General features: G+C 58.1%; 55 protein-coding genes (1 of these 55 running past the window's edge). 44 read left to right on the top strand and 11 right to left on the bottom strand.

All coding sequences use genetic code 11. The features are described from left to right. Positions 1 to 98: 98 nt before the first annotated feature. The 6 genes from FE782_RS33265 to FE782_RS07825 all read left to right on the top strand — a co-directional run bounded on the left by FE782_RS33265 (position 99) and on the right by FE782_RS07825 (position 3,485). Positions 99 to 425, top strand: coding sequence for a GNAT family N-acetyltransferase (locus tag FE782_RS33265; RefSeq protein WP_138193824.1), 327 nt, complete (start codon positions 99 to 101; stop codon positions 423 to 425). Positions 426 to 555: 130 nt separating this feature from the next. Beyond that, positions 556 to 990 (top strand): GNAT family N-acetyltransferase, encoded by a 435-nt coding sequence (locus FE782_RS07805; RefSeq protein ID WP_138193525.1) that lies wholly within the window; start codon positions 556 to 558, stop codon positions 988 to 990. Between the two features lie 46 nt (positions 991 to 1,036). Beyond that, positions 1,037 to 1,450, top strand: coding sequence for a VOC family protein (locus FE782_RS07810; protein WP_138193526.1), 414 nt, complete (start codon positions 1,037 to 1,039; stop codon positions 1,448 to 1,450). A 127-nt stretch (positions 1,451 to 1,577) separates the two neighbouring features. After that, on the top strand, positions 1,578 to 2,096 hold the full coding sequence (locus FE782_RS07815) for a hypothetical protein (protein WP_158299290.1): 519 nt from the start codon (positions 1,578 to 1,580) through the stop codon (positions 2,094 to 2,096). A 56-nt stretch (positions 2,097 to 2,152) separates the two neighbouring features. After that, positions 2,153 to 2,959: an HAD family hydrolase gene (locus FE782_RS07820; protein WP_158299291.1), complete on the top strand. Its 807-nt coding sequence runs from the start codon at positions 2,153 to 2,155 to the stop codon at positions 2,957 to 2,959. A gap of 1 nt (position 2,960) precedes the next feature. Beyond that, a complete protein-coding gene (locus FE782_RS07825; RefSeq protein WP_138193529.1) occupies positions 2,961 to 3,485 on the top strand; it encodes a DinB family protein in 525 nt (174 codons plus the stop codon). Between the two features lie 55 nt (positions 3,486 to 3,540). Here the strand turns inward: FE782_RS07825 and FE782_RS07830 are convergent, their stop codons facing one another. Next, entirely contained in the window at positions 3,541 to 5,952 is a 2,412-nt protein-coding gene (locus tag FE782_RS07830) for a YcdB/YcdC domain-containing protein (protein WP_138193530.1), read from the bottom strand. Between the two features lie 181 nt (positions 5,953 to 6,133). Between FE782_RS07830 and FE782_RS07835 the strand changes: the two genes are divergently transcribed. From FE782_RS07835 to FE782_RS07900, 15 genes are all read left to right on the top strand, one after another. Then, a complete protein-coding gene (locus FE782_RS07835; protein WP_138193531.1) occupies positions 6,134 to 6,799 on the top strand; it encodes a GntR family transcriptional regulator in 666 nt (221 codons plus the stop codon). A 19-nt stretch (positions 6,800 to 6,818) separates the two neighbouring features. Continuing rightward, on the top strand, positions 6,819 to 8,504 hold the full coding sequence (ilvD, locus tag FE782_RS07840) for a dihydroxy-acid dehydratase (protein WP_138193532.1): 1,686 nt from the start codon (positions 6,819 to 6,821) through the stop codon (positions 8,502 to 8,504). A gap of 144 nt (positions 8,505 to 8,648) precedes the next feature. Continuing rightward, positions 8,649 to 9,131: a GNAT family N-acetyltransferase gene (locus FE782_RS07845; RefSeq protein ID WP_238392382.1), complete on the top strand. Its 483-nt coding sequence runs from the start codon at positions 8,649 to 8,651 to the stop codon at positions 9,129 to 9,131. A 15-nt stretch (positions 9,132 to 9,146) separates the two neighbouring features. Further along, positions 9,147 to 9,605 (top strand): GNAT family N-acetyltransferase, encoded by a 459-nt coding sequence (locus tag FE782_RS07850; RefSeq protein ID WP_138193533.1) that lies wholly within the window; start codon positions 9,147 to 9,149, stop codon positions 9,603 to 9,605. 10 nt (positions 9,606 to 9,615) lie between these two features. Further along, positions 9,616 to 10,077, top strand: coding sequence for an NUDIX hydrolase (locus tag FE782_RS07855; protein ID WP_138193534.1), 462 nt, complete (start codon positions 9,616 to 9,618; stop codon positions 10,075 to 10,077). A gap of 326 nt (positions 10,078 to 10,403) precedes the next feature. Next, positions 10,404 to 10,568 (top strand): hypothetical protein, encoded by a 165-nt coding sequence (locus FE782_RS32235; RefSeq protein ID WP_158299292.1) that lies wholly within the window; start codon positions 10,404 to 10,406, stop codon positions 10,566 to 10,568. A 1-nt stretch (position 10,569) separates the two neighbouring features. After that, the gene (locus tag FE782_RS07865; RefSeq protein WP_138193536.1) at positions 10,570 to 11,022 is read left to right on the top strand and encodes a GNAT family N-acetyltransferase; all 453 of its coding nucleotides are present in this window, start codon (positions 10,570 to 10,572) and stop codon (positions 11,020 to 11,022) included. Positions 11,023 to 11,165: 143 nt separating this feature from the next. Beyond that, positions 11,166 to 11,234 (top strand): putative holin-like toxin, encoded by a 69-nt coding sequence (locus FE782_RS32745; protein ID WP_238392401.1) that lies wholly within the window; start codon positions 11,166 to 11,168, stop codon positions 11,232 to 11,234. Positions 11,235 to 11,480: 246 nt separating this feature from the next. After that, positions 11,481 to 12,278, top strand: a complete 798-nt coding sequence (locus FE782_RS07870) for a GNAT family N-acetyltransferase (protein WP_238392383.1) — start codon at positions 11,481 to 11,483, stop codon at positions 12,276 to 12,278. Between the two features lie 7 nt (positions 12,279 to 12,285). Continuing rightward, complete coding sequence (locus tag FE782_RS07875) at positions 12,286 to 12,732, top strand: NUDIX hydrolase (protein WP_138193537.1); 447 nt, start codon at positions 12,286 to 12,288, stop codon at positions 12,730 to 12,732. Beyond that, positions 12,729 to 13,286 (top strand): histidine phosphatase family protein, encoded by a 558-nt coding sequence (locus FE782_RS07880; protein WP_138193538.1) that lies wholly within the window; start codon positions 12,729 to 12,731, stop codon positions 13,284 to 13,286. Before FE782_RS07875 ends, FE782_RS07880 begins: the two co-directional genes overlap by 4 nt. Before the next feature lie 15 nt (positions 13,287 to 13,301). Next, on the top strand, positions 13,302 to 13,787 hold the full coding sequence (locus tag FE782_RS07885; protein ID WP_138193539.1) for an SRPBCC family protein: 486 nt from the start codon (positions 13,302 to 13,304) through the stop codon (positions 13,785 to 13,787). Between the two features lie 77 nt (positions 13,788 to 13,864). Further along, positions 13,865 to 14,461 carry an AAA family ATPase gene (locus FE782_RS07890; RefSeq protein ID WP_138193540.1) on the top strand — a complete coding sequence of 199 codons (597 nt, stop codon included), beginning with the start codon at positions 13,865 to 13,867 and terminating at the stop codon, positions 14,459 to 14,461. A 127-nt stretch (positions 14,462 to 14,588) separates the two neighbouring features. Next, on the top strand, positions 14,589 to 15,059 hold the full coding sequence (locus FE782_RS07895; RefSeq protein WP_138193541.1) for a WapI family immunity protein: 471 nt from the start codon (positions 14,589 to 14,591) through the stop codon (positions 15,057 to 15,059). A 27-nt stretch (positions 15,060 to 15,086) separates the two neighbouring features. After that, complete coding sequence (locus FE782_RS07900) at positions 15,087 to 15,671, top strand: histidine phosphatase family protein (protein WP_138193542.1); 585 nt, start codon at positions 15,087 to 15,089, stop codon at positions 15,669 to 15,671. 78 nt (positions 15,672 to 15,749) lie between these two features. Here FE782_RS07900 and FE782_RS07905 read toward each other — a convergent pair whose 3' ends face one another. The 3 genes from FE782_RS07905 to FE782_RS07915 all read right to left on the bottom strand — a co-directional run bounded on the left by FE782_RS07905 (position 15,750) and on the right by FE782_RS07915 (position 17,684). Further along, entirely contained in the window at positions 15,750 to 16,250 is a 501-nt protein-coding gene (locus FE782_RS07905) for a hypothetical protein (RefSeq protein WP_138193543.1), read from the bottom strand. Between the two features lie 116 nt (positions 16,251 to 16,366). After that, complete coding sequence (locus FE782_RS07910) at positions 16,367 to 17,275, bottom strand: NAD(P)/FAD-dependent oxidoreductase (RefSeq protein ID WP_138193544.1); 909 nt, start codon at positions 17,273 to 17,275, stop codon at positions 16,367 to 16,369. Then, positions 17,259 to 17,684 carry an RrF2 family transcriptional regulator gene (locus FE782_RS07915; protein ID WP_138193827.1) on the bottom strand — a complete coding sequence of 142 codons (426 nt, stop codon included), beginning with the start codon at positions 17,682 to 17,684 and terminating at the stop codon, positions 17,259 to 17,261. Before FE782_RS07915 ends, FE782_RS07910 begins: the two co-directional genes overlap by 17 nt. 221 nt (positions 17,685 to 17,905) lie before the next feature. On the opposite strand from FE782_RS07915, the gene FE782_RS07920 reads away from it, so the two are divergent. The 4 genes from FE782_RS07920 (at position 17,906) to FE782_RS07935 (ending at position 26,302) form a co-directional block, all read left to right on the top strand. Then, positions 17,906 to 20,803 carry a PD-(D/E)XK nuclease family protein gene (locus tag FE782_RS07920; RefSeq protein ID WP_138193545.1) on the top strand — a complete coding sequence of 966 codons (2,898 nt, stop codon included), beginning with the start codon at positions 17,906 to 17,908 and terminating at the stop codon, positions 20,801 to 20,803. Next, positions 20,796 to 24,089, top strand: coding sequence for a UvrD-helicase domain-containing protein (locus tag FE782_RS07925; RefSeq protein ID WP_138193546.1), 3,294 nt, complete (start codon positions 20,796 to 20,798; stop codon positions 24,087 to 24,089). Before FE782_RS07920 ends, FE782_RS07925 begins: the two co-directional genes overlap by 8 nt. Positions 24,090 to 24,489: 400 nt before the next feature. Then, positions 24,490 to 24,807 carry a hypothetical protein gene (locus FE782_RS07930; protein WP_138193547.1) on the top strand — a complete coding sequence of 106 codons (318 nt, stop codon included), beginning with the start codon at positions 24,490 to 24,492 and terminating at the stop codon, positions 24,805 to 24,807. Between the two features lie 178 nt (positions 24,808 to 24,985). Beyond that, positions 24,986 to 26,302, top strand: coding sequence for a deoxyguanosinetriphosphate triphosphohydrolase family protein (locus tag FE782_RS07935; protein WP_138193548.1), 1,317 nt, complete (start codon positions 24,986 to 24,988; stop codon positions 26,300 to 26,302). A gap of 99 nt (positions 26,303 to 26,401) precedes the next feature. On the opposite strand, the gene FE782_RS07940 is transcribed toward FE782_RS07935, so the two are convergent. Beyond that, positions 26,402 to 26,695, bottom strand: a complete 294-nt coding sequence (locus FE782_RS07940) for a hypothetical protein (RefSeq protein ID WP_138193549.1) — start codon at positions 26,693 to 26,695, stop codon at positions 26,402 to 26,404. Positions 26,696 to 26,925: 230 nt separating this feature from the next. On the opposite strand from FE782_RS07940, the gene add reads away from it, so the two are divergent. After that, positions 26,926 to 27,948, top strand: a complete 1,023-nt coding sequence (add, locus tag FE782_RS07945; RefSeq protein ID WP_138193550.1) for an adenosine deaminase — start codon at positions 26,926 to 26,928, stop codon at positions 27,946 to 27,948. Between the two features lie 2 nt (positions 27,949 to 27,950). Here the strand turns inward: add and FE782_RS07950 are convergent, their stop codons facing one another. After that, positions 27,951 to 28,979, bottom strand: a complete 1,029-nt coding sequence (locus FE782_RS07950; RefSeq protein WP_158299293.1) for a phosphatidylglycerol lysyltransferase domain-containing protein — start codon at positions 28,977 to 28,979, stop codon at positions 27,951 to 27,953. Positions 28,980 to 29,167: 188 nt separating this feature from the next. Here FE782_RS07950 and FE782_RS07955 point away from each other — a divergent pair, with 188 nt between their 5' ends. Both FE782_RS07955 and FE782_RS07960 read left to right on the top strand, forming a co-directional pair. Then, the gene (locus tag FE782_RS07955) at positions 29,168 to 30,295 is read left to right on the top strand and encodes a S1C family serine protease (protein ID WP_238392384.1); all 1,128 of its coding nucleotides are present in this window, start codon (positions 29,168 to 29,170) and stop codon (positions 30,293 to 30,295) included. 20 nt (positions 30,296 to 30,315) lie between these two features. Next, positions 30,316 to 32,232, top strand: a complete 1,917-nt coding sequence (locus FE782_RS07960) for a copper amine oxidase N-terminal domain-containing protein (RefSeq protein WP_138193552.1) — start codon at positions 30,316 to 30,318, stop codon at positions 32,230 to 32,232. 23 nt (positions 32,233 to 32,255) lie between these two features. Here FE782_RS07960 and FE782_RS07965 read toward each other — a convergent pair whose 3' ends face one another. Continuing rightward, positions 32,256 to 34,520, bottom strand: coding sequence for a type IA DNA topoisomerase (locus FE782_RS07965; RefSeq protein ID WP_138193553.1), 2,265 nt, complete (start codon positions 34,518 to 34,520; stop codon positions 32,256 to 32,258). A 178-nt stretch (positions 34,521 to 34,698) separates the two neighbouring features. On the opposite strand from FE782_RS07965, the gene FE782_RS07970 reads away from it, so the two are divergent. Then, the gene (locus FE782_RS07970) at positions 34,699 to 35,232 is read left to right on the top strand and encodes a YceI family protein (protein WP_138193554.1); all 534 of its coding nucleotides are present in this window, start codon (positions 34,699 to 34,701) and stop codon (positions 35,230 to 35,232) included. A gap of 79 nt (positions 35,233 to 35,311) precedes the next feature. Here FE782_RS07970 and FE782_RS07975 read toward each other — a convergent pair whose 3' ends face one another. Beyond that, positions 35,312 to 36,598: an erythromycin esterase family protein gene (locus FE782_RS07975; protein ID WP_138193555.1), complete on the bottom strand. Its 1,287-nt coding sequence runs from the start codon at positions 36,596 to 36,598 to the stop codon at positions 35,312 to 35,314. 167 nt (positions 36,599 to 36,765) lie between these two features. On the opposite strand from FE782_RS07975, the gene FE782_RS07980 reads away from it, so the two are divergent. The 13 genes from FE782_RS07980 to FE782_RS08040 all read left to right on the top strand — a co-directional run bounded on the left by FE782_RS07980 (position 36,766) and on the right by FE782_RS08040 (position 52,190). Beyond that, positions 36,766 to 36,984 carry a hypothetical protein gene (locus FE782_RS07980; RefSeq protein ID WP_138193556.1) on the top strand — a complete coding sequence of 73 codons (219 nt, stop codon included), beginning with the start codon at positions 36,766 to 36,768 and terminating at the stop codon, positions 36,982 to 36,984. Between the two features lie 200 nt (positions 36,985 to 37,184). After that, the gene (locus FE782_RS07985; protein WP_138193557.1) at positions 37,185 to 38,405 is read left to right on the top strand and encodes an MFS transporter; all 1,221 of its coding nucleotides are present in this window, start codon (positions 37,185 to 37,187) and stop codon (positions 38,403 to 38,405) included. 198 nt (positions 38,406 to 38,603) lie between these two features. Further along, positions 38,604 to 39,077 carry a GNAT family N-acetyltransferase gene (locus FE782_RS07990; protein ID WP_138193558.1) on the top strand — a complete coding sequence of 158 codons (474 nt, stop codon included), beginning with the start codon at positions 38,604 to 38,606 and terminating at the stop codon, positions 39,075 to 39,077. Positions 39,078 to 39,096: 19 nt separating this feature from the next. Then, the gene (locus FE782_RS07995; RefSeq protein WP_138193559.1) at positions 39,097 to 40,161 is read left to right on the top strand and encodes a Gfo/Idh/MocA family protein; all 1,065 of its coding nucleotides are present in this window, start codon (positions 39,097 to 39,099) and stop codon (positions 40,159 to 40,161) included. Positions 40,162 to 40,180: 19 nt separating this feature from the next. Then, the gene (locus tag FE782_RS08000; RefSeq protein ID WP_138193560.1) at positions 40,181 to 41,056 is read left to right on the top strand and encodes a sugar phosphate isomerase/epimerase family protein; all 876 of its coding nucleotides are present in this window, start codon (positions 40,181 to 40,183) and stop codon (positions 41,054 to 41,056) included. Between the two features lie 21 nt (positions 41,057 to 41,077). Further along, positions 41,078 to 41,941, top strand: coding sequence for a sugar phosphate isomerase/epimerase family protein (locus FE782_RS08005; protein ID WP_138193561.1), 864 nt, complete (start codon positions 41,078 to 41,080; stop codon positions 41,939 to 41,941). 555 nt (positions 41,942 to 42,496) lie between these two features. Next, complete coding sequence (locus FE782_RS08010) at positions 42,497 to 44,116, top strand: extracellular solute-binding protein (RefSeq protein WP_138193562.1); 1,620 nt, start codon at positions 42,497 to 42,499, stop codon at positions 44,114 to 44,116. An 83-nt stretch (positions 44,117 to 44,199) separates the two neighbouring features. Beyond that, on the top strand, positions 44,200 to 45,165 hold the full coding sequence (locus FE782_RS08015) for an ABC transporter permease (RefSeq protein ID WP_138193563.1): 966 nt from the start codon (positions 44,200 to 44,202) through the stop codon (positions 45,163 to 45,165). Then, entirely contained in the window at positions 45,159 to 46,022 is an 864-nt protein-coding gene (locus tag FE782_RS08020; protein WP_138193564.1) for a carbohydrate ABC transporter permease, read from the top strand. Before FE782_RS08015 ends, FE782_RS08020 begins: the two co-directional genes overlap by 7 nt. A gap of 59 nt (positions 46,023 to 46,081) precedes the next feature. Then, on the top strand, positions 46,082 to 48,322 hold the full coding sequence (locus FE782_RS08025) for a helix-turn-helix transcriptional regulator (RefSeq protein ID WP_138193565.1): 2,241 nt from the start codon (positions 46,082 to 46,084) through the stop codon (positions 48,320 to 48,322). 45 nt (positions 48,323 to 48,367) lie between these two features. Beyond that, on the top strand, positions 48,368 to 49,366 hold the full coding sequence (locus FE782_RS08030) for a zinc-dependent alcohol dehydrogenase (RefSeq protein ID WP_138193566.1): 999 nt from the start codon (positions 48,368 to 48,370) through the stop codon (positions 49,364 to 49,366). A 55-nt stretch (positions 49,367 to 49,421) separates the two neighbouring features. Beyond that, entirely contained in the window at positions 49,422 to 51,005 is a 1,584-nt protein-coding gene (locus tag FE782_RS08035; protein ID WP_138193567.1) for an FAD-dependent oxidoreductase, read from the top strand. A gap of 99 nt (positions 51,006 to 51,104) precedes the next feature. Then, positions 51,105 to 52,190: an acyl-CoA dehydrogenase family protein gene (locus FE782_RS08040; RefSeq protein ID WP_238392385.1), complete on the top strand. Its 1,086-nt coding sequence runs from the start codon at positions 51,105 to 51,107 to the stop codon at positions 52,188 to 52,190. Positions 52,191 to 52,536: 346 nt separating this feature from the next. On the opposite strand, the gene FE782_RS08045 is transcribed toward FE782_RS08040, so the two are convergent. Beyond that, positions 52,537 to 53,187 (bottom strand): sensor domain-containing protein, encoded by a 651-nt coding sequence (locus tag FE782_RS08045; protein ID WP_138193569.1) that lies wholly within the window; start codon positions 53,185 to 53,187, stop codon positions 52,537 to 52,539. 210 nt (positions 53,188 to 53,397) lie between these two features. Between FE782_RS08045 and FE782_RS08050 the strand changes: the two genes are divergently transcribed. After that, positions 53,398 to 54,408 carry a response regulator gene (locus FE782_RS08050; RefSeq protein WP_138193570.1) on the top strand — a complete coding sequence of 337 codons (1,011 nt, stop codon included), beginning with the start codon at positions 53,398 to 53,400 and terminating at the stop codon, positions 54,406 to 54,408. Between the two features lie 5 nt (positions 54,409 to 54,413). Then, positions 54,414 to 55,508 carry a response regulator transcription factor gene (locus FE782_RS08055; RefSeq protein WP_158299294.1) on the top strand — a complete coding sequence of 365 codons (1,095 nt, stop codon included), beginning with the start codon at positions 54,414 to 54,416 and terminating at the stop codon, positions 55,506 to 55,508. A gap of 84 nt (positions 55,509 to 55,592) precedes the next feature. On the opposite strand, the gene FE782_RS08060 is transcribed toward FE782_RS08055, so the two are convergent. Both FE782_RS08060 and FE782_RS08065 read right to left on the bottom strand, forming a co-directional pair. Continuing rightward, a complete protein-coding gene (locus tag FE782_RS08060; RefSeq protein ID WP_138193572.1) occupies positions 55,593 to 57,197 on the bottom strand; it encodes an extracellular solute-binding protein in 1,605 nt (534 codons plus the stop codon). A gap of 31 nt (positions 57,198 to 57,228) precedes the next feature. Beyond that, positions 57,229 to 57,671: the 3' portion of a carbohydrate ABC transporter permease gene (locus FE782_RS08065; RefSeq protein WP_238392402.1), read on the bottom strand. Its footprint extends 415 nt past the window's final position; only the last 443 of its 858 coding nucleotides appear in the window; its start codon lies off the right edge, out of view — the gene reads right to left on this strand; its stop codon occupies positions 57,229 to 57,231.

The raw sequence follows: 57,671 nt of genomic DNA on the forward strand, positions 1-57,671 counted from the left end.
GTTGGTTTAATAACGATATTATACCACATTAACGCGGTGCCGTGTTAAAACTAATAGACAAAAGAAAACTGCCGAGAGGTTTCTCGACAGTCTGACGAATCTCTAATAATTCGCATTATTATGTACCGGTCGTTTGTGATAATGACAGAGTGGCAGGTACAGCAATGGCTATTTTGTGTTATGACCTGGTAGGAGAGTGTAATAATTTTATACTGGTCGAGAATGTGGTTGTAGATCCTGAATATCAACGGAAAGGATTTGGGAAGTTACTCATGAAGTCGATTGAGAAATTCGGGCAACGGAATGAATGTAAATACATTATTCTTGTATCTGAGATGGAGAGGGAAGGATCACACAGATTTTATGAGTCGTTAGGATACACAACGGATCAACAGGGCTTTAAGAAAAGAATAATGCATGGGTAAGAGTATTCGAAAGCGATTCAATGAGGTCGAGGACTTCCGGAACAACATATTTCACGCGCCGTGCTTACGCGAGAGACGTTGGTCGAAGACATACAAGGAAAAAACATAACTAAGAAAGAAGCGGGTTTTTATGAATATAAGACACTACTCTTCTGAGGATTTTCAAGGCTGCGTTGAACTATTTATAAATGTTTTTAATCGGGAGCCATGGAATGATCGTTGGACGCAAGAGAAAGCTCGCCAATATTTGAAAGACTATGTTGACACACCTGGGTTTAAGGGATTTGTTGCGGAAGATATCGCAATTAGAGGTTTTATTATGGGAGTTAGAAAAAGATGGTGGAGCAGCGATGAGTTTTTCATTAATGAAATGTGCGTAGAAATAGCTGACCAAAGAAGTGGAGTCGGAACGAAGTTGCTGGATCATCTTGGCAACGCATTAAAGAGCGAAGGAATTGAACGAATAACATTATTGACGAGCAGGGAAGTACCGGCGGAGCAATTTTATAAGAAAAACGGATTTGTAACGATAGATAGTTTGATCTTTATGAATAAAAACATGTAGGAGTTTGTACGCGCAGGTACATTTGAAACCCAAGGAGTGGAATTGGATGAATTATGGTGCGAACGCCCTCGTTTGTCTGCACATCCCCGTAAGCAATTTACAAAAATCCACCGATTTTTACGTGAACCAGATTGGATTTACTCTTGAAAGGTCACCGCGACGAGGTAATGAAGGGGACTCAAATTCTTTATTGCGGCTGGGGGAAGGCCCCACGATTTTTCTACATGAAACAACTAATGTCGTTACATTGCAATTTCAAAATAATACAAATACGTTTACGCACGCAGTATTTGAAATACATACTGAACATATTGAAGATTTTTATATAAAGTTAAAGTCGGGTGGAGTCAAGGTTGGGGAGAGATACGATAATCCGGGATGCGGGAAGTATTTTGATTTCTATGACCCCGACGGACATATGATGAAGGTGTGTCAGGATTGGAGTTATTTCGAGCAATAGAGGGAGGAAATTGATGATGATAAGTAGATCGCTTATTTATAGGGAAGATGTAAGGAAAACCAACAAACAATTTTACTCTACGAGAGACAATAAAGTGAATAGTTACAGGCTGCCGGAGATGAAATGCTTGGAAGCCGCCGGAGTCGGGAAACGCGATATTTATAAAATGTACGAGTATAAGGAAGTTTGGACGATCGGACGCTTTATTAATCGGGTTAAGTTTTATACTGTAAGAGAATTAGGTAAAAACTTTAGTAGAATGCCACTAGAATTAGCGTGGGGGAACACAGGGAACGATGAATATAAAGTCTCCATGTGGGTACCCGATTACATATCCGGAGATTTATTTGAGATGACGATGAATGATCTCAAGAAAAGGCAAGAATTTATTGGAGATGTCTCTATCTCCCTTGTCGATAAAAGAAAAAGATGTTGTGCGCAATACCTTCACTCGGGAGATTATAACCTTATTGATTCTTCGAAAGAATACCTCCTAGAAGAAATCCACGCTAAAGGATTTACCCCAAAGGGCGGAACGCAAGAAATTTTTATGAATCACCCGCATTGCAACCCACCGGAAAAACTAAAAGTTCTTTTAAGGCAAGAAATCGAAGAAGGATCGCTCGGTGAAGAGCCGGATGTTTAAAAGGGGTGAAGGGCAAGGGGGAAAGCTAAGCAGAAGTGTATGAAGGAGGGTTTATGATGTTTTCAGCGGTTGTGCTTGATCTTGACGGCACGTTACTCGATAAAGACAAGAATGTTTCAGAGCGCAATAAGAAGGCCATTTTGAATTGTTATGCAAACGGCATGAAAGTAATCTTCGCGACCGCTCGACCTCCAAGAGCGGTGAAAGCCTTATTGCCGGAAGAACTTCTATCGATCGGTTCTTTCATTTTCTACAATGGCGCATTCATTTCTTGTAAAACAACGGGTACAGAAGAACATGTTCCAATTGATGTACAGCTTTCTAACGAATTATTAGAATTCTGTCTTCAAGAATATAGGAATATTGAAATAAGTTTCGAGGTGAAAGACGAGTGGTACAGCCTAACAGAAATTGATTACTCGATGATCCAGAGGAGGAAGGGAGATCCGACTGTCAAAACCTTAAACGAACTAAGGGAGTATGAACCGACTAAAATTCTTATCACGTCGTTCGGCGATGGCGCTCCTATTTTAGATAAATTTTCGTCCAGGTTACATATGGTCGTTACGGATCATGGGAAGCTATTGCAGATAATGAACATAAAGGTTTCGAAGGAGAACGGCGTTCAACTTTTATGCAATCGATTGGGTATCGATGTAAGTCGAATTATAGCATTCGGCGACGATCATAATGACCGGGGATTGTTTTCGATTGCCGGATACTCGGTGGCTATGGGAAATGCGATCGCGGAGTTGAAGGAAGCGGCGAACGAGGTGACGGCGAATAACGATGATGACGGTGTGGCGCAAGTTCTCGAAAGAGTAGCGGCGGAACATAATATAAAGCTTGGGAGGAGCGGTTAGGGTGGTTTACGATCTTCAAGGGGAAGCCGGTATGACGCCTGTGGTCGGGCTGTTATATTCCGCAGTGGTACAGAATTACCAACGATTACGGCTAATTTCCGAAGGCATGTCGCAAGAAGAAGTCGACTTCAAGGGGCCAAATCATAACCATAATAGTACCGCCCAACTCATACGACATGTCACGTATGTGGATCTGAATTGGGTTTATAGATTGAAAGGACAGCCGCTTCCTACTTCTTTACAAGAGGAATATGGCCCCATGACCGATGTTAATAACAGGCTTCCAATGGTCAAGGGGGAGTCTCTGAGCGCGCTTGTGTCTAAGTATGAGCGCGTCATCCGAATGCTGAAAGATACATGCAGGGAATTAACGGATGAAGACCTAGTTCAAATGGTTACCTTCGGACATGCAAATGAAAAGCAAGCAACCATACGCTGGGGTCTATGGCATATGGCGGACCACAGCCGCTACCATCAGGCTCACATCAATCAGCTAAGAAAGTGGTACAAGGAAAATCGTCCGTAACGCGATGCAAGCGGGAAATAGCGGGGAGACGCGTGCGTCTTCCCGCTTTTTCGACTCAATAGTACCGGCTATTCACCGGTTGGTCCACCGACGCTTGCAGCCGAACAAGCTTCATTAAGAAGCTTGCCGCTTCGGCGCGCGTGGTTTCCTTGTCCGGGTTCCAACGGCCGTCCTCGACGCTCAACAACTGAAGCTTGACGGAGAGCGCCGCCGCGCCCGGATGCTCGATGCTTTCGACATCCGCGGCGTCGCCGATGACCGGGTCTTCCCGCAGCAGTTCGGCCAAGCGATCGTAGCGCAGCACGTGCGCCGCCCATACGGCCAGCTCTTCCCGCGTCAACGCTTCGCCGGGTCCGAACGATGAGCCGGCCTCATGCTTCGGGTCGATCCAGCTCATCATGGCAAGAACGCGAAACGCCTTGTGCAGCTCGTCGTCGACGGAGACGTCCGCATAATACGGCTTCTCTTCCATTCCGTTCGGACCGTAGTAGCCTTCGTTCGCATAATGCGGATTCACGGCCGCCGCGAGCCAACGGGCCCACTGCGCTCGCGTGATGGCGGCACCCGGGTTCGCGCGGGCGTCTTCGTCCGTGTCCAGCACTCGGAATTGCGCCAACGTCCGAAGGTCCGATTCGGCGGCATGCCCCTCGATATCGATCGGGTCGACCGGCTCGCCTGTCGGCAGAGGGTTCCCGAAGCCTCTTGCGACCCACTTGCCCGTTGCCGCATCCAAGACGGACGCTTCGTCGCCCGACTTCCACTCGTGGCGGTACGTCAACCGAATCTTCTCTTCGACCCTCTCTCCGTTGTCCACGTAATAGCCGCCGAAGCGGTCATATCGAAGCGCCAGGTCGGAGCGTTCGAGCCAGAGGCGTTCAGCCTCCGCTTGACTGATCGCCGCGTCCTTCGGGAGATCGGAAGCTTCCGGCATCGGACCGGAGCTCCAGGCGGCATAGGACACCAACTGTCCGTCCTTGCTCAGCTGCAACCGGACGCTTGCGTCCTGCAGCGGGTATCCGTTGCGGAATGGCTGGTAAGCAAACGAATAAGCGTCCTGAGACGGGTTCGCAGGCATACCGGGAACGGAGCCCTCGATCCGCTTCAACGAGCCTTCGGCATCCGGGAACAGCTTAGCGACCAGTTCGTCCGCCTTACGTTTCGCTTCCGCTGCGGAAATCGCCTCGCCGCCTTTCTGTTCGGGCTCGGGAAGCGCAGCATACGGCGGGAACAGGTCTTTCCGAATTTCGTACACTTGCCCGTTCTCCGCGTCTACCGTCGCCGTGATGCCGGGACCGAAGCCCATAGGAGAGGGGCCTTCTTGTCTCCAGGTTAATCTCCATACGGAACGCTTTACGTTGAAGTCCTCCTGCAGCGAATGCTGCTCGAGCTCGTAGCCGTCCGGCATACGGTACACAGACGCGACGATTCTCTCGGCTTGCGCCCGGGAGATCGTCTTTCCCTCCGGTCGCGTCGGCTGGTAGGCGTCTCCTGCGGAGGGCGCAATCGACTCGTACCGAACGGCTGCGTCCCCTTTAGGGATTTCCATGCCGTCGAAACCGATCCAATCGCCCGTGATCGCATCCATTACGCCCGAATGAGACGGCGTCGGAACCCAAGCGAGCGCCCATTTCGGCTCCTCGCGGTAAGGGTTCAGGTTGACGTAAGCAAGCTGCAGTTCAAGATGCTCCTTGTAGGCCGCCATGGCCTTCTCCTTCGCGATCGGATTCGCCGCCGGCGGCATGTTATCGGGGAGGGGCTGGTACGACAGCTGCGTCGCGTTGCCGTTGCCGTCGATTCCGACGTGGACGGACCGGAACGTCACCGGGATTCCGCGATGTTCCGTCTCGAAGAGGAACGAGTATCGGAACGGTCCGAACAGCGCCCCGTCCAACGAATCGGCGTCTCTTACCGACAATGCGACGCCGTTCAACGAGGGAACGGCTCGCTTGACGAGCGCTTCGGCGGTCTTCCGCGCTTCTTCGCGACTCACCTTAGGAGGGTAATACGACGGTTCTCCGAGCACGGTTTCCGGCACAAACATCGATAATATGTCGCCCGTCATCGCGTCCATCTCGGTGGAAAATCCGTGCGTACTGCGTCCGTCCTCGCTTGAGACCGACCAATTCAGGTTCCAAACCGCTTCCCTCGCAGGCGGGAACCGGTCGCTGCCGAACCGGATTTGATCGAGTTTCGCTTCGCGAAGCAAGGGAAACAGCTTCTTCATGCGCGCTTCCGCTTCCTCGCTGGAGATGTTCGCCGTTTCCTCCGTTATCGACAGCGCGGAGGAACCGTTATGTACGGTTTCGTCGCTTGTTTCGACGGCGGTATCGGCGACCGTACCTACGCTCGCATCTGCGCTCGTCCGCGCCGCCCATGCGGGCATCGCCGCCCCCATCACCATCGAAAGCGTCATTGTGCTCACGACCGCCGCTCGAAACCGCTTCATCTTCTTACGCTGATTTCCCATGTCATCCTCCCTTATAAATGAAGTACACGTAGGTAATACGTAGTTGCGGATGGTAAAGTTTCCCTGAAGTGTATTAATGGACCCAAAGTCCTGGGTCCTAGATTGAATGAAAACTACTTGTCTTTAATATATGTATGCGATATATTGCATATAAGAAAACGAAGAAGTAAGGATGATTCCGATGCCAGTACCTAAAAATTTTGTCTCGCCCGCCCGGATGTCTGCCAAAGAAAGAGCCTTCTCCCAAATTCAACGATGGATTATCGACGGCACGCTGCAACCGGGAGAAAAGCTGATCGACGCGGAATTGGCGGAGTCGCTTGGCGTAAGCCGTACGCCGATAAGGGAAGCGTTTCAGCTGCTCGAAGTCCAAGGTCTCGTATCCACGCATCCTGGGAAAGAAACGAAAGTAACGGCTGTTGAAAAGGACGACATCTTCAAGATGTATTCGACGATGGCCGCTCTTCAAGCGTTAGCCGCCGAAGTCACCGCAAATCTGATCGTTTCGGAGCAAATCGAGCAACTGCGGGCGATGAATCTAGAGTTTGCGAATGCCATTAAGAGCGGGCAAGCTTACAAAGCAATGGAAGCGGATGAACAGTTCCATAACCTTATCGTGGAGCTTTCGGATAATCCGTACGTCGCTTCGTTCAGTGCATCGTTACAGATCCATATCCGGCGCTTTAAATACGTCTTCTTGAAGCAGCCGCTTACGGCGACGCAAGCATCCGTCGAAGAGCATGCTTCGATTATCGCGGCTTTCGAAAAGAAGGACAGCGAACGCGCGAAGGCAACGATGATGCGAAATTTCATCCGTCCGATGCAGGAATTGCACGGATTACTTTAAAGAAAAAGGGAGAGGGACAATGGCGAACGGGAAAGATCTTCGGATTCGCAGCAAAGTAATCAGCGAGGGCGTCAACCGGGTACCGAACCGAGCGATGCTGCGCGCCGTCGGTTTTACCGACGAGGATTTCAAAAAGCCGATGATCGGCGTAGCCAGCACTTGGAGCGAGGTCACCCCGTGCAATATGCACATTAACGAACTGGCCGCCCAAGCCAAGCAAGGGGTGCGTACCCATGGCGGCGCCCCGCTCATATTTAACACGATTACAGTCTCGGACGGCATATCCATGGGTCATGGAGGTATGCTGTTCTCGCTGCCTAGCAGAGAAGTCATTGCGGATTCCATCGAAATTGTAGCGGGAGCCGAGCGGTTCGACGGGCTCGTGGCGATCGGCGGATGCGACAAAAACACGCCCGCTTGTCTGATGGCGATCGGGAGGATGAACATTCCTTCCGTATACGTCTACGGCGGAACGATTCAGCCTGGCAATCTAGACGGAAAGAGCGTCGATATCGTTACGGCTTTCGAAGCGGTAGGCCAGTATCATGACGGGAAATTAACGGATGAACAACTCCATAAGGTAGAGTGCAGCGCCTGCCCCGGCCCGGGCTCTTGCGGAGGAATGTATACCGCCAATACGATGGCCGCGGCGGCGGAGGCTATGGGCATGAGCTTGCCCGGCTCATCCTCGACGCCGGCGATTTCGCCCGACAAGTCGGCGGAATGCGCCGCGGCAGGCAAACAAGTCATATCGCTGCTGGAACAGGATATTTACCCTAAAGATATCATGACGAAAAAAGCGTTCGAGAACGCGATTACGGTAGTTATGGCTTTAGGCGGTTCCACGAATGCGTTCTTGCATTTGCTCGCAATCGCGCATTCGGTCGGCGTCGACTTAGCGTTGGACGACTTCGAACGGATCCGCCTGCGCGTACCGCATCTGGCCGATCTGAAGCCAAGCGGCCGACATGCCATGCAAGATTTGAACGAGATCGGCGGCGTTCCCGGAGTCATGAAGTTACTGCTCGCGGAGGGACTTCTTCACGGCGATTGCCTTACCGTTACAGGGAAAACCTTGGCCGAGAACCTAGCCGAGGCCGCTCCGTTACGAATCGGTCAGGACATTATTCGCCCGCTGGATCAGCCTCTGAAGCCGAACGGACCTTTGGTTGTGCTTAGGGGCAATCTCGCTCCCGAAGGCGCCGTCGCGAAAATGTCGGGCATGAAGAAGCTGCGGTTCGTCGGACCGGCGAAGGTGTACGACAGCGAGGAGGATGCGACGGAAGCCATTGTACGAAACGAGATCCATAAAGGCGACGTATTAGTGATTCGCTATTGCGGTCCGAAGGGCGGGCCAGGCATGCCGGAGATGCTTTCAGTGACTGCATTGATCGTAGGCAAGGGGCTTGGCGGGGAAGTCGCGCTCATTACGGATGGGCGGTTTTCGGGCGGATCGCACGGTTTCGTAGTCGGCCATGTTTCGCCCGAAGCGCAAGTCGGCGGACCGATCGCCTTGTTGAAGAACGGGGACATCGTCAGCATCGACAGCGAAACGCAGCAAATTACGTTTCAAGTGACGGAAGAGGAGTTGGCCGCTCGGGCGCAAGCATGGGTACAGCCTCCGCTTAAAGCAAGCTCGGGCGCGCTATTCAAGTATGCAAGGTTGGTCTCCTCGGCATCTCAAGGCGCAGTAACCGATCGCTAAGACCGAGCGGTCATTATATGATTATCGGGCGATGGACGAGATCCGTCGCCCTTTTTAAGTTCAACAAACGCTTGTTCGATTTTACCTGAATAAGGTAATATCGAGAGGTGGGGCTGCATTGAACTGTCCTTAGAGAGGTGAATGATGGAACATCCGACAAGCGATTCATTGGTAGTTCGTCAGTATATGGAACGGGACATCCCGCATTTAATAAAAATGAGGTTTGATTTTACCGCGGAATCCAAAGAAATCGATGCTAGTCTTTACGAAGCATTCTATCAAGAATGCCTTGCTTTCTTCGAAGAAACGAAGGACACGAAGCGTTGGTACATATGGGTCGCCGAACTCGAGGGCGAACTTGTTTCGCATATCTACGTCGAGTTGATCGATACGGTGCCAAGACCGGGCAGGAAGAAATCCCCATGGGGATACGTAACGAATGTTTATACGGTTCCCGAGTACAGATCGCAGGGGATCGGCGGCAAAATCATGGACGAAATAAAACAATGGGCCAAGGAAAACGGGGTGACGTTCTTCATCGTTTGGCCAAGCGAGGCGAGCGTCGACTTCTATAGAAGGCATGGTTTCGAAAAGGCGGAGGAAGCCATGGAACTCCACTTCATGTAAGGTAAGGTGAGTAAGATGTCGATACAATTAATACCGGTAGATCGAAATAACTGGGAAACGGCGTTAGCGCTTCGCGTAGCCGAAGATCAACAGAAATTCGTGCCGTCCGTTGCCGTCTCGCTTGCCAAGGTTTATGTAAAGCCGGATGGAGAGGATGTCGAATATATCCCCTTCGCGATATACAGCAACGAGAAAATGGTAGGATTCATCATGCACGCCTATGAAGAAAATACAGAAAATATGTACTGGATTAACGGCTTTCTAATTGACGAAGGAGAGCAAGGGAGAGGATTCGGTGGAAGCGCTCTCTCCCTAATGGTATCTTGGATTCGGAATAAGTTCACGCAATGCAAAGAGATTCGCCTTACCGTACACCGGGAAAACAGCAGAGCGAGAAGCTTTTATCTTCAACGAGGCTTCGAATCGACGGGAGCATGGTTCGGAGAAGAAGAAATCTTGAAACTGAACGTATAGGAGGGGTCGAATGAATCCGCCCAAGCATATCGTGTCAGCGGCTGCGATCGTCTTGAACGATAATAACGAGCTGCTGCTTATCAAAGGACCCCGAAGAGGGTGGGAGATGCCGGGCGGCCAAGTCGAACTTGGCGAATCCCTCGCGCAGGCGGCAATTCGAGAAACGAAGGAAGAAGCCGGGATCGATATCGAGATTATTAAGTTCTGCGGCATTTTCCATAATGTGAACGATTGTATTTGTAATACGCTGTTCCTTGCGAAAGCGGTCGGAGGAAAACCGACGGCGACGAGCGAAAGTCTGGAAACGGGCTTCTTCCCGATCGAAGAGGCGTTGCGGATGGTCAATTACTTGAACTTCAAGGAAAGAATCGAGATGAGTCTAAAACTTGAAGGAGATCCGATTTATATAGAATTTAACGGTTCGCCGAAGGAGGGTGGAACATCATCCGACGGAAATCGATCCTTAGTTTAATCGTCGCCGCGCTCATCCTTATTGTTACATATCAAGCGATTCGGATGTTTTCGAGCGGTGCCGACGGCATAAGCATCGGGGAAATAAACGAAAGCTTGAAAGTCGAAGAGATCAAGATGGGGACACTCGAGGCCGATGTGATTCGGAGTTGGGGGGAAGGGGAATATATTCACGGATTCGGCGGTCATGGAAGAGAGTATATGGAAAAGGGGATCCGACTTAGCTTCCCGGGAGACGCCGATAACGATTTATTCGGAAAAGTGGGCGGGATGGAATTTTCCGATCCGGACTACTCCATCTTCGAAATTATCGTGGGGGAAGATCGCATGCACGCAATCGAAACGATCCAGTCCCGGGGGTTTGTTGCAGCGGACGAGTCCGCGGACTTGTACGTGAACGGGGAATTCACCATCGCGTTACGCGGCGAAAGGAACATCGACTTGATCCAAATCTGGTTTCAAGATAAAGATCTAAGAGACAGGGTTTATTAACATGGAATACCATATCCGTAAAGCGCAAGGCTCCGTTATCATTCATCAGTTGGACGAATTACTTGTTCAAAGCAAGCTGGAAGGGTTTCGGTTCGTTCAACGCCTCGTCGACGAGTTTGCGGAGGGGCGTAACCGTTTCGATCAACCGGGGGAGTCGCTATACGTCTGTTACGCGGATTCGAGGATCGTCGGCATTTGCGGGGTGAATCGAATGCCGGCGAACGACGGAATTCGCGTCGGACGAGTCAGAAGATTTTACGTGTCGCCGGCTTATCGGAGGTTGGGGGTCGGGAGGAAGTTAATGCAAGCTTTACTGGCCGATGCGGCAGGGACGTTCGACGAGTTGCAGCTTAGAACGGATTCGATTGCAGCCGATCGTTTCTATCGATCTCTCGGGTTCGCGAGAGTCTGCGATCGCGAGGAGATAACCCACTTCATCCGGATCGTAAAATAATAGAATTCTATAAAAGGGAACAAATGTTCTTCCTTTGACTGGCACATAATGGTATACTTGTGAAGTACAATTGAATCTTGGGTGGGCATAGTTTCCCTTCGAAGGGAGGTGGAACTATGGAGTTGAAGGACGCAATCTCGATTATGCTGTTATTCGCATCTTTCGTCGTTGCCCTTTTAACCTACATCGGGAATAACTACCGAAGAAAGTAAAAACCCACCCCAAGGTTGAGAGCCGAAGGTGGGTTTTTTCTTGAGTGCAGCTTGAGGGAATACCCCGCCCAAGCCAATTGTATAGCCGAGTGTTCGCCGCACTCGGCTTTGTTTATTAAATCATATCATAAAGAAATTTCGAATGAAACCCTAAAAAAGGCAATTCAGCCCCGCCGGATAAGCATTTTTGGAGCTTCAGACGCATTTCGAAACGGGAAACGAGGTGTAATGCGGTTGGTACCTCTCATGTCGGAACAGTTATATGGAACGCTGGAGCGTTCGGAGTCGGAATACATGCTCGATCGCATGGACGCGATAAGGGAGAGAGCGGGGAATCCTGAAGGCGTCGCAATCGAACGGTTCAACGGCGCGCTAGCATTCTACAGTAAGTCGATGCCCTGGCCTCAGTTCAATACCGTGAAGCTGTTCTCCGAAGCGGATATCGACGTATTGGACGGCATTATTGAATTCTATCAAGCGCGCGGTCGCAATCCGCAATTCGAGATTACGCCGGGCAACGGGACGAAGAAGCTATTCCAAGCGCTTCATTCCCGAGGTTTTTATCAAACGGGGTTCCACGCCTCGTTGTATGTCGAACCGACCGGATCGAGCGTGCCTGCAGCCGACGATTCGGTTCGAATCCGGGAGCTCGGGAAGGAAGAGGCCGATCTCTACGCGACGATTCATTGCAGAGGCACCGGCTTAGGCGACGAGGGAATTCCTTACGTCGCCCGAAACAACGAGGTGTTGATGGGGCGCGCGGGATGGCGATTCTACGTCGCGGAACGGCAAGGAATTCCGGGCGCGGTCGGCGTCATGTACGCGAAGGACCGGACGGCATCGCTCACCTTCGCGGCGACGCTGCAGGAATACAGAAGCCGGGGACTGCATACGGCATTGCTCGCGAGACGGCTGTCGGAAGCCCGGGCGGCGAGGTGCGAGCTTGTCGTCGGACAAGCCGCCTATGCGTCGCAAAGCTACCGGAACATGGAGAAGGTCGGAATGAAGTTAGGGTATACGCGCGCGACTTGGTCGAGAGGGTGAGAAGTTCATGGGATACATTAAGGAACTAAGGAAATACGTCGGAACGATGCCGCTGATCATGGCCGGCGCTTGCGTGATCGTCAGGAATGAGGAAGGGCATATTTTGCTGCAAAAGCGAGCCGACACGCTCGACTGGGGAACGATCGGCGGCGCGCTGGAGTTGGGCGATTCCTTCGAGGAAGCGGCGGCCAGGGAGCTGTACGAGGAAGCGGGACTGACCGCGGGCGGCTTCAGATTCGTTGCGTTGTTGTCCGGGAAGGAGATGTATTACAAGTATCCGCACGGAGACGAAATATATAACGCGATGGCGGTATACGAGGCGGAAGGCGTCGAGGGGGAGCCGAAGGTGAACGACGACGAAGGGTTGGCGCTGGCGTACTTCCCGTTGGATCAACCGATTCCGGGACTTCAGCCCTTCTCCGAGCTTATTCTGAAGAAGGCGGGGTACTTATGAAGACGATCTACCTCATCCGCCACTGCAAGGCTGCGGGTCAGGAAGCGGAAGCGCCGTTAACCGAGCAAGGTCTGGAACAGTCCGAGCGATTGGCGGAAGCTTTGAAGGAGATGCAGATCGAAAAGGTCGTCTCCAGCCCGTTCCGACGCGCCGTTCATTCGGTGGAGCCGCTGACTCGGCGGCTCGGGATCGACGTCGCTGTCGATGCGCGTCTAAGCGAGCGCGTGCTGAGCGGACGAGATCTTCCCGATTGGATGGACCATCTGCTGCGATCGTTCGAGGAGATGGACGTCGCGCTCGAGGGCGGCGAATCCTCCCGCATGGCGACGGAACGGGCGTTGGCCGTCGTGAAGGAGCTCGCGAACGGCGAAGCGAACGTCGTCGCGGTCGCGACGCACGGCAACCTGATGGCGCTGCTTCTGAAGGCGTTCGACGCTTCCGTCGGTTTCGAGACGTGGAAAGCGCTGAGCAATCCGGACGTGTACAGGCTCTCGTTTCTGGACGGAAACTTCGTGGAGATGGAACGGGTATGGGTTGAACGAGCAGGAGAATGAAAGCGAGGCGATAACATGATTCGAGTGGAGACGAGCATCGTCGTCGATGCCCCGATCGAGACGATCTTCGACTTAGCCCGGGATATCGACGTCCATACCCGGACGGTGTGGAAGCATACGAAGGAGCGGGCCGTCGCCGGCAGAACGAGCGGCAAGATCGAACGCGGGGAAACCGTCACGTTCCAAGCGACGCATCTGGGCGTGAGGCAGAAGCTGACCTCTGAAATCGTCGAATTCGACCGCCCTCGCAGATTCGTGGATCGGATGGTTCGCGGCGCGTTCAAGAGCATGAGACATGAGCATGACTTCGTGCAAATCGGCGGCGGAGCGCAGACGTTGATGAAGGACACGCTGACGTTCTCGGCGCCGTTAGGTCCGCTTGGGCGGCTCGTTGAGCGGATAATATTAAGACGATACATGACCCGGTTCTTAGAGGATCGAAACCGTGCTCTGAAGAAGCTTGCGGAAGGGATGGCTGCTAAGGGTTCAGTGCAAAGGTAAACATCTTTACGGACCTTCCGGGATCGGCTAAGATAGTGCATAGCGGTTTGGAATCGAATCCATCGGAGGCGGAACGCATGATCGTGTGGATTAACGGGGCGTTCGGAGCCGGGAAGACGCAGACGGCGTTCGAGCTCCACCGGCGAATACCCCATTCGTTCGTATTCGACCCGGAGAACGCCGGCTACTATATTCGCAAGAATGTGCCGTCTTCGGCCATGCGGGACGACTTCCAAGACTATCCGATGTGGCGCGAAACGAACTATGCGATGTTGAAATATATCGACGCGTCGTACGACGGGGTCGTACTCGTTCCGATGACCGTCGTGAATCCGGTTTATTTCGACGAGACGGCGGGGCGGCTGCGAAGCGAAGGGGTCGTCGTGCACCACTTCGCGTTATGCGCCTCGAAAGACGTCTTGCTGCGCCGGCTCCGAAGCCGAGGCGACGGCGAGCGCTCTTGGGCAGCAAGGCAGATCGATCGGTGCATCGAGGGCTTGCGCGACGAGACGTTCCGGCATCATCTCGATACCGACGGATGGAGCGTGAGCGACAACGCCGAGCGCATCGCGGCGCTCGCGCAGCTCGAGCTGCTGCCCGACGAACGAAGCGCCTGGCGCAAATCGTGGGATCGGCTGCGCACGCAGTGGAATCATATTCGCTTTTTTCAATAAGACTTAGGATTATGAATGGGAATGGGACGATTTGACATTGCGTACTTATGATTTTGGTGCGTTTTCCAACTATGAAGCCACATCGCGTATTGACCTGTAAAGACTCATCCGAAACGGAGGCGCGTCTTTGGAGATCCGAGTGTTTGGGGACGAGAGGGAACGGCTGGTCATTAAGGTACGAGGGTATGCATACCCGGATGCGAATTGTTATTGGGACGGCAACTGGCTCGCATGCGACGTGGAGGCGACGACGCCGGGCATTGCGGCTTCGTACCCGACCGCGATCCGCACCGAAGAGTTCAAAGCGCTCATGGTCGAGATCGAACGGCTGCTGGCCACTCGAAGCGGGAAGGCGCGCCTGGAAAATATGGACGATACGATCGGGTTGACGCTGCAAGTCGATAAGGCGGGAAGACTGGCGTGGTCCGGCAGGCTGACGCCCCCGACCGGCCGGCGGACGACGCTGGCGCTCGGGTTTCTCGCCTCGGCGGAGGCGTTGCCGGTGCTGATCGGACAGCTGAGGGACGTCGTCGACCGGTACCCGGTGCGCGGAACGGCGTCGGGCATCCTCGTCGAAAGCATACGGAGCACGGATTGATCGAAGGAAAGAAGGGACAGCATTCGCATGACGACGATCGGTTGGATCCGTCACGGCGTGACGGATTGGAATTTGGAACGAAGAGCGCAAGGACAAACGGATATTCCGCTTAATGACGCCGGCCGGGCGCAAGCCCGGCTCGTCGCGGAGCGGCTGAAGTGCGAAGAAGCATGGGACATCGTCTATTCGAGCGACCTATCGCGCGCGAGAGAGACGGCAGATACGATCGGGGCTGCGCTGAGGCTGCCCGTTCGCGTCGATGCGCGGCTGCGGGAAATTTCCTTCGGAACGCTGGAAGGTACGACGCCCGACGAGCGCGTGCTGCAGTTCGGTTCTTCCTGGGAGTCGATGGACTTCGGAAGGGAATCGCCGGAAGCCGCGGCAGCCCGCGGCGAGTCGTTCGTCGCGGACGTTCTGGACCGCCATCCGGGGGAACGGGTGCTGATCGTCAGCCACGGCGCTCTAATCGGGAACACGCTGCGACGCCTGGCGCCGGAAGCGGAGATGAACGAGCATCTCGGCAATACGTCCGTGACGATCTTTACGTTCGCAGATGCGAAATGGACATGCGAGTTGTACAACTGTACGAAGCATATCGGAGAACGGACGTAAAGAAGCCTGTCCGCTCGAAGTTCAAGAAGGCCGCCTCGAAGTCGAACTCGACTCGGGGCGGCCTTCGATGCGTTGCGTTCATCCGTCGGAACCGGTCATGTCGTCCACCATGGCGCGCATCGCCTTGACGACGGTTTTCTTGTACCGCACGGCGACGAGCAGCACCTTCACCTGCTGCAGCCGCGTCAACCGCTCGAATCGCGGTTCCTCCTTCGCGAACGCGCGGATGATCGACCAGCCGGCGGGCGTGATTTTCTCCGGGTGGAACTTCGGGAACTTCTTCGGCAGGTTGCGGTTGCGGAATTTCCGGATCCAGGACGGGAGGGACGCGGCGGACGACTCCTTGGTTTCGTCCAGGACGCAGGGGGCGTACAGTTTATTCGTATGGGCTTTCATATACCGGTAGCGGTCGTGTCCGCCGACGACGATGAAGCTTCCGTCCCGGCGGTTTTTCTTCACGGCGAGCAGGTTCGAGCTATCCCAGACGACGGCGCGCAGCTGCTTGATGCGTTCGGTGATGCGGACGGTGGCGGATGCGTCGATCTTCTTCAGAGGTATATACTGAATCGTGAATCGCATATACATCCTCTCCTTGCTCATGTATATGATCGACTTTCGTTGTCCTATACGCCGCGCCGCACGGCCGCCGGTTCGCCCTTAGGATAGGCGCTTAGCGAAGGTGCCTTGTTCCGATTCTAAGCGTTCCAAGCTTCTTCGAGAAGCTCGGTATTGATGGCCACGGCGGCCAATGAACCCATGGAAGCGGCGGCCACGACCTGATACAGCTCCGTCGCCGCGTCGCCGGCGCCGAAGATGCCCGGCACGTTCGTCTTGCCGAAGGGGTCGACGACGACGGAGCCGGATTCCGACACGCGGCAGCCCATGGTCATCGGAAGCTCGGAGCCGGCGGCGAGCCTTGGCGCGAAGAAGATACCCGTGCAATGAATGCGCGTTCCATCTTCCAGCTCGACGTGTCGGACCATGCCGTCGATCGACGCGATGCGCCGGATCGGCGAGGAGTAGAAGGGAACTTGATGCCTGGAGAGCTCCTCGCGTTGTTCCTCCGTCCATCCCTCGGGCCCGTTGGTACAGAGGGTGAACCGGCGCGACCAGCCGGAAATCGTCTTGGCCATATGCAACGCTCTTGCGCCGTTCGCGATAAGGACGAGCGGCTGATCCCGCAGCTCCCAGCCGTCGCAATACGGACAGACGAAGGCGCTCTTCCCGTACGCTTCGGCCAGACCTTCGATCGCTACCGGGAGGTCTTTCTTGCCGACGGCGAAGAGCAGCTTCTTGCTTCTTACGATCGTACCTTGCGCGGTCGCGATTCGGAAGTTTCCGTCGACTCCCGAAATCGACGCAGCGGCGTCTTCGACGAAACGAACGGAAGGGTAAGCCTCGATTTGCTCCCGCGCAATGCGCCGAAATTCGGCCGGCGGAATGCCGTCTCTCGTTAGGAAGCCGTGGGATTCGCGGGTGACGCGGTTTCGCGGGCGCCCTTCATCGACGACGACGACGTCTCTTCTCGCCCGGCCGAGCACCAACGCTGCGCTCAAGCCGGCCGGTCCGCCCCCGATGATGCAAGCATCAAACAGTCGGTTCATGTTCCTTCCTCCTATCGAGCACCCATTGAATGGTATGCTCTCGTAAATACTGAAGCAATCGTTCCTCGGCGCCGTCCATCACTTGATGAATGAGGCATTGCGGATTCGAAGGAAGCAGCCCGTCGGTATGGAAACATTCATATAGATGTTGGCGGCCTTCGATAACCTGAATGACATCCAAGAACGAAATTCGTTCGGGAGGTCGAGCCAGCTCGTATCCGCCGCTCGCTCCCGTCACGGCGCGGACGAGGCCGTCCTGCCTTAATTTGGACATGACCTTCGATAAGTAACTTACCGGGATGCCGAGCGATGCGGACAATTCCTTGATGCCTACGTTGACTCCAGGCTCCGACCGGGCGAGGCGAACCAGCGCATGCAGAGCGTAGCTGGTGCTTTTGGAAAATTGGATAATACGCACTCCTTTCCGGAGGTGATTAATAACCATTATAGACCTACAATATCCATTATTGCAATGGCGGATGTTTTATGCGAACATATGTTTGATGACGTACATCGGTCGGATCGTTTCGGTATGCTCTAGGTAACAGTTTTCGGTGGAATGGGAGGAATTCCCTTTCGGTCAGTAGAATTTGTAAGGTTATACGCAGGTTGGTAAAGGAGCGAACCCTCATGACGATCGCGCTGCGCCGGTTATATGAAATCGTGGAAGCGAGTCCGCTCGCGAAGAAAATTTGGGTCGTCGACAGCTACGCGGCCGGTCACCAGACGGTACAGCGAATGGCTAGAGAGCTCGGGTCGGTGACGAACTTGGAGATCGCGACGATCGAAGGGCTCGCCCGGTCGCGGGCGCTGCCGGCGCTGGCGGCAGGCGGCTTAACCTACGCTTCTCGCGGGGAGACGTATTGGATCGTCTTCTCGCTCATGCGGTCGGTGGCGACGGCGTCTTGGAGCGGCTATGTGCCGCCGGCGCTCGTCGCGCCGGGAGTCGCGGACCGGTTCCATCGCGCTCTAACGGAGCTTCGGGAAGCGGGAGTATCCTCCGAAGACATTGCAATCGAGGCGTTCGAGCAACGGGCGAAGGGCGAATACATTCGCGGGTTGTATTCCGCCTACGAACAGTCGCTGGCGCAGCACCGTATCGTCGACTTCGCGGGCTTGAGCCGCTTGGCGGCTCCGGCGCGGACCGACGCGGCGACCTTGTTCCTTTTGGACGGCGGCGTTCGGTTGTCGGAGGTCGGACGCGCCATGCTGGAACGGCTTGCCGGGGATCGCGGGGCGCTGCGCATTGAGCCGGAGCCGGACTTCCTCGCGCCGGAATCCGACTTCCCCATCGACGCCGTCGATTGGTTTCGGGCGCTCGGTCCGCTTGCGGAATCGAAGGAAGCGTTGCGGCGAGCGGCGGCGAGCGGCGTTCCATGGGACGATTGCGAGCTGCTGCTGTCCGACTATGCGGGGTACGTACCGGCTTTATACGGGCTTTGCCGCCGATTCGACATCCCCGCGACGTTCGCCGGAGGCTTGCCGATCGGATATTCCGAGCTCGGGAAGGCGGCGCTGGGCTACTTGGATTGGTTGGCGTCCGGTTACCGGGCGGACGCGCTCGCTGGCGCGATGAAGCTTGGCGGCGTGCGGCCGCCCGAGGACGCCGAGTTCCGGCGTTCCGACGCGATTCGGCTGTTGGAATCGTCCGGCATCGGTTGGGGGCGGGAACGATACGTCCTGCTGACCTCGAATCCATATGAACGGGATACGGACCGCGTCGCGGCCGAATGGCTCGATCGCTTGATTCGGAGGTGGCTGCTGCCGGTGCCGGCGAAGGCGAGCGATTGGTCCGCGGCGGACGTCGCCGACGGATTGGCCGCCTTCCTCGCCGATTGCCGGCCGCCGGCCGCCGCCGCGGACGCGAGCGTCGTCGCGGCCGTCGCGGAGCTGCGCGAGCAGCTCGGGCGATGGGCCGCGGATCGCATCGGGGCGGCGGACGCCTTGGCCGTCGTCCGCCGGCGGCTTACAGGTTGCGCAGTGGAGGCGGATTCGTCGCCGCAGCCCGGCAAGCTTCACGTCGCTTCGATCGAGCAGGGCGGCCTCTCCGGGAGACGATTCTCGATCGCGCTCGGCATGAGCGAGGAGCATTGGTCGGCGTCGGTTCGTCAAGATCCCGTGCTGCTCGACGACGAGCGCGCTCGATTGTCCGACGCGCTCGAGACGTCGGGCAGCCGCGCCTTGCGGGAGAGAGAGGCGCGCGGCCGCCGGCTCGGCTCCATCCGCGGCCGCGTCGTCTTCGGATACAGCAGTCTGCGTCTAGCCGAGGACGCCGAATCGAGCCCGGCTTACGAGCTGCTGCAGCTGTACCGCGCGGCTCGCGGGGAGCCGGAAGCCGACTTCGAGACGTTGGACGCCGCGATCGGCGAACCGTCGGGGTGGGTCGGCGCCGGCGGCTTCGCGGCGGATCTCGAGGACGGGATGACGCGAGCGCTGCAGACGCCGGACCGGATGCTGAGAGACGGCGCGGCGGAGGTGTTCCGTCTGTTTCCATCGCTGGCGGCCGGCGCGGCCGCGGTCGCCGCTCGCAAGGAACCTATCGTCGGTCCGTACGACGGGCTCGTGCCTTCGCTTGCGCAAGCCGCCGCGGAGGGAGATGGGGCTGACGGCGCATCTCCGATCCGATCGTTCAGCGCCAGTAAGTTGGAGACGTACGCGAAGTGTCCGTTGCTGTTTTTTTATCAGGAAGTGTTAGGCGTCCGGCCGAAAGAAATCGTCGAATACGATCGGACGCGCTGGCTCGACGCGATGCAGCGAGGGCAGCTGCTGCATGACATCTTCTGCGAATATATGAGCGAGACGGCGAAGCAAGGGGGGCACGACCGAGGCAGGTTAGAGGGCATCTGCGAACGGAAGCTGCTGGAGGCGGCCGCTCGGGTGCCGCCGCCCAGCCCGCATATCTACGCGAAAGAATGCGATGCCGTCCGGAAGGACGTAGCCGTGTTTTGGCGGATGGAATCGAGGCGCGAGTCGAAGCCGCGCTGGTTCGAGTTGGAGCTGCACAAGGACGAAGGATCGTTCGCATTGGAGTTGGCGGACGGGTTCCGGCTTTCGTTGCGCGGCTACGTGGACCGGATCGACGAGGTCGGCGACCACCGGTACAAGATCATCGATTACAAGACGGGACAGCCGAAGTATTACGACGAGGGAGCTTTCTACGCCGGCGGCACGCAAATTCAGCACGCGCTGTACGCCTTAGCCGTCGAGCAGTGGCTGCGGCGGACCGGGGCGGACCCGGAAGCGCGCGTGACGGAAGCGGCGTACGCGTTTCCGACCGAGCGCGGCTTAGGCGAGGAGGTGTCCCGGCCTCAGGAAGGGCGCCGCGACGACACCGTGGCTTTGCTGCGTCGGACGCTGGAGGCGATCCGCGGAGGGCTGTTTCCGCCGACCGATAAGCCCGAATTATGCCGTCGATGCGACTATGCGGCCGTCTGCGGTTCGCATGCCGAATGGAAGAAGCATGCGCGCGCGTTCCCGGAAAATCGGGATCGACTCGCGCCATTGTTGGAGGTGAACGGCAGTGTCTGACGTTACGTTGATCGCCGCGGACGCGGAGGCGCGTCGGCGCATCGCGGCCGACTTGGATACGTCCTTCCTGGTAGAAGCCGGGGCCGGTTCGGGGAAGACGACGTCGCTCGTCGCCCGAATGATCGCGCTTGTCGAATCCGGCAAAGCCGAGGTGCGGCGAATGGCCGCGATTACGTTCACGAATAAGGCGGCCGCCGAGCTGCGCGGCCGATTCCGGATGAAGCTCGAGCAGCGGCTTCGGGACGCCGAGGACGAGACGACGCGGGAGCGGTTGTCGCTCGCGCTGCGCCAGATCCCCGAGGGGTTCGTCGGCACGATCCATGCTTTCTGCGGCAGGCTGCTCCGGGAACGGCCGATGGAGGCAGGCCTCGACCCCGAATTCGCGGAGATGGACGAAACGGAAAGCCGGGAGCGTCTGCAGCTGTATTGGGACGATTACTTGCTTGAGCTGCGGGAGAGGAACGAATCCGCGATCGACGCTTTGGCGGGGTTAGGCGTGCATGTCGAAGACTTACGCGCCGTGTATTTGTGCGTCGCGATGTACGAAGACGTCGATGTGTTCACGGAGGACGCGCCGCGGCCCGATTTCGACCGCCTTCGGCTGTCGCTGCTGCCGCTGATCGACGAAGCCGTACGCGCGCTGCCGACGAACCGTCCGGAGGGCGGGTGGGATGCGCTGCAGCAGGCGCTGCGCGCCGCCGCAGCGTTCCGGCGCAGCCGGGACGTCGAAGACGACTTGACGTTGTTGGCGTTGGCTACGACGTTCGACAAGGCGCTCGGCGTCACGCAGAAGCGTTGGCCGGACCCGAAGACGGCGAAGGCGCTCAAGGAGCGGTTCGCGGAGTGGCGGGCCGACGTGCTGCTTCCTTTTCTAAGATCGTGGAAGGAGTTCTTGCACCCGCAGGTCGTTCGTTTCGTGCTGCCGGCGGTGGCCTATGCGCGGGAGCGACGGTTGCAGGAAGGCGCGTTGTCGTTCCAAGACCTGTTGATGAAGGCGACGACGATGCTTCGCGAGCGGCGGGAGGTGCGTCGTTACTTCTCCTCGCGGTACGCCCGTCTGTTCGTGGACGAATTCCAAGATACCGATCCGGTGCAGGCGGAGATGATGCTGCTGCTCACCGGAGCGGACCCGGATGTCGACGAGTGGCGAAAGCAGCGTCCCAAGCCCGGAGCGCTGTTCATCGTCGGCGATCCGAAGCAGTCGATCTATCGGTTCCGCCGCGCGGATATTTCCACGTATAATCTCGTGAAGCGAATCATGGGACAATGCGGCGCCGTCTTGCAGCTCACTCGGAATTTCCGATCGGTCCGTTCGGTCGGCGATTTCGTCAACTACGCGTTCGAAGGGAAGTTCATGCCGCCCGGCAAGTCGGACGATACGCAGGCGGACTTCGTCCGGATGCTGACGACGCGCGCCAATCCGACGGGGAAGGGGCTTCGGCACGGCGTATTTACGTTGACGTCGCCCAAGGCCGAGTACGACCGGAAGGCGGACATCGCCTCGGAGGACGCGGACCGGGTCGCGCGTTGGATTTCTTGGGCGTGCGACGGCAATCTTCGGGTGGCGGAGCGGGAAGGCGGCAAGGAGGCGACGCGGCCCGCCCGCCCCGACGACTTCCTTGTGCTCCTGAAGTATCGCGAGTTTATCGGTTTGTATGCGGAGCGGCTCGAAGCGTACGGCATTCCTTCCGACACCTCCGGCAGCCAAGTGTTGTATGACGAGCTTCGCGCGTTGCGCATGCTGGCGGCTTGCCTCCATGATCCGTCGGATCGGGTGCCGCTGCTCGCGACGCTTCGCGGCCCGTTGTTCGGCGTCAGCGACGAAGCGTTGTATGCATATACGATGGAGGTCGGACGGATCTCGTTGTACGGGGGGGCGGATGGAGATGGGGGTGGACCCGACGGCTCGAATCAGAGCTCTCCTACCGGAGCGCCGGTCCGGGAGGCGTTGGCCGCGCTGCGGACGATGCTGGGCATCGTCCGCAAAGAGCCCGCGCTTAGCGCGTTCCTGCGGCTGACGGAGCGGCTCGGTCTATTGCCGTTCGCCGCCGGGTCGCCTTCGGGCAGCATTCGAGCAGGTACGCTTGCGAAGCTGTACGAGACGATCGCCGGTCATCCGGAGGCGGCGTCCGACTGGGGCGCCTTGACCCGGCTGCTCGGCGAGATCGCCGATGCGAACGGACTGGAAGGCGCCTCCCTCTTCGCGGGGACCGGCCGGGCGGTTCGCATTATGAATTTGCATAAGGCGAAGGGGCTGGAGGCGCCGATCGTCTTCCTGGCGTGTCCGTGCGGCGATTCGGACCGCGACGCGACCGAGCATATCGACCGGATGCAGGAGCCGGCCGCCGGATATTTCGCCATTACGCGGCGGAAGGAGTTTCAGACGGAGGTCGTCGCGCAGCCGATCGGTTGGCCCGAGGTCGCCGAGAAGGAGCGCTTGTATATGCACGCCGAACGCGATCGGCTGCTCTACGTTGCGGCGACGCGGGCGAAGCAGCTGACGATCGTCAGCCGTTATCCTTATAAGCCGGCGATCGATCCGTGGAGCCATCTCGCGCCGGCGTTGGAGGGTCAGCCGGAGCTGGACGACGTGCAGCGCGGAGAGCTGCCGAGAGAGCGTTGGGACGGTCCGTTCGACGCGGAGGAGGCGCTGCGCGCATGGCGCGAGGCGCACGCGAAGGCGTCCGCGCCGTCGTACGCCGTCGCTAGCGTCACGTCGCTGGCGAAGGGGGGCGCGGCCGAAGCGACGCCGCCTCGGCCGACCGCGGGACGCGGCGCGGCGTTCGGCACCGTCGTGCATCGCGCGCTGGAGGCCGTCGGCAACGGCTTGTCGCGAGACGAGTTGGACGCGTTCGTGCGCGTCGCGTCGGCGGAGGAGGCGCTCGACGTTGCGTACGCGGCCGAGGCGCTCGCGATGGTCGACGCCGTGTTGGCGAGCGATTTGTGGCGCCGCGTCGAGTTAGCTGCGCGCCGCTATCACGAGTTCACGTTTACCGCCGCGGCTCGCGAAGACGGGAAGGACCGCATCGTGAACGGGGTGATCGACCTCGTCTTCGAGGAGGACGACGGCGGGTGGGTGATCGTTGACTTCAAGACGGACGGCATGGCGGTGGAGGACGAGGCGGCGTTCGCGGCGTTCTATGCGCCGCAGGTGGAAGCCTACGCGGACTATTGGAGACGGCTGACCGGCGCGGTTGTGAAAGAAACCGGACTGCTGTTTCTTCACACCAACCGCTACGTGCGGACGGCGCCGATCGCCGCTCAGTCCGGGCCGGAAGCAGGCTAGATGCCGGAGAAACTCCGACTGCAGCCTGCTGTTAGGCCCGGGGTCGGCGAGTAGTCGGAAAAACTCCGACTGCGGCCTGCTGTTAGGCCCGGGGTCGGCGAATAGTCGGAGAAACTCCGACTACAGCCTGCCGTGGGGCACGGGGTCTGCGAATAGTCGGAGAAACTCCGACTGCGGCCTGCTGTTAGGCCCGGGGTCGGCGAATAGTCGGAGAAACTCCGACTGCAGCCGGCCGCGAGGCTCGGGGTCGGCGAGTAGTCGGAGAAACTCCGACTGCAGCGGGCCGTCAAGCATGGGGCAACCGAAGGTTATGCGAACACATGTTCCATGACAACCCGTTGTCGTTACCCTCCACTACAATTCTAGTAACGAAGCATAACGAGAGAGGGAGCGACACGAAATGAACATTCATCTGACGGAACAGGCGTATGCGGCATTCGCGGGTCGGGAGGGCACGAACGCGAACGAGCAAGGACGCGAGGAGGTTCAGGCCCGTCTTCAGTCTTGCGCGGAAGGCGACGGCTTCGCGAGCGTCCAGTGGCAGGGAAGGCCGGCGCTGTACGCGCTTGACGCGTACTGGCGGTACGAGGCGCAAGCGGACATCGTCGCGCTGACCGACTGCGTCGGCGTGTTCCACGCCGTGAGCGTGTCCCGATGGGACCGATCGGAACGGCAGCCGGAGCGCCGGCTGCGGAATGCGGCGGCCGCGGAACGATAAGCTTGACTGGAACCCACGTTCACCGGGTACGCGCCGGAGGCGTGGGTTTTCTTTTGTTCATTTTCCGAGTTCGGTCCGGCGTGTTATAATAGGTCACACTGGATTTACATCTAGTCAGGAACCTCCCTCTTCGCGAGCACATACCGTATAGCAGGGAACATCATCGGGGGAATGCGGAATGAATATTCGCAAGCTTCGTCTATTCGATACAGAGAACGCCTTGTCCAGCGAGGACCGGGACGAATACGAGAAGGATTACGCAAGGCTGATTCAATCGCCCGCGTTCCGCAGGCTTCAAGGAAAGTCGCAAGTGTTCGGCGCCGGTTCGGGAGACTATTACCGCACGAGATTGACGCATTCGCTCGAGGTGTCGCAGATCGCTCGGGAGGTGGCCCGCAGGCTCGACAAGACGGAATCGTTCTTGTCGAGGAAGGAGCACCCTGGGCTCATGATGGACCCGGAGGTCGTGGAATGCGCCGCGTTGGCGCATGATTTCGGCCATCCGCCGTTCGGCCACAAGGGCGAGGAAATTCTGAATCTCATCCTGCGGGAACGGTACGGCATGGCGTACGAAGGCAACGCGCAAAACTTCCGCATCCTCATGTTTCTCGAGAAGCGCGCGGGCAGCGAGCGAGGCCTCGACTTGACGGCGGCGGTGCTGCTGGCGATCAACAAATATCCGGTGTCGATCGAGGAACCGGGCCGGCTTAAAGGCGTATACGGCATGGAATGGGAAGGCATTAAGCATCTGCGCGACGTCTGGGGCATGCCCGAACGTCGGGCGACGCTCGAAGCGCAGCTGATGGACTTGTGCGACGATATCGCGTATTCCACGCACGATATCGAGGACGGGATGCGCGCGGGGAAGATTCAGTTGAATCCGAATTTCTTCGAAGACGAGCGGCTCGTCGACAACGTCGTGCAGGAAATCGTGGACGATGCGGGCAACAGCGAAGTGCGCTGGGACGAGGTCGACCGGAAGTCGATGGTGCGGCGCGTGCTCGCCGATTACTGCCGGCAGTGGGAAGCGATCTACGCGCAGTGCGGCAGAGAAGCGTCTCGGGCGCGGCGCGAGATCAAGGCGCGTTGGGTCGGCAAGTTCGCGAATCAGGTCGGGATCATCGACGATCCGAACATCGGCTGGAAGCGCGTAACGTTCGTGAGGGACGGGCAGGAGGATCTGGATCTGCTGCGCACGATGGAAATTTTAAAGAAGCTCGCTTGGGTAACGATGATCAAGGACGTGCGCGTGCAGCGTCTGCAGAAGCGCAACGAGATTATCGTCCGCCGGCTGTGGGACAGCTTCAGCGATGTAGAGACGGGGAAGCTCATCCTGCCGCCGGACTGGATCGAAAGCTATCGGCAGCACAAGAGCAAGTGGCCGTGGGAGCGCATGGTGGCCGACTATATCGCCGGCATGACCGACGCGTACGCGGAGAAGGTATATTCGGAGCTGTACGCGAGCCGCACGGGCTCGATCTACGAGCGGGATTAACGGACGGAAGGACGTATCGCTTCGGCGTCGCATCGCGACGGGTCGAAGGATACGTCCTTCTTCGCGTATGTGGAAAGAAAGGCGAAAGCGAAAGCCGATTTAAATCAACTGGATGACATGTACGACGTTCTCGTGCGAGTGCACCTTCAAGACGTGATTGGCCGGGTCGTATTCGATGGTGCCGGAACCGATCGACAGCTTCGGCATCGAACCGAGCCCGTAGAAGATGTCGTCGGCCAACGTGCGCATAAATTCGGCCTGCTCGGCCGATGCCAAAGCGGACCAATCGTCCGCATCCATCTCGAATGCTTCGTAGCTGTCGTCGATCGTTCCGATGGCGTTCGCCAGATCGGTGACGATGTCTTTGTATTCTCGGTTGAATTTGACGCCCACGTCGGGTCGCCTCCGTTCTGCAGGGAGTTGTTCTTATCATACCAGTCGGACAACGGAGATGCCAATCGGGTCGAAGGCGGAATGCGCGGAAGTTATATGTAATTAAAATTGACATAAAATTCGAGTCCGACTAGTTTCGCGAAAAATACCTGTCATAAATATTTACATCGGAAACGCTTTTGAATATAGTAGTAAAAATACATTCGAGGCGAGAGAGGACGTGGGGTGCCATGGACATTACGAAGCTGCCGAAGGTGGATTTGCATCTGCATCTGGACGGAAGCGTCAAACCGGAGACGATCGTCGATCTGGCGAGCGAGGAGGGAGTCGAGCTGCCCGGCGCCGACAAGGAGACGATCTCCTCGCTGATGCAGGTCAAGGGAGAATGCGCCAGCCTCAAGGAATATCTCGGCAAGTTTCTGTTCGTCGGGCGATTTCTGCATACTTCGTACGCCTTGGAGCGCATCGCGTACGAGCTGGTCGAGCAAGCCTCCGAGCAAAATTGCAAATATATCGAGGTGCGCTTCGGGCCGCAATTGCATCGGGGACGAGGGTTGTCCGCCGAGGAGGTTATCCATGCCGTGATCGAGGGGCTGCGGCGCGGAGAGGAGGCGTTCGGGGTGAAGGCGCGGGGCATCGCCGCGTGTCTCAGATCCCACTCGGACGCGTTGAACCGAGAGGTGATCACGGCCGCTTCCGAATACTTAGGAAAAGGAATCGTCGCCGTCGACCTTGCCGGCGACGAAGCGAGCTTCCCCGCGGAGAGGTTCGCGGACGTCTTCCGGCACGCGCGGCGCCGCGACATCCCGATCACGATTCACGCCGGCGAAGCGGCGGGGCCGAAGAACATCTACGACGCGGTGACGAAGCTGGGCGCCTCGCGGATCGGACACGGCGTCCGCCTGCAGGAGGACGCCGACGCGTACCGGCTCGTTCGCGAACGCCGCATTCCGCTTGAGATGTGCCCCGTCAGCAATATCCAAACGAAAGCGTCGCCGGGCTGGTCCGCTTATCCGATTCGGGACTATTTCGATCAAGAGCTGATGGTGACCGTCAACACGGACAATCTGACGGTTTCGGATACGAATCTGGGTAAGGAATACGCGATGCTGCAGGAGCATTTCGCCTTCCGCCCGCAAGAGCTGAAGCGGCTCGTATTGAACGGCGTCGACGCCGCGTTCCTGCCGGATGCGGAGAAGAAAGCGCTGCGCGCATCCATGGCATCGGAGTTCGAGCGGCTCGGCATCGCGTAATCTCAATGCGTCGATTGCGCCGCGGCCGTCCCGGATATTTCCTGCGAAGCCGAACGGTTTCGGCGCCGCCGATGCACGAGCAGCGCGACGAGCGCGAGCGCGATGAACGCCGACCCGCTCGAATACGCCACATACCGATCTTCCCACTGCGGCCGGAATTTCGCCTTAAAGCGTTGTAGTCCTTCGAAGTTGTAATAGCGCGACGCGATCCGGCGAACAAGGTTGAGCCAAGGTCGACCGTCGCATGCGTTCGCCAAAGGCGACGCGCCGAGACTGCACTCGGCGTACCCGGAAGCTTGTCCCCAAGTCAGAATGCGTACGAACAGCGCCTCCATCCCGCCCGAAGGGCTGCCTTCCCGATACCGCATGAGATCGATGGCGAGGCCCCGCTCTCCCTCCGGACGTTCGAACGCTGCCAACGTGACGAAGGCGAGCAGTTCGCCTCCGCGCGAACGAAGCGTCGCGATCGGATGCGCCGCGACGTACGTTCCGCAATAACTCCCCACGGAAAACGATTTCTCCCGTTTCCCTCCCAGCCACGCGTCGGATACCGATTCGACTTCGGAAATCAATGCGTCGGCATGCGGCGGGAGCAATATCTCGCATCGATAGCCCTCGCGTTCGATTTTATGGATTTTGGTTCGAAGCTTGATCCAGCTTTTCCCGGTCGTATGGAAGCCGGTCAGCGCCACGGAAGCTTCTTCGCCCGTTTTCATCGTACGGAACCCGCAACGTTCCAGCCAAGCCGCGTACCGCGGTCCCATCCGGTAGAATACGTAATCGCGCCTGGATGCCTTGCCCGATGACAGAAATTCCGTCAACGCGGTTCTCCCGTCCGTCTCCGTTCCGACGGGGTCTCCTAAGACGACTATCTTTCCGGCGATAGAAGAATAGAGCAAATAAGCGGAACGGTCGGCGGACCAGAATCGCCGCTTGTCTTCCTGATAGAGTAAATGGGATACGCTGTTTCCGATCGCGGCGCCGGTGCGCTCGGACGGATGAGGGGTGTAAGGGGATGTCGATGCGCTCATAGCCGAGGGTTCCTCCATCGTCGAGTAGGTCGTTGTTGTACTTCGATATCATAACATGATTCTTTCGATATAGGACCGTGAACCTGAGTTCGAAACGAAGCAAAACATTCGCGCGTCTTCTTATTGTCTGAATCTAGCAATCGTGATACGTTTAGTGCATTATGTCTATTTAGTAGAGGCGGGATAGGTTGAGGAGGAAGAGGACCATAGCATGGGTCGCGGCGATCGGCGTCGGCGTCTGCGCGTTCGCGGCCGCGCAAGCGATCGCCGCCGGGACCGCGGGCGGAGTCGTCTCGCTGCCGGCCCGAACGATCGACGGCGAGGTGTACGTGAAGGCGAGCAGTCTGACGAACGCGCTCGGAGGCGCGGGGACGTACGATGCCGCGACGAAGACGTATCGATACGAGCCAGGGGAGAAAGTCGCCGATCTGATCGAAAAGGCGGGGCCTTCCGTCGTCGCGATAATCGGCAAGCCGGATTCCAATGCGCTGCGGTCGAACGACCGATTCGCGTTAACGCACGGCTCGGGGGTCATCGTCTCGGCGGACGGATGGATCGTAACGAACGCGCATGTCATCGAGAGCATGAAGGAAATCATCGTCCTAGCGCACGACGAGAAACAGTATAAGCCGACGAAGGTGTTCAAGGACGCCGCCAGCGACCTTGCGCTGTTGAAGGTATCGGCGACGGGGCTCGCGCCGGCGTCGTTCGCGGACAGCGATCGGGTGCGTCCCGGGGAGACGGCGATCGCGATCGGCACGCCGGTGAATTTCTCGCTGCGCAACTCGGCGACCGTCGGCGTCATCAGCGGCGTCAACCGCTCGGTGAACTCGACGTACCGGCTGCTGCAGACGGACGCGGCGATCAATCCGGGCAACAGCGGCGGACCGCTGCTCAATGCGAGCGGCGAGGTCGTCGGCATCAATACGCTGAAGTTCGTCGACGTGTCCGTCGATAATACGGGATTCTCGATCCCGGCGAACACGGTCGCTTACATCGTCGATCATTTGAAGAAATACGGCATCGTGAAACGGGCGTACGTCGGGTTCGAGCTCGAAGAGAGCTGGGAAGCGGTCGTCGGCCTGTCGACGAGCAAGCCGATGACCGTCACCTATGTCGATCCGGCGTCTCCGGCGGCGAAAGCCGGCGTGAAGAAGGGCGACGCCTTGTATTCGATCGATCAGTCGAAGGTCGTCACGAAGGTCGACTTGAACGAGAAGTTGAAGTCGTATATGCCTGGAGCGAAAGTGACGGTAACGATGCTTTCGGGCGGCGATATCGTGCAGCGTACGATCCCCTTGCAAGACCAACCCTAAGCGGCGGAGGATTCAGAATCATGAAGAAGAAACTCATTTCAAGCGCGGCGGTCGCAGCCCTCGCGTGTTCGATCGGCGCCGGAGTCCAAGCGGCCGAAGCCGACAAAGTTGAAGTAAAATTGACGATCGGCAAAGCCGAAGCGGTCGTAGGGGGGCAGTCGCTGCCCGTGAAACCGCCCGTCATCGTCAATAACTCCACGTTGGTGCCGCTTCGCGTCATCTCGGCGGCGTTCGCCTCCGATCCGCAATGGCTTCCGGATACGCAAGGCATCGTCTTGACGTACGGCGGCAAGACGATCGAGCTGACGATCGACAGCGTCGTCTCGACGGTGAACGGCGAGAAGCGGAACGTCCCGAGCGCGCCGAAGCTGATCGACGGCACGACGATGGTGCCGGTGCGGTTCATCTCCGAGACGTTCGGCGCGGAGGTAAGCTTCCAGGACGAAGGCGGCGTGCAGTCGATCATGATCAGCGGCAGCTTGGCGGAAGGGGCGACTCCGTCCGAAGGGGCGCCGGTCATCGACGGCGACGAAGGCAAGACGAAGATCGGGGACAGCCATTGGGGCTGGACGATGAATTACCCGTCCGGCCTCGTTCAAGATTTCCAAGCGCTGAACGGCGAATGGATTTATTTCTCCGACGCGAACGGGGAGTACGGCATCGATATCGAAGTGGATACGACGCAGCCGAAGATGAAGGCGAGCGGCTTGCTTTCCGCGTTGACCGAATCGGTCTATGACGGGACGATCCTGGACAAGCAGCTGGTACAGAGCGGCCCGGTTCCTTATGCGAAGGTCGTATCCCGGTCGTCCGCAGGCTCTTATTTGGAAAACCGTCTCTACTTGAAGGACGGCGTGTTGTATTGGTACGGCTTCGAGGCGTACGACGAGGCGAACTATAAGAACCAGGCGAAGATGCGCGTGTATCAGGATTTAATCGACAGCTTCGAGGTTACGTTCGACGCGTCCGACGACGAAACGAAGGACGTATCCTCCGTGAAGGACGGGTACATTCAGCATACGGATAACGTCTACGGCATTTCGATGGAGCTTCCGGCCAGCTGGACGGCGACGAGCGATACGACCGGCCTGAACTTCTATGCGGCCGAAGGCGATCTAAGCCTGTATTTTACGATGAACTCGTTGGAGAAGGGCGACACGCTCGAAGCATGGGCGCAGCGTCATGAGAAGCGGTTCGCGCAAGAGCTGCTGCCGGCGTATCGGGAAATCGGAAAGCTGCCGGATACGAAAGTCGACGGCGCGCGCGCTCTGGTTCGGTTATGGTCCGAGCGGGCGGACGAGAGCCCCGATTGGACCGATACATACGACGTCTACGTCATCAAAGGCGGGTATAAATACAATTTCTCGTTCTTTTACGGCAAAGACAATCGAGACGAAAATCGCCCGACGATCGAACGTATCATCGAGTCCATTCGCATCGACGAGAGCGTCGCGGAAGACAACTTCGGGTATTTGGACGACGCGTACGGCATCGACATGGACGAAACGATGGAGATCGTCAACGAGGCGTACGGTTACTCGCTCGTCGTGCCGGCGTTCTGGACGGAGGGCTATTACAACTCCGACGAGAGCTATACGTATGAATATCGCGGCGGTTCGCTGACGATCGAAGCCGACGACGCGACGACCTTCAAGGATGCCGTCGTATCCGAAGAAGACTATCTGGAATTCGGCATGGAGTTCGACAGCACGATGAAGATCGTGGAAAATGTCGAGACGACGTTCAAGGGCGTCCCGGCGAAGAAGATCGTCGTGCGCTCGGGCGGCGGAGCCGAGGGCTCGCTTGTCTCGACGACGTACGTGCTCGAGAAAAACAAGGTCGTCTATACGATTCGGGCCGAAGAATTCCAAAGCTCGAGAACGCCCGAGAATATCAAGCGGATGAAAGACGCGATCGATTCGTTGACGTTCGAGTAAATAGAAAACCGGCGAGAAGGAGCTTACGATTCAAGCTCCAACTCGCCGGTTTTTGAATTTTTCAATACGATGCGCGCTTCGATCGGTTCGCCGCGCTCGTCTTTCCATTTTAGCTTGCTCGTACGGCCCTTTTCGATCAGGGAGCGGACCATCGCGTCGGTAAGCGTCCGTCCGAAGCTCTCCTTCCAAATGACGAAGGTACAGCCCGTCTTATAATGGCTGCAGCCGTACCCCTTGCGGCCCATAAAGATCGTTCCGCCGCAGCCGTCCCGCGGGCAAACGCCGATCGCGGAAGGCGCCGCGACCGTTGCGGTCGCCGTCCCCGCGGGCGAAGCCGACGAGCCGGCTTTGGCGGTCTTCGGCGAAGCCGCGCGCGGCTTCTTCGCCCCGGAGCTTGAGCCGGCGGCCGGCTTCCGCTCGCGCGGCGCGGGGCGCTCCGACTCGAAGGCGGAGCGGGATACACCGGCCGACATCCGGACCTTGTCGACGATGAAAGCGGCGAACTGCTTTACTTTCGCCATGAACGCCTCATCGGCCGCGGTACCCCGCGAAATTTCCGTCAACCGCCGCTCCCAATGCCCGGTCATCTCCGGCGAGGCGAGCAGCTCGACGCCGGCGCCGCGGATGAGCTCGATCGCCATCCGGCCTTTCTTCGTAATGACGATCCGCTTGCCTTGCATCTCGATGTATTCGACCTGCTTCAGCCGCTCGATCGTGGCCGCCCGCGTCGCCGGCGTACCGAGCCCTGAATCCTTCATCGCTTCGCGAAGCTCGTCGTCCTCGATCTGCTTTCCGGCGCTTTCCATCGCCTTCAGCAGCGTACCTTCCGTGAACGGCTTCGGAGGCTGGGTTTCCTTTTCCTTCACTTCGGAACTTACGTTCTTCACGCCGGCCGTCGCGTCGATCGAGAATGGGGCGTCCGTCTCCGCCTCGTCTTCCTCTTCGTCGTCTTTCGCCTTGCCGCGCGGCTTCTTCTTGTCGGGCGACAGATCGGCATAGACGACCTTCCAGCCGAGATCGAGCAGCTGCTTCACGGACGTCTTGAACCGTTCCTGCTCGACCTCGGTCAGCACCGTGTGCTGCTTGTACTCGGCCGCCGGGTAGAAGTGAGAGAGGAACCGGCGTACGATTAAGTCGTACACCTTCTGTTCGTCCGGCGTCAACGTGCCAGGCCTCTTGTGGGTCGGCAGGATCGCATGGTGATCCTCGACCTTGCTCGGGTTGCATACGTTCGGGTTGCCCTTGTGCACGAAGCGCTTGGAGGCGCCGGCGACGAGAGCGTCGTACGCGGTGCCGCGGAGCGCATCGAGCGCGCGATGCATCTCGGGAATGTTTTGCTCGTTCACGTAGTTCGAATTCGTCCGCGGATACGAGATGACCTTATGCTTCTCGTAGAGCGCTTGCGCGACATCGAGCGTCTTCTTGGCGGAGAAGCCGTATTTGGCGTTCGTCTCGCGCTGCAGCAGCGTCAGATCGAATAGCCGATACGGATATTCCTTCGTATCCTTGACTTCGTAACTTTCGATGCGGCCGGGCTTTCCCGACGTCTTCGCGGCGATCTTGTCGGCGGCCTCGCGAGAGTGGAGCCGTTCGCCCTGCCAGACGCCCTTATACATAACGTCGCCTTGCTCGAAGATAGCATGCACCTCGTAATATTTCGTCGCGCCGAACGCCTCGATCTGGATCTGGCGGTCGTACACGAGCGCGAGCACAGGCGTCTGCACCCGGCCCACGGACAGCAGCACGTTATGCTTCGTCGTGAACGCGCGGGAGCCGTTCATGCCGATCAGCCAGTCCGCCTCGCTGCGCGCCTTCGCGGCTTTCGTCAAATTTTCGTATTCGGCGGCGTCTTTGAGCGAGGCGAAGCCGGCGCGGATCGTCTCCGGCGTCAAATCGGAAATCCAGAGCCGCTGCACCGGATGCGTAAGCTTTAAGTAGCGCTGAATGAGCGAGAAGATGTGTTGGCCTTCCCGCCCGGCGTCGCAGGCGTTGACGAGCCGGTCGCAGCGCTTCGCCAGATCGGCGATGACGTTCAGCTGATCCTTCGTCTTCGCGTTCGGGATGAGCTTGAAGTTTTCCGGAATGATCGGCAGGTGCGCCAAATTCCACTTCTTATACTTGTCGTCGTAATGGTCGGGCTCGGCGAGGGTGATCAGATGTCCGATCGCCCAAGTGATAATATAACGCTCTCCTTCGAGATAGGATCGCTTGTTCGCCGCCCGCGGTTCGATCGCGGCCGCGATGTTCCGCCCCATGTCGGGCTTCTCGGCGATGACGAGTGTCTTCATACGCGCGTTCAAAATCCTCTCTCTCTATCTTGTCCGAATCTATCGTATCATATTTCGGACCGTTCCGAGGCAAGGAAAATGAAAACGGCGCTTGACAAAACATCTCAAATTCGAATAAAATTCAATTAATACGAATTTGAGATAAGTTCACTTATACATTCTTAGGAGGAAGATGAACATGGCATTGACGAAATGGGCGGTAGACCCGACGCACAGCAGCGTGGACTTCTCGATTAAACACATGATGATTTCGAAGGTGAAGGGGACGTTCACGAGCTTCGACGCTTTGATCGAAGCGGATCCGCAAGATTTGACGACGGCGAACATTTCGTTCACCGTAGACCTGGCCAGCGTGAACACGAACAACGCGGACCGCGACAACCACCTGCGCTCCGCCGACTTCTTCGACGTCGAGAACCAGCCGCAGCTGACGTTCGTCGCGAAGTCGATTCGGAAGACGGGCGACGGCGAGTATAACGTGACGGGCGACCTGACGCTGCACGGCGTGACGCGTCTCGAGACGTTCGCGGTGACGTTCGAAGGCGAAGGCAAGGATCCGTGGGGCAACGAGAAGGTCGGCTTCAGCGCGAACGGCTCCTTAAAGCGGAGCGACTACGGGTTGACTTGGAACGCGGCGCTCGAGACGGGCGGCTTCCTCGTCGGCGACGACGTGAAGGTATCGATCGAGCTTCAAGCGGTGAAACAAGCCTAATTTCATAGCGAACGAACCGAAACTCCGGACGCGACGCGTCCGGAGTTTCGTCGTCGTACAAGGGAGGAACCGTCGCCGATTACATCGCCGGCGCAGGCTCGCGGGCCGGCTCGATCGGCCGAAGCGCCTTCGTCTCGTCATAGAAGACGAAGGCGTCGTACCGATCCGCGATGACGGACGGCACGTAGTTGCCGAACCGTTCCCGTCTCGGGTCGTATACGACGCCGATCGCCCGGTGCGGAATCGTCGCTCGGAACGGCTCCGGATCGTTCCGCAACAGCACGTATTTATCGAAGGCGCCGGCTTCGTGCAGCAGATGCTCCCAGCTGTCCGGCACGCCCGGCGGAACGGTCATGATTTCCAACTGCGCGCCCCAAGAGGAGCCTGCGACGACGGTGCCTCGGTACGTGCCGAAGCCGATGGCGTAGACGGCGTCGGCGCCGTATTTCTCGCGGGTCAGCTGCCCGACGTTAACCATGCCCTCGCGCGCCATATCGGTGGCGCGCGCGTCTCCGATATGCGTGTTGTGTTCCCAGACGACGCCTCGGGAATCCGGGCCGTAGAACGACGCGACCAGATCGAGGGCGTCGACCATATGCCGGTCGCGTACGTTCCACGATTCGGCGTCGCCGCGCACCATCGTGCGATAGTACGCTTCCGCGTCGACGGCCACGAGCGCGTTGACCTCCGCGGAGAGCGAGGCTTCGCCGTCCGCCGCGTCGGGCGCGGCGGCATGGCGTTCGCGGCGCACCTTCGCGAGCAGCCGCACGACGTCGTCCTCGCAGTCTTCGCCGTACAACCCTGCCGAGACGGCGTACGATTGCTCGTCGCGCTGATGCGCCTCGAAGCATTCGAAGGCTCGCTGCGCTTGTTCGAGCGCGGGGGAGCCGATCTTCCCCAGGTAGGCGATCATCTCGTCGAGCGACTCCCAGAGGGAATAGACGTCGATGCCGTAGAAGCCGACCTTGACGTCGCCTTCTGGCAGCTTGTCGTTATACGCGCGCAGCCATTCGACGAGCTCGGCGATCTCTTCGTTGGCCCACATCCACGACGGCCAGCGGTCGAAGGCGCGCATCGCCTCCCGAACGGAAACGGGCGCGTCCGGCGCTCGCTTGACGTATTTGTTTAACGCCATGCAGGACGGCCAATCGCCTTCGACGGCGATGAACCGAAAGCCGTGCGACTCGATCAGCCGCTTCGTGATCTCGGCGCGGCCCGCGTAAAATTCCGACGTCCCGTGAGACGCCTCGCCGAGCAGGGCGAAGCGGGCGTCGGCGGCGGCAAGGGCGAGGGCCGCGTAATCCTCCGAACTACGGAGCGCTGAAGCGCTTCGTTTGATTTGTTCGATCATCGATTGCATAAGCATCGCAGGTTCCACCCTTTTCCGGATATCGAATTCACATGTATTCTTTCCCGCGGTTGTCATCGAAATGTAATACTGGCGCCGACACCGTTTTACAAATTCCTCGAAAGCCCTCTGATATACTTAGGACACGCTTAGAGAAACTAGGCGATCCTTAGGAGGGATTTCGAATGAGCGAAGCGGAAAACCAAGAAGTGTTGGCGGAAAACGAAGACGTGCAAGCGGAAGAGGCGGTTGAAGAAGTAGAGGCTGCCGCTTCGGATGAGGCGGAGGCGGAGGACGCGGCGGAAACGGTCGACGCGGAAATCGAAGAGGCGGAGGCGGAAGCGGCGGCGGCGGAACCCGAAGAGCCGGCCGATGCGTCGGATTCGGAAGAAGATTCGTTGTAACGATCGCTCACGGTCCCTCTCCTTGCGCAAAACCTCAAGATCGCCCATATTAGGGCATAATAAGAAGGCTGTCTTTCGGGACGGCCTTTTTTCTATGGTTTCCGGTTCCGATCGTCGGTTGAACGACCGTAGGCAGAGGTTTATAGTGGAACGAAATAGGAATTACGAGACCTCTGAACGAACGGAAGTGTTGCCGCGGGATGGAATCTTGGAAGCGTACGATGTGGATTTTATGGTTCGGCGTGCTGTTGTGCAGCGCGAGCTATACGATGTCGGTGCCGTTCCTGCCGCTGTTTCTGTTCGAGCTCGGCGTATCGGAGAAGGACGTCAATTGGTGGGCGGGCGTCGTGCACTCGTCCGCGTTCTTCGTCGGCGCGATCATGGCTCCGTTGTGGGGTTCGGTCGCCGACAAGTACGGGCGGAAGAAGATGGTGCTGCGCGCGGGCTTCTCGTTGGCGCTCATCTATGCGCTTATCGGGTTCGTGCATACCCCGTGGGAGCTGGTCGTCGTTCGGCTGCTGCACGGCTTCGTCGGCGGCTTCGTGCCGGCGTCGATGGCGATCGTCTCGAGCGTGGCGCCGAAGGAAAAGATGGGATGGAGCCTCGGCATGATGCAGGCCGGAACGATGAGCGGCGGCATTCTGGGGCCGGTAATCGGCGGGCTGCTCGCCGAATGGTTCGGAATGCGAATGTCGTTCGTTGCGGCAGGCACGCTTATCTTCGCGGCGACGTCCGCGGTGCTGTTCACCGTTCGCGAAGGGCGGCCGGCGGAGCCGTCGAAGCGTTCGTCGGTCCGAGCCGATCTAGCGAACGTGTTTCGCCAGAAGGCGCTGCTGTCGATGCTGCTGCTGTTGGTCGCGTTCCAGATGACGTATAACATGATTCAACCGCTGCTCACGCTTCATATCGCGGACTTGCAGGGCAGCGTCGAGGACGCCGCGCTCACGTCGGGTTTCGTCTTCGCGTTGATCGGCATCGCCGGTATCGTCGCCTCGCCGTTCTGGGGTAGAACCGGGGAGAGATTGGGATATCCGAAGGTGCTGACCGTTTGTTTCGCGGGTTCGGCGGTCGCGATCGCTTCGCAATTTTTCATTACGGAATTATGGCTTTTTACTCTTATACAATTCTGCTTCGGTCTGTTTATGGCCGGCATCGTGCCGTCCGTGAATACGTTAATGGTACGCAGTACACCGGACGACTTCCGAGGGCGGTCGTTCGGTTTGACGGCGAGCGCCAACCAGTCGGGCTCGATGATCGGCCCGCTGCTCGGCGGCGGACTCGGCGCGTTCCTCTCGTTCCAATGGATTTTCGTGACGGCCGGGCTGCTGTACGCGGCGCTCGGAGCGATCGTCTGGTTTTCGTCCGGGAAGGGAGGACGGGAAGACGCGGTGCCGATGAAAATCGAACGGCGTTCGATGTAAGCGGGGTACGGGGAGTTTATCGATTTCTACAAGGTTTCGATTTCCTCTCTCCGTTTTTCTGCGCTGGCCATGATAATTATTTTCGTAAAAAGGTTCAATATCGTGGAAAAAAAGTTCGTGGAAAAGCAGGAATATTCTTATTTGCACGGTATTCTATATAATGACTACATCCTGTAGATAAGGAAAGGTGGAGGAGTCATGCCGGATATGCTGGTAAAGCTGTACGAGCTGCCGGAAGTCCCGTCCGAGGCGGCGTACGCTTCGCAGAGCGGCGTTACCGTTCGCCGGGCGATCGCGCCGGAGAAGCATGTCGTAACGAAGTGGATCGGAGAGCACTTCGGCCCGGGCTGGGTCAGCGAAGCGGAAGCCGCTTTCGCGAGAAGCCCGGTATCGTGCTTCATCGCGGCGCAGGACGGGAAGCTGATCGGGTTTTCCTGTTACGACGCGACGATGAGGGGGTTCTTCGGCCCGACGGGCGTCGACCCGGAAGAACGCGGGCGCGGGGTGGGGAAGATGCTCTTCCTCTACGCGATGCAAGCGATGCGGTCCGAAGGGTATGGGTATGCGATCATCGGCGGGGCCGGACCTACCGAGTTTTACGCGAAGACGGCGGGCGCGGTAGCCATCCCCGACTCGTCGCCAGGGATTTACAAGGGCATGTTGAAATTATAAACGCGAGGGAGTGACTGGAATGGCAAAGCTGAAAATCGGCGTCATCGGCGCCGGGTCCATCTCGGACGTGCATTTCCAATCTTACGAAAACCATCCGGACGTCGAAATTTACGCGATTTGCGACTTGAACGAGGAGCGCGCGAAAGCGAAAGCGGCCCGTTACGGAGCGACGAAGACGTTCACGGATTACCGCGAGCTGCTCGCGCTGCCGGAGATCCACGGCGTCAGCGTCTGCACTTGGAATAATACGCACGCTCCGATCGCGATCGCGGCGCTCGACGCGGGGAAGCATGTACTGGTAGAGAAGCCGCTCTGTAAGACCGTGGAAGAAGCATTGGAAGTCGAGAAGGCGGTCGCGCGCAGCGGCAAGCTGCTGCAAGTCGGCTTCGTGCGCCGGTATGCGTCGAACACGCAGACGTTGAAGAAATTCGTGGACGACGGCGAATTCGGAGAGATTTACTATGCGAAGGCGTCGTGCCTGCGCCGTCTCGGCAATCCGGGCGGATGGTTTTCCGACGTCGAACGTTCGGGCGGCGGGCCGCTGATCGATCTCGGCGTGCACGTCATCGACATCTGCTGGTATTTGATGGGACGTCCGAAGGTTGTGTCCGTCAGCGGCAACGCTTACAACAAGCTGGGCAATCGGAACAACGTACAAGGATTGTCGTTCTACAAGGCGGCGGATTACGACGCTTCCAAAAACACGGTCGAGGATTTGGCGAACGCGCTCATCCGATTCGAGAACGGCGCCTCGTTGATGGTCGACGTCAGCTTTACGCTGCACGCGAAGAAAGACGAGTTGTATGTGAAGCTGTTCGGAGAAAAGGGCGGCGCCGAGCTCGAGCCGGAGCTGCAGCTCGTGCTGGAACGGCACAATACGATCCTGAACGCAACGCCGCAGGTAGACAATCTCTCGTTCGACTTCAAGGACGCGTTCCAACAGGAAATCAACAGATTCATCTCCGCTTCGCTCGGGGAGAAAGCTACGCTCAGCCCCGTGCAAGACGGCGTCGAGATGATGAAGATCTTGTGCGCGATCTACGAGTCGGCCGCCAGCGGCAAGGAAATTCGATTCGATACCTAAGGAAAGGAGGAGGACTCGCATGGCATTGACGAATAAAATCGGCGTTATCGTCGACAGCTTCGGCGTCGGCGTGCGCGAAGGCTTGCGGAAGGCGAAGGACGTCGGCGCGGAAGGCGTACAAATCTACGCCGTGAAGGGCGAGATGGACCCCGACGTATTGGTCGGACCGGCGCGTCAAGAGCTAAAGAAATACATCGCGGATCTCGGTCTCGAAATTTCCGCTTTGTGCGGCGACTTGGGCGGCCACGGCTTCCAAGACGCGGCGGCGAATCCGGAGAAGGTGGAGAAGTCGAAGCGAATCATGGATTTGGCCGTCGAGCTCGGAACGAATATCGTGACGACGCATATCGGCATCGTGCCGGAGGACAAGAACGGGCCGGTCTACGACGCGATGCAGACGGCTTGCGAGGAGCTGAGCCGGTACGCGAACAGTCTGGGCGCGTACTTCGCGATCGAGACGGGGCCGGAGACGGCGGCGCATCTGAAGTCGTTCTTAGACACGCTGAGCGGCAAGGGCGTCTCGGTTAACTTCGACCCTGCGAACATGGTCATGGTAACGGGCGACGATCCGGTACAAGGCGTGAAGTTGTTGAAGGATTATATCGTCCATACGCATGTGAAAGACGGCGTGCGCCATCGCGTCGTCGACCCGCGAGTCGTCTACGGCAGCTTGGAAACCGAAGGTATGGAGCATGACAAGATCGCGGCGCTGCTCGCCGAAGGGAAAATCTTCGAGGAGCTGCCGCTCGGCGAAGGCAAAGTCGACTTCGACGCGTATTTCCGCGCGCTGCAGGAGATCGGATATCAAGGGTACCTTACGATCGAACGCGAAGTCGGCGCCGATCCTGAAGCCGACATTCGCAAGGCGGTTCAATTCATTCGGGCGTATCGCTAACGAACGGGGGACAGAACGGATATGAAACTGGGACTTAGCAGTTACAGCTTGCACCGCGACATCAGCAGCGGGAAGCTTTCGATTCTCGACGCGCCTCGGTGGATTAAGGAGCAAGGCGGAGAACACATCGAAATCGTTCCGATCAGCTTCTCGCTCGTCGACGATCCGGGCCTCATCGACGATATCCGTCGCGCGGCGAGCGATGCCGGCATTGACATTTCGAATTACGCGGTCGGCGCCAACTTCGCGGTCGACGACGAGGCGGACTACCGTCGCGTAATCGAGGAGACGAAAGCGCATGTCGACGTCGCGAATCGCTTGGGCGTAAAGCTGATGCGGCACGACGTCGCGTCCCGGCCGCCGGCCGAGGCGACGATCCAGCGATTCGAGGCGGATTTGCCGAAGCTCGTCGCGGCGTGCCGCGAAGTAGCCGATTACGCGGCGCAGTTCGGCATTACGACGAGCGTCGAGAACCACGGCTTCTACATTCAAGCGTCCGACCGCGTGCAGCGGCTCGTCTCGGCCGTCGATCGGCCGAACTTCAAGACGACGCTCGACGTCGGCAACTTCATGTGCGTGGACGAGAATCCGCTCGTCGCCGTCAAGAAAAACTTGCCGATCGCTTCGATGGTGCATCTGAAAGACTTCTACTTACGTCCGGCGAATTCGGGCTTCGGGGAAGGGTGGTTCCGCTCGGCGGGCGGCGACTACTTGCGCGGCGCGATCGCCGGTCACGGCGATCTCCCGCTCGAGGCGATCTTGAAGGAAGTCAAAGCGTCGGGGTATGCCGGTTACATCTCCCTGGAGTTCGAGGGAATGGAAGACTGTCAGCTCGGCTCGAGGCTGGGGCTGCAGCAAGTGCGGTCGATTTGGGAACGAATCTAGAGTTCTACTACTCCTCGTCGTGCTAGACACGGCGGGGAGTATTTTTTTTCGCTCCGGGCGTAATGGTTTTCGTTTTTTTCAATCGGTTTCGCATTTTCTACATTGGAATAATAGCGCCATGAGAGCGATTTCATAGTATTCTTGGAGGGTGGACGAACGAAGAAGGGTGCGGGAGGATGGACCATCGTATCGGCCGCGACTCGCCGGTCGGAACGAAATGAACCTGGAAACAACGTTAAGAAATATTGTTAGTAATTCGACGTACCTCGTGACAATCCATGTTATCATGGTGTAATGTCATTAATTTTCCGATTTTCTTTCGTTTTAGGTTTTTCTACACCGTAAATTCCGCTATAAATCAACGTTTTTACGTTTTGGAAGCGATTTCCGACTTTCTTGTTGAACTTGGCGAGAAAGCTGAGTTTACGAAATTCGCGTTCCGGATTACGATGATCTTGGCTGCAGGGGAAAGCGATGAACGTGAGTATTCGTGACATGAACGAGTCCCAGCAGACTACTTAACAGTCGAACAGTAGAAAAGGGAGGAAGACAGAAATGAATCGCAAGCATCTGAATGGCGCACTCGTATTAACATTGTTGACTTCGATCCTGGCTGCCTGCAGCGGCGGCGCGTCCGAACCGGAGCCGGCAGCGGAAACGCCTGCAGCGGAACAACCCGCGGCGGAGACGCCGGCGGCCGAAGAAGACACATCCTCGCAATATGGGGATACGGGAGGCATCAAGCTTCCGATCGTCGACGAGCCGACGACGCTCACTTGGATGTTGGTCAGCGAAAATCCGGCCAACGATAAGCTGATCGCGAAAGAAATCGAGAAGCGCACGGGCATTACGCTCGATCTTCAAACATACTCCAGCACGACGTACCAAGACCGCTTGCGTGTCGTCGTCGCTTCCGGCCAGCTGCCGGACATCTTCCACGGCCTTCCGTTCGCGGAGCTGAAGAAGATCGGCCAACAAGGCGCGGTCGTCCCGATTAACGACTACGCGGACATGCTGCCGAACTTTAAGAAGCTTTATATCGATGAAAATCCGTGGGTCGTGAAATCGTACGGCGACGAAGCGGGCAAGCTGTATTCCTGGCCGATCTACAACATGAACCGCGACGTAAACCACGGCTGGATGTACCGCAAGGACATCTTCGATAAGCTCGGAATTCCGGAGTGGACGAACACGGATGAGTTCTATGAAGCAATGAAGAAAGTCAAAGAAGCGTACCCGGACTCGTTCCCGATCGCTTCCAAGACGAAGGACGGCATCTTCCGCGATTGGGGCTACGGCTGGGGCGTCAGCGGCGCGAGCTACCCGATGTACTACGACGAAGCCGCCAAGACGTGGAAGTTCGCGCCGTCGCAAGCAGAGTTCAAGGAAATGCTCGACTTCATGAAGAAGCTGTACAACGAAGGCCTGCTCGATCCGGAATTCTTGACGGATACGCCGGACTCCTGGACCGCGAAGCTGACGACGGACAAGGCGTTCGTCACGTGGGACTGGATCGGCCGTCTCGACTTGTTCTACAACCAAGTGAAAGACCAATATCCGACGTACGATATGCGCTACGCGAACCCGGTCGGTCCGACGGGCAACGTGCGCACGCTTCCGAAGATCGACGTCAACTTCGGCATCACGGTCGCGAACAACGACAAGAAAGAAATCGCTTTGAAGCTGCTCGACTACCTTACCAGCCCGTCCGGCGCGGCGCTCGTCACGCTCGGCGTGGAAGGCGAGACGTTCAACTTCGACGCTGACGGCAAGCCGGTCTATCCGGAGCTCGCCGACGTGCCGCTCGTCGACATCAAGGTGTTGGAAGACAAGTACGGTCTGTGGCTCGAAGGCATGTATCTGAATCCCGACCGCCGCAGCGTGTACTACAACTACACGGAGAAAGAGCAAGAAGCGCAAGATAAGATCGTATCGCAAAACAAATTCGAAGCTTTGGATCCGGTCCTGAACTTCACCGACGACGAGAACGCGACGATCGCGGAGCTTCAAGTCACGTTGATGAAAGAAGCCGCCGAGTTCAGCGCGAAGTACATCCTTGACAAAGCATACGGCGACGCGCAATGGAGCGAATGGCAGCAGAACGCGGAGAAGGCGGGCGCAGGCCAGCTGACGGACGTATTCAACGCGGCGCAAGCGCGTTTCGAATCGCAATAATCGAATCGTAAAGAACGGTCGGCGGCACTCGGACGCAAACGCGGTTCGAGTGCCGTTGATTCTAAAACAGGAGGGAGAGCATTATGGAGCACCCCGGGACGAAGCCTTATCCGCGTCGACCGCAATCCTCTATCGGCGCAAGGCTGGCAGCAACGTGGAAACATATGAAGCGGGATCGGCAGCTTCTGCTCCTCTTTATTCCGTGCATTTTGTTTTATCTCATTTTCCGGTACGGTCCGTTATACGGCTTGATCATTTCGTTTAAAGATTACAGCGTATTCCAAGGCATTATCGACAGTCCGTGGGTCGGGTTTAAACACTTCGAGAAGTTCTTCTCGAGTCCGGACTTCTTGCAGCTGTTCGGCAACACGCTCGCGCTCGGGTTTTACTCGCTCATTTTCGGTTTCCCGTTTCCGATCATTCTCGCCATCATGCTGAACGAAGTACGGGTCGCGGCGTTCAAGAAGTCGATCCAGACGCTCAGCTATTTGCCGGCGTTCTTATCCGTCGTGATCATCAGCAGTATGATCATCGACTTCTTGTCCCCGTCGAACGGAATTATTAACCGCGTCATCGCGTGGTTCGGGTTCGAGAAGATTTACTTCCTGATCGAAGCGTCCTGGTTCCGTCCGGTCTACGTCATCTCCGACATCTGGGCGAGCGTCGGTTACGAGGCGATCGTGTTTCTTGCCGCCGTCGCGGGGATCAGTCCGACGTTATACGAAGCGGCGAGAGTCGACGGCGCCAGCCGTTGGCAGGTCATGCGCCATATTACGCTGCCCGGCTTAATGCCGACGATCGTCATCATGTTCATCTTGAAGACGGGGTCGATGATTCGCGTCGGGTACGAGAAGGTATTGCTGTTGTACAATCCTACCACATACGATGTAGCGGACGTGTTTTCGACCTTCGTCTATCGTAAAGGATTGCTAGAGGCGAATTATAGCTACGCCGCGGCCGTCGGCATGTTCGAAGCCGTCGTCGCGATGGTCATGCTGCTCGGCGCGAACTTCATCAGCCGTCGGATGGGAGGGAGCGGGTTATGGTAGGTCAACGGAAATTTACGCTGTTCGACGCGATCAACGCGCTCTTGCTTACGGCGTTGGCGATTTCAACCGTATATCCGGTCCTATATATTCTGGCCGTTTCGCTCAGCGACACCGCGCTGGTGACGCAAGGCAAGGTTTGGCTTTGGCCTCGGGGGTTGAATTTCAACGCGTACGCCGAGGTGTTGTCCGACAATCGCATCCCGCGCGCGTATTTGAACACCATTTTCTACACCGCGCTCGGTACGTTCATCAACTTGCTGTTCACCGCCGTCGCGGCGTATCCGCTTTCGCAGCGTGGTTTTATCGGCCGAAAATACTTCATGTTCATGATCGTTCTGACGATGTTCCTCAATCCGGGCATCATTCCGAACTACATGATCGTGAAAGAGCTCGGTCTGCTCGATTCCGTCTGGGCGCTCGTCATTCCGAATGCGATCTGGACGTTCGAACTGATCATCTTGAAGAGCTTCTACGAAAACATGTCGACGCAAATTCGCGAAGCCGCGTTGATCGACGGCGCGTCGGAGTTCCGGATTTTGTTCAACATGGTCATTCCGTTATCGAAGCCGGCGCTCGCGTCGATCGGGTTGTTCTACTTCATGGGACATTGGAACAGCTTCTTCCTGCCGATGATTTACTTGACCGATCAGACGATGCATCCGCTGCAGGTCGTGTTGAGAGGCATGCTCATCTTCAGCGAAGGAAACAACGCGGGACTGGTCGATGCGGCCGCGCTCGCGCCGCAGGCGCTTAAGAACGCGACGATCGTCTTGTCGATGATTCCGGTTCTAATGATTTATCCGTTCGCCCAGAAATATTTTGCTAAAGGCGTAATGTTAGGCTCGGAGAAGGGATGAGCGGAGACGATGTAGAATTATTTTAGGATACACATCACGGCGTCGGGAGAAGATCATCTATGAAACGAATCGTTACCAATGCGGGTTTGCTGCAAATCTTCTTTGCGTTACTGCTCGTCATTACCGTAATGTTCGTATCCAACTACATCGTCTACAAAAACTCGATCTCCGGCATCTACGACAAGGTCACGCAAAACAACGCGCTCATCATGCGTTCGATCATCCAATCGTTCGACAACAGCTTCCGCACCGTGAACAACGTCATTCATTCCGTCCACGGACTGCGGTACGACGACTCGATTCAATCGGACGGACGCATGAAAATGAGCGAAATCTACATGATGCAGGAACAGCTCGCATCGCTTCTCTCCAACGTCGATTACCTCGAGGATATCATCGTATTTTACGATCACTCGAATCTCGCCGTCACGTCGAGAGGGACCAGCGATTTGCATACTCTGTTCACGAGCAAATACCGGCACGAAGTGTACGACGCGGAGTATTGGCGATCGTTAACGTCCACCAAGCACGAACTCAAGACGTTCCCGGCCGCCGATTATCGAGTGTACTCGGACGGGACCCAGTTTAAGAACAAGCGGCTCATCGCCATCGTAGACGGCAACAAGTTCCGGCTCTCGTCGAAGAACATCATCATGTTGGTGAACGTGGAAGCGCTCATGAAGCACGTCGATCAGAAGGCGATGCTTCCCGGCGCCTCTTTGATCGTAATGGACCAAGCTCGAAATATTCTCCTTAGCACCGAGGAAAGCTTCGGTTTAATGGAAATTTTGAACGACGTATACTTCAAAGCCGGCAACGAAACGAGCGTAACGAGGGAAAATTTCGAATATAACTTCTATAAGTCCGATTACAATGCATTCATTTATATCGATAAAGTGCCGTATCAGTTCCAAAACATCGACTCGGTCAATCAAGCGAACCGAATCATTATGTTCACTGGAATTTTATGCGCTTTATTGCTGTCCGGCTTGCTGAGTATTTACTTATATAAGCCGGTGAAGCGGATTTTGCAATTGTTCGGCGAAGGGCATGTGAAAGGGAACGACTTCCGGAAAATTCACAGCGGCATCTTACGGATTCAGTCGGAAAACGACTCCTACCGGAAGCAGCTCGAGCTGGTGGACGCCGAAATGCGGAAGGTCGTCTTCTTCCAGTCGCTGGACGCTTTCCCGCATACCGAAGAACAGGACGCGCTATTGCGGCGTCATTATCCCGATTTCTTCCGGAAGAAGTATTTCATCATGCTTTACCTCGAAGCCGTTCCCGAACAGAAGGACCGGCTGCCGTTCGATTCGATCGAGGCGTTCGAAGCGCGGCTGCGCGAGTCGCTGAGCAGCGAACGGATGCATGCGGAAGTGTTCCACCATGGGAATTTGCGATTCCTCGCGATGATCGGGCTCGACCAATCGTCCGGAAGAGAGACGCTGCTACGCCGACTCGGCCATCTGGTCCTGCGATTCGAGAAGGAGCTGTCGAACTGCGCGCTCCGCGGCAGCGTAAGCCGAACGTACGAATCGCAAGTGTCGAACTGCGCGAAGGCGTACGACGATGTTCTCCATGCGTCGCCGTACCGCAAGATGAAGGATGCCATCCTGCTGGACGTCGAGACGATCCGTTACGAGTGGAACGTTTACTTTCCGTTCGAGCGCGTGGAGAAGCTGTCGAATCTGCTGCTGAACGGACGCCGGGACGAAGCGGTGGAGATCGTTCGGGAGACGCTTCGGGAAAACTTGGAGCGCAACGTGCACCGGAATCAGCTGCGGCACGTCGCGAACGCGATTTTCTTCTCGATGCTGCAAGTCGCCGAAGGGAATGGGAACGACCGCCAAGCGCTGTATCGGCTCGAGCTCGATTTCCAACGGATGGTCGAAGGGGCTTCCGGCATTGCGGACATCGAAGAGGCGCTCGTGCGTCTCGCCGCCACGGTAGCGAGCCAGAGCCAGGGCGAGCAGCGAAGCAAGCTGAATCCGTCGTTCATATCGCAGTACATCGATCTTCATTATATGGAGAATTTGTATTTAGATCATATGGCCGAAGTGCTCGAGACGACGCCGAAGTATTTTTCCAACTACTTCAAGAAGACGTTCGGCGTCAACTATGTCGAGTATTTGAACAAGGTCCGCTTGTCGCATGCGAAAGAATTGTTGAAGGACTCGAGCTTGACGGTCGCCGAGATCGGGGAGAAGACCGGTTACTTGAACTCTTCGACGTTCACGACCACGTTCAAGAAGTATTACGGCATCTCGCCGAGCGAATACCGCAAGCGTCAAGTCAGTTAATGTCATGAATGATTAATGGGTTGAACATCTGGGGGATGAAGCACGATGAAAGCGATCGCTACGCAACAAGGCAACATAGTCATCACCGAGCTGCCGGCCCCAACGCCGACGGCGGGCCACGTCATCGTGCGCACCGAATTTTCCGCGATCAGTCCGGGGACCGAGATGGGCTTCCTGAAGCGCATGCCGGAACAGCCGGTCGTGCTCGGGTACAGTGCCGTAGGCATCGTGGAAGCGGTGGGAGACGGCGTGACCGACCGGTTTCCGGGCCAGCGTGTAGCGTGTTACGGCGCTCCATACGCGAGGCATGCGCAACGGTTGTCGATGCCGTCGAACCTAACGGCTGCGGTGCCGGACAACGTCGATCCGAAGGAGGCCGCCTTCGCGGGGCTCGGCGCCATCGCCATTCACGCCCTTCGGACCGCGTCCTTGTCGTTCGGCGAGTCGACCGCGATCGTCGGTCTCGGCATTCTCGGCAATCTGATCGCTCAGATTTCGAACGCCGCTTCGTATCGGACGGCCGGGCTCGATCTTGACGCCGGACGGGTAGAGGCGCTGCGCGGCTTAGGCGTGCCGCATGCGTATGCGTCGCCGGAAGCGCTCGAGGAGAAGCTGGCGGACGCCGTCGGCCCTTACGGCGCGGACGCCGTCTTGATTTGCGCGAGCGGTCCCGGGGAAGCGCTGATTAACCGGGCGATGTCGTGGCTGCGGGATCGCGGCAAAATCGTGATCGTCGGCGACGTCACGACGGAATATTCCCGCGGCGATATGTTCGGGAAGGAAGTTCAGGTGCTCATCTCCCGCGCCGGCGGACCTGGGCGATACGACGCGTCTTACGAGCGGGAAAACCGGGATTATCCGATCGGGTACGTCCGTTGGACCGAAGGCCGCAACATCGGGGAATATATCCGGCTGCTCGCGGAGAACAAAATTACGATCGCGCCGCTCATTACGGACGTGTTCCCGTTGGAACGCGCCGAGGAAGCCTACCGACAATACGAGCTTTCGAAGCCGGGCGTCGTAGGCACGTTAATTCAATATTAAAGCGAGTGGCTGCCCGACGTCGATCGGCAGCCATTCGCATGAGGAGAGATGAACCATGTTTGTCGGACAACAGCGTCATGCCGATATCGTCATCGTCGGCGGGGGCGTCGGCGGCGTGGCCGCGGCGCTCGCCGCTTCGCAAGCGGGAAAGCGCGTCATCCTGACCGAGGATTCGGATTGGATCGGCGGGCAGTTCACCAGCCAAGCGGTACCGCCGGACGAGCATCCGTGGATCGAACGGTTCGGCTGTACGGCGTCTTACCGCAAATTCCGCGACGACGTGAGAGCCTATTATTTGCGCAACTTCCCGGTGACGGCCGAGGCTCGCGCGAAGAAGGAGTTTAATCCGGGCAGCGCGATCGTCAGCCGCATTTCGCACGAGCCGCGCGCGGCGCTCGCGGTGCTGCGCGACATGCTGGCTCCGTACGTTCACAGCGGCAAGCTGGTCGTCTTAGAGCGGCATTCGCCCGTGGGCGCGGAGACGGACGGAGATCGGATCGTATCGGTCGCCGTTCGGTCGGAGGACACCGGCGAGACGATCGTCCTGACCGGCGATTATTTCCTCGACGCGACCGAGGAAGGCGACTTGCTTCCATTGGCCGGCGTCGAATACGTGACCGGCGCGGAATCCGCCCGGGAGACGGGCGAGCCGCATGCGCTGCCCGGCGCGGCGGACCCGACGGACATGCAGGCGATCACCTGGTGTTTCGCGATGGATCATATCGAGGGCGAAGACCATACGATCCTGAAGCCGGCGGAATACGATTTCTGGCGTTCGTACAAGGCGGATTTCTGGCCGGACCGGCTGCTCAGCTGGATGGGGCTCGTGCCGCATACGCTCGAACCGATCCGATACGGCTTCTTCCCCGACGAGCCGGCATCGTTCTCGCTCTGGAAGTACCGCCGCTTGATCGATCGAACGTTGTTCGCGGACGGGGCGTTCGACAGCGACATCACGGTCGTCAACTGGCCGCAGAACGACTACTGGCTCGGCCCGATCATCGACGTGCCCGCGGACGTCCGCGCGCAGCGTCTTGAGAGCGCGCGGCAGCTTAGCTTGTCGCTGCTGTATTGGATGCAGACGGAAGCGCCCCGGCCGGACGGGAAGGTCGGCTATCCGGGCTTGCGGCTTCGCGGCGACGTCACCGGCACGACCGACGGGCTGGCGAAGAAGCCGTACATCCGGGAATCGCGGCGCATCCGGGCGGTGACGACCGTCTTGGAGCAGCACCTCAGCCCCGAGTGCCGGCCGGACGGGACGGCGGAGCCGTATCACGATTCCGTAGGCGTAGGCTGCTACCGCATCGATCTGCATCCGAGCACGGCGCTGCGTACGTACGTCGACGTCTCGAGCTTGCCGTTCCGCATTCCGCTCGGCAGCCTGCTGCCGATCCGGGTAAGCAACTTGATCGCGGCAGGGAAAAATATCGGCACGACGCATATTACGAACGGCTGCTACCGGCTGCATCCCGTCGAATGGAACGTCGGCGAAGCGGCGGGCGCGCTGGCCTCGTTCTGCATCGACCGGGGCGCGGAGCCTCGGACCGTTCGGGAGGACGGCGACCTGTTGTCCGCCTACCAGGGGCGGCTTCGCGCGCAGGGCGTCGAGCTGGAATGGCCGAACATTCATTCGGTGTAATCGGAACCGGCTCCCGTCGTCGATGCATTCGACTCCGTTCCTCCGTTCCGGTTACAATGAAAGAGACGGATCGGGAGGATGGAACCAGGGGGGATACGATTGTTTACGAAGGATGTAATCGAGGCGGTTAGGGACGCCGCCGGACGGATGGAGCGGGAAGGCGCCTTGAGTAACGAGGCGCTCTCGTACATATACGAGCTCGGGTTATTCAAGCTGTTCGTCCCGGAAGAGTTCGGCGGTCGAATGGCTCCGCTGCCGGAGGCGCTTCGCGTGTTCGAAGAAGCGTCCCGCGTCGAAGGCAACTTCGGCTGGGCCGTGACGATCGGGTCCGGGGGCGGTTACTTCGCCTCATGCTTGCCGCCGGAGACGGCTGCGGTCGTCTATTCGGACGCCCGCGCGGTCATCGCCGGGAGCGGGTCGCCGACGGGACGGGCGCTGCGCGTCGAGGGCGGCTACGTCGTAAGCGGCAGCTGGAAGTATTGCAGCGGCTCGACCTATGCGACGACGTTCACGGCGACGGCGCTCGTCGAAGGCGGCGATCCGGCGGACGCCGCTGCGCTCGCCTTCGCGCTGCGGCCCGAGCAAGTCGAGATCGTGCCGGATTGGCGGGCGTTCGGCTTGAAGGCGACGGCGAGCCATTCGATTCGGGCGGCCGAGGCGTTCGTGCCGGATTCGCATGCGTTCCGCGTCGATCGGAACGACCGAAGGAACGAAGCCGTGTATCGGGTGCCGTTCCTGCCGTTCGCGGAGAGCTCGTTCGCCGCGGTCGCGATCGGCATCGCGCGCCATCTGCTGGAGGAGGCTTCCGCCGTGGCCGAAGCGAGCCGCGAGGCGTGGAGCAAGGGAGGCGCCGCTCGGTTCGAGTCGGTGACCGGCCGGATCCGCCGGGCGGAGGAGCGGCTGACGCAGCGGACGCAGCGATATTACGACGCCGCCCGGCAGGCGTGGGACGCCCATCTTCGAGGCGACGCGTCGGACGGCGACTGGGCCGCCCTCGGGCGGGAAAGCAAGGCCGCTGCGGCGGAAGCGATGCGCGCGGGCCGGAATGTGTTCCCGTACCTCGGCATCGGCGCGCTGATGGAAGACGCGGCGATCAACCGGATTTGGCGCGATTTGCAGACGGCCTGCCAGCACACGTTGTTAGTCGATTTCCAAGCGGAATTCGAGGAAGGGCCTGCCGAGTAAGAAAACCGCGCGAGCGTTGTCCCGCCGTTATGGCGGAACCGCTCGCGCGGTTTTTTTCATGGCGAGAGGCAGTACGTGCTTCGACGATGGATGGAAAACGGGGGAACCCCGCCTGCAAGCGCGGATTCGCGCTTAGCTCGACGGTTTAGACGGAGGTTTCGCTTATAAGCGCGAATTCGCGCTTAGACCGACGGTTTAGACGGAAGTTTCCGCTTATAAGCGCGAATTCGCGCTTAGACCGACGGTTTAGACGGAGGTTTCCGCTTATAAGCGCGAATTCGCGCTTAGCGAAGAGGGGGACCGCGAACATTTTTGTGCAGGTAATGGCCGAGGCAACTTTAGCCGGTTATCGCGGCGCTCTCGCCATCGCTAACGTAAACCTCGCCGTCCAAGCGGCCATCGCGCGAATCGTCGCGACGGAGAGGAACAGCAGCACGAAGCCGATCGCCGTGCAGACGAAGGAGAGTTGCATCGACGTGATGTTCGGGGCAAGATCGGCGATCCAATACGACGTCTCGAAGATGTCGATGCTGATCGTACGCTCCAGAACGACATACACGGCGGGGGTCGCGATCAAGCCGATGCTGACGCAGACGAGCGTAACGGAGACGACGAAGTTGACGATACCGATCGGCAGCTTCAGGATGCATAGGAGAATGTTCAAGTACGATGCCGGATCGGCGACCGCCCGACCGAGCCGGCGGAATAATCCGCGCTCGGCGGCGACGGAAGCGGAGGCGGAAGCGGGCTCGGGATCGTCCAAGCCGAGCACCGCTCGGGCGAGCGATCTTTCGAAGCCGGCGATGCCGAAGAGAATCGTAAGTACGCCGAGCAGAATCGGCAAGCCGACGAAGATCGGCAGCAAGCCGGCGGACAGCGTCAGTCCCGCGACGATAAAGACGAAGTACAGAATGCCGAGCGGGAGCGACAGTAAGACGTAAGCGGACGGGGTGACGGACGGCTTCGCCGTCGGAAGCGCCGGTTGGCGGATTTGCATGGGAATCGTTTCTCCTCGAATTGGAATGTACTGTCACATCTTACCCGGATTCGACCCGCCTTCGATACCGGCCGAGGTTCGTGCGCGGCCCGGACTTTCGTCGGGGGATGATGTTGGATTTTCTGTTGTATTCCGAGGCGCGATCGATTACGCTGACAGAAGGAGCAAGGCGCGGGAGCGTTCGAACACGGGAAAGGAAGCGATTCTCCGATGTATTCCATGCTGATCGTCGACGACCATAAGCATCTAGTGGAGAGCTTAGCCGCCACGGTGCCGTGGGACGAATATCGCATTACGAGAATCCATAAAGCATATAACGGAAAGCAAGCGCTGCAGATCGTCATGGAGCAGGACATCCACGTGCTGATCACCGACATTCGGATGCCCGAGATGTCGGGACTCGAGCTGATCGAGACGATCCGTCAGCGCCAACTCGACATCGAATGCATTCTATTGACCGGGATCGCGGATTTTCGATACGCGAAGCAAGCGATCGAGCTGCAGGCGGTCAACTATTTGCTTAAACCGGTCCGGGTCGAGGAGCTGCTTCCGTCGATCCGCGCCATCGCGGATCGGTTGGAGGAGCGCCGATCGGCGGAAGCGGAGCAGGAGCGGATCGCCGCCGAAGAGCGGAGACGCATCGGGCACGACTTGCACGATATTCTCGGCTTCACGCTGACGAGCACGCTTATGAATTTGGAAGCGGCCAAGATGCTGCTTGCGGCGAACCGCGAGGAAGGCTTGAAGCGGCTCGAGCAATCCAGCGAGCTGCTGCGCAGCGGCATGCTGACGATCCGCCAGGCCGTCAGAACGGTGCAGCAAGGCCGGCAGGAGACGGAGCTCGTCGCATCGCTGCGCGCGTTCCTCGCCGACGCCGAACGATTGGCCGGCGTGACGATCGTCTCCGAATTCGAGCCGGAGGCGGCGACGGTGGACCCGTCCTTCGCGAAGACGGCGCTGCATGCCGTACAGGAGGGCATTACGAACGGGATTCGGCACGGCGGGGCGACGCGGTTTCTGTTCCGTCTGCAGCTAAACGAGGGCAAGATCCGACTGTCGCTATGGAACGACGGCCGCCCGTACGACGGGGGGAGCGAGCAAGGCATCGGTCTCGCCGCGATGCGGGAACGCGTCGAAGCATGGGGCGGCGCCGTCGAGCTGACGTCTACGGCCGAGCCGTCCGGTACGCTGCTGCGGCTCACCTTGCCGTACGGGGCCTGACGCGAATGCGGGGGAGGGAGGGGGCCGATACGTACACGGTGCTTGCGGTCGACGACGAACTGATGATCAAGAGAACGGTGCGGAAGCTGTTGGAAAACTCGGCGGCGTTCCGGGTGACGGGGGAAGCCGAGGACGGGGAAGAGGCGCTTGCGTTCATCGAACGCGAGCGGCCGGACGTCGTGATCACCGACATTACGATGCCGGTCATGGACGGGCTGGAGCTGATCGGCCGCCTTCAGCGCTTAAAAGAGAAGCCTGAGATCGTCATCTTGTCCGGGTACGACGATTTCCCGTACATCCAAGAAGCGATTCGGCACGGCGTGGCGGATTATTTGTTGAAGCCGATCAAGCCGGAGGACTTCCGAGCGACGATGGAACGCGTGGCCGAGCGGCTCCGCGAGAAGGCGAAGACCGAGGCGCCCCGATTCGATTGGCTGCCCTTGTGCGAAGCGACCGGCAAGCGCCTGGCGGATTCCGTGTGGCTGTTACGCCCCGAGGAGATCGATGCGACGTGGGAGGACGTGCGGCTATGGATCGAGGAGCGATCCATAAGCGACACGAGGGTGGGGAGAGCGCCGCAAGCGAACGAGGTGTGCGCGGACTTGCTGCACTTCGCGGCGTCGGAGCTCCGGCGGCGCGGGGGGACCGAAGGGGCCTTCCCAAGCCTGCCGGATGTACGGGCGGCGAACGATGACGAAACCGCGTTTCGCCTCGCGAAGGAGTCGCTTCTAGAGGCGATGGAACGCATTCGGCAATCCCGCAACTGGGTCAATCACAGGCACATCCGATCCAGCATCGAGCGCGTGAACGCGTCGTTCGCCGATCCGACGTTATCGATGCAGCAGTTGGCCGACGCGGCTTCGATGTCGCCGGCGTATTTCAGCCGCTCGTTCAAAGCCGAGACGGGCGTAACCTTCGTGCAGTATGTGACGCGACTTCGGATGGAACGGGCGAAGGAACTGTTGACGGATCCGACGAAGTCGATGAACGACGCGGCTCGCGCGGCCGGGTACGTCGACTACCCGCATTTCACGAAAGCGTTCAAGAAGTACTTCGGCATCAAGCCGTCGGACTATCGCAAGCGGTTAGGCATTTCATAGTCGGAGCGGTCCGCCGCCGTCCGCGCTAAGCCGACACCAAACATAAAGAAGGACGGTCCCGAGGGACCGTCCTTTTCCATGCGCTTATCGGTTGTTGTACCATTCCGTCGCTTCGGTAATCCACTGGTCGCCGCCGCGGCTCTTCCAATCGGCGACGTAGGCGTCGAACGCGTCGACCGGCTCTTGGCCGGTGATGATCTTCGCCGCGATCTCTTGGAACAATCCGTTATGATCGAGCTCCGGACGCGCCTGGAGCGCGGGGAGGGTCGGGAGGTCGAGACCGTCGTTCACGATGCCTTCGTTCATGCCCGTCTGGATGCCGGAGAAAATCAGGTCGCCCATGTTGCGGCCTTTGATGAACGTCTCGTCCGTCAGGTGAAGCTTCGGACCCGTGAAATGCAGCCACTCTTGGTGCATCGCTTCCGCGTCGTACTCTTCCTTGACGGAAGGATACTTGTAAGTAATCGCGTCGCCGCTTTTCGTGTAATTTTCGCCTTCGAGACCGTAGAGGAAAAAGTCGCTCGGCGCTTCGTCCGAATAAAACCAGTCGAAAAACTTGATGATTTCGATCGCCTTCGCTTCGTCCGTGCCGGCCGGAATCGTCCATACGAAGTCGGAGACGGAGGAGCCGATCGCGTATACGCCGCCCGGCTTGCCGCTCGGACCGACAGGAGCGGGGATGAGCGCGATCTCGGCTTCCGGAACGTTTTCCCGCAGTCGATTCAGCCATGTGTCCGGGTACGTCGCCGCGTGCGCCCACATGCCGACTTGACCCGTTACGATCTTATTGTCCCATACGTTACCAGGCTGGGTAATAAATTCGTTGTCGAGCAGCTTCTCTTCGTACAATTGACGGTAGACGGCCAGGGCGTCTTTCATTTCCGGACGGACGTGGTTCGGCGTCAGCTTGCCGTCCACGAGCCTCCAGGCGTTCAGCGGCACGTCGAAGGCGCCGAAGAAATGGCCCGTATGCGAAAATTTCTCGCGGCCGGAGAACGGGATTTCGTCCTTCTTGCCGTTGCCGTTCGGGTCGCCGTCGCGGAACGCGCGCAGCACCTCGATGTATTCGTCGATCGTCTTCGGCGTCGAGAGCCCCAGCTTGTCGAGCCAATCCTTGCGAATGTACACGACGGTGCCGTTCGTGATCGCATTGTCGCCCGGGATGCCGTAGATGACCCCGTCTTTCGCGACGCGTCCGGATTTCCAAGAGTCCGGCTTCACCTTCGCTTTCAAGTTCGGCGCGTACTGATCGATCAGGTCGCCAAGCGGGAGCAGGACGCCCGCGTCGATCGCCGGCGCGATCTCGGGCGTGTTGATGCCCTTGGTTTGCAAAATGTCGGGCAGCTCGCCGCCCGCAAGCGTCAGGGATAGACTTTGTTCGTAATTTTCATGAGGGAGGAGCTCGAACTCAAGATCGGTGTTAGACAATTCCTCCAGCTTCTTCACGTACTTGTCTTCGTTAATGTTCGAGGAGTTGACGACGTGACCCAGGTTGCCGGTCGTGAGCGTCACCTTCAGCTTCAGCGGCTCTTTCGGCGCTTCCGCTTCCGGCGCCGTCGCTGGCTCGCCGGTGGACGGCGTTCCCGACGGTGCCGGCTCCTCGCTTGACCCTCCCGTAGAACAGCCTAGGATCGTGCCGAAACTTAGTACGGTGCCGAGCAGGATAGCGAACGACTTTCTCTGTTGCATTCGAACCTCTCCTTTTTTGGTGTTTATATTGTTATCCTTTGATCGAGCCCAGCATCGCGCCTTTGACGAAATGCTTTTGGATGAAAGGATAGACAAGCAAGATCGGGATCGTGGCGACCATAATGGAAGCCATCTTAATGCCTTCGACGGATTGCACCGCGTTGTTTACGCGAATGAGCATCTGTTCGTCGCTGTCGACGAGCAGCCGCCTTAGCAGCACTTGAAGCGGGAACAACTCTTGATTTCGAATGTACATAAGCGCCTGCGCGTAGGAGTTCCAATGACCTACCGCGTAGAACAACCCGATCGTACTTAGCGACGGCAGCGATAAGGGGAGCACGATTTTCCAAAGCGTGTAATACTCTCCCGCGCCGTCGATGCGCGCCGACTCCGTCAACCCTTCGGGAATGCCGCGGAAGAACGAAATCATGATGATCATATTGAAGGCGCTGATCGCGCCGGGGACGACGAGAG

The sequence above is a fragment of the Paenibacillus antri genome, assembly GCF_005765165.1.
Taxonomy (GTDB): domain Bacteria; phylum Bacillota; class Bacilli; order Paenibacillales; family YIM-B00363; genus Paenibacillus_AE; species Paenibacillus_AE antri.

Coding starts and splice junctions, on each gene's coding strand:
- FE782_RS07950 (WP_158299293.1), bottom strand. CDS start 28,979: ATGAGCGCATCGACATCCCCTTACACCCCTCATCCGTCCGAGCGCACC.
- FE782_RS07885 (WP_138193539.1), top strand. CDS start 13,302: ATGATTCGAGTGGAGACGAGCATCGTCGTCGATGCCCCGATCGAGACG.
- FE782_RS07975 (WP_138193555.1), bottom strand. CDS start 36,598: ATGCTTATGCAATCGATGATCGAACAAATCAAACGAAGCGCTTCAGCG.
- FE782_RS07930 (WP_138193547.1), top strand. CDS start 24,490: ATGAACATTCATCTGACGGAACAGGCGTATGCGGCATTCGCGGGTCGG.
- FE782_RS07905 (WP_138193543.1), bottom strand. CDS start 16,250: ATGCGATTCACGATTCAGTATATACCTCTGAAGAAGATCGACGCATCC.
- FE782_RS07980 (WP_138193556.1), top strand. CDS start 36,766: ATGAGCGAAGCGGAAAACCAAGAAGTGTTGGCGGAAAACGAAGACGTG.
- FE782_RS07935 (WP_138193548.1), top strand. CDS start 24,986: ATGAATATTCGCAAGCTTCGTCTATTCGATACAGAGAACGCCTTGTCC.
- FE782_RS07845 (WP_238392382.1), top strand. CDS start 8,649: ATGGAACATCCGACAAGCGATTCATTGGTAGTTCGTCAGTATATGGAA.
- FE782_RS08005 (WP_138193561.1), top strand. CDS start 41,078: ATGAAACTGGGACTTAGCAGTTACAGCTTGCACCGCGACATCAGCAGC.
- FE782_RS07805 (WP_138193525.1), top strand. CDS start 556: ATGAATATAAGACACTACTCTTCTGAGGATTTTCAAGGCTGCGTTGAA.
- FE782_RS08000 (WP_138193560.1), top strand. CDS start 40,181: ATGGCATTGACGAATAAAATCGGCGTTATCGTCGACAGCTTCGGCGTC.
- FE782_RS08030 (WP_138193566.1), top strand. CDS start 48,368: ATGAAAGCGATCGCTACGCAACAAGGCAACATAGTCATCACCGAGCTG.
- FE782_RS07870 (WP_238392383.1), top strand. CDS start 11,481: ATGTCGGAACAGTTATATGGAACGCTGGAGCGTTCGGAGTCGGAATAC.
- FE782_RS07865 (WP_138193536.1), top strand. CDS start 10,570: ATGGAATACCATATCCGTAAAGCGCAAGGCTCCGTTATCATTCATCAG.
- FE782_RS07985 (WP_138193557.1), top strand. CDS start 37,185: ATGGAATCTTGGAAGCGTACGATGTGGATTTTATGGTTCGGCGTGCTG.
- FE782_RS08015 (WP_138193563.1), top strand. CDS start 44,200: ATGGAGCACCCCGGGACGAAGCCTTATCCGCGTCGACCGCAATCCTCT.
- FE782_RS08035 (WP_138193567.1), top strand. CDS start 49,422: ATGTTTGTCGGACAACAGCGTCATGCCGATATCGTCATCGTCGGCGGG.
- FE782_RS08010 (WP_138193562.1), top strand. CDS start 42,497: ATGAATCGCAAGCATCTGAATGGCGCACTCGTATTAACATTGTTGACT.
- FE782_RS07855 (WP_138193534.1), top strand. CDS start 9,616: ATGAATCCGCCCAAGCATATCGTGTCAGCGGCTGCGATCGTCTTGAAC.
- FE782_RS08020 (WP_138193564.1), top strand. CDS start 45,159: ATGGTAGGTCAACGGAAATTTACGCTGTTCGACGCGATCAACGCGCTC.
- FE782_RS07810 (WP_138193526.1), top strand. CDS start 1,037: ATGAATTATGGTGCGAACGCCCTCGTTTGTCTGCACATCCCCGTAAGC.
- FE782_RS07890 (WP_138193540.1), top strand. CDS start 13,865: ATGATCGTGTGGATTAACGGGGCGTTCGGAGCCGGGAAGACGCAGACG.
- FE782_RS07835 (WP_138193531.1), top strand. CDS start 6,134: ATGCCAGTACCTAAAAATTTTGTCTCGCCCGCCCGGATGTCTGCCAAA.
- FE782_RS07850 (WP_138193533.1), top strand. CDS start 9,147: ATGTCGATACAATTAATACCGGTAGATCGAAATAACTGGGAAACGGCG.
- FE782_RS07830 (WP_138193530.1), bottom strand. CDS start 5,952: ATGGGAAATCAGCGTAAGAAGATGAAGCGGTTTCGAGCGGCGGTCGTG.
- FE782_RS07960 (WP_138193552.1), top strand. CDS start 30,316: ATGAAGAAGAAACTCATTTCAAGCGCGGCGGTCGCAGCCCTCGCGTGT.
- FE782_RS07965 (WP_138193553.1), bottom strand. CDS start 34,520: ATGAAGACACTCGTCATCGCCGAGAAGCCCGACATGGGGCGGAACATC.
- FE782_RS07990 (WP_138193558.1), top strand. CDS start 38,604: ATGCCGGATATGCTGGTAAAGCTGTACGAGCTGCCGGAAGTCCCGTCC.
- add (WP_138193550.1), top strand. CDS start 26,926: ATGGACATTACGAAGCTGCCGAAGGTGGATTTGCATCTGCATCTGGAC.
- FE782_RS08050 (WP_138193570.1), top strand. CDS start 53,398: ATGTATTCCATGCTGATCGTCGACGACCATAAGCATCTAGTGGAGAGC.
- FE782_RS08060 (WP_138193572.1), bottom strand. CDS start 57,197: ATGCAACAGAGAAAGTCGTTCGCTATCCTGCTCGGCACCGTACTAAGT.
- FE782_RS08025 (WP_138193565.1), top strand. CDS start 46,082: ATGAAACGAATCGTTACCAATGCGGGTTTGCTGCAAATCTTCTTTGCG.
- FE782_RS07900 (WP_138193542.1), top strand. CDS start 15,087: ATGACGACGATCGGTTGGATCCGTCACGGCGTGACGGATTGGAATTTG.
- FE782_RS08055 (WP_158299294.1), top strand. CDS start 54,414: ATGCGGGGGAGGGAGGGGGCCGATACGTACACGGTGCTTGCGGTCGAC.
- FE782_RS07970 (WP_138193554.1), top strand. CDS start 34,699: ATGGCATTGACGAAATGGGCGGTAGACCCGACGCACAGCAGCGTGGAC.
- FE782_RS07875 (WP_138193537.1), top strand. CDS start 12,286: ATGGGATACATTAAGGAACTAAGGAAATACGTCGGAACGATGCCGCTG.
- FE782_RS08045 (WP_138193569.1), bottom strand. CDS start 53,187: ATGCAAATCCGCCAACCGGCGCTTCCGACGGCGAAGCCGTCCGTCACC.
- ilvD (WP_138193532.1), top strand. CDS start 6,819: ATGGCGAACGGGAAAGATCTTCGGATTCGCAGCAAAGTAATCAGCGAG.
- FE782_RS07910 (WP_138193544.1), bottom strand. CDS start 17,275: ATGAACCGACTGTTTGATGCTTGCATCATCGGGGGCGGACCGGCCGGC.
- FE782_RS07880 (WP_138193538.1), top strand. CDS start 12,729: ATGAAGACGATCTACCTCATCCGCCACTGCAAGGCTGCGGGTCAGGAA.
- FE782_RS32235 (WP_158299292.1), top strand. CDS start 10,404: ATGCACGCAATCGAAACGATCCAGTCCCGGGGGTTTGTTGCAGCGGAC.
- FE782_RS07920 (WP_138193545.1), top strand. CDS start 17,906: ATGACGATCGCGCTGCGCCGGTTATATGAAATCGTGGAAGCGAGTCCG.
- FE782_RS07820 (WP_158299291.1), top strand. CDS start 2,153: ATGTTTTCAGCGGTTGTGCTTGATCTTGACGGCACGTTACTCGATAAA.
- FE782_RS07995 (WP_138193559.1), top strand. CDS start 39,097: ATGGCAAAGCTGAAAATCGGCGTCATCGGCGCCGGGTCCATCTCGGAC.